This is a genomic window from Pseudomonas sp. G11, from assembly GCF_029457515.1.
GTDB lineage: Bacteria > Pseudomonadota > Gammaproteobacteria > Pseudomonadales > Pseudomonadaceae > Aquipseudomonas > Aquipseudomonas gorinensis.
Map to the genome: position 1 here is coordinate 2170099 of NZ_CP120377.1, position 55029 is coordinate 2225127.

Genomic DNA, 55029 nt, shown 5'->3' on the forward strand with positions numbered 1-55029 from the left:
GTACAGAAGTACTTCTTTTTCCCCGGTTTTCGGCCGGGTACCGGTGGTCTGTTGCGCGAGGCCGGTTTGCTGCAACAGCGCCAGGCGTTTCAACAGGATGCCGCTGCGCAGCAACAATTCCTGCGCTCCTTGGGCGTACTTCCTGCAACCGGTACGCGGCTGATGTCACTGTTCGCCTACGAAAATGCCGGCCTCGCCAGCTGGCTTGACGTTCTTTCGACGGATGGGCGTGCCACTCATCTGTTGGTTCCGGAAGGCCGCATCCTCGGTGATGTGCAGCGTTGGCTCGGGGTCGATGGGTTGGAGGCGGGGGACGTCCACCAGCGCCAAGCCCTGACCGTGCAGGTGCTGCCCTTCGTGCGCCAGGAGCAATATGACCGCCTGCTGTGGTGCTGCGAGTTCAATGCCGTACGTGGCGAAGACTCCTTCGTGCGCGCCCAGTGGGCCGGGCGTCCTTTGCTGTGGCACATCTATCGCCAGGACGAAGACATCCACCTGGACAAGCTCGACGCCTTCCTGCAGTTGTACACCGCTGCATTATCGCCGGCCGCCAGGGCGGCGTTGGTTGCGCTTTGGCAGGCCTGGAATACGGACGGCGATATGGCGCAGCCGTGGAAAAGACTGCTGGAACACTGGCCGGAAGTGAGCGCACACGCCGAAACGTGGTGTCTGGAACAAGGCTTGCAGGCCGATCTTGCGACGGCGCTGGTACAGTTTTATGAAAGTTGGATATGATACGCGACCTTGATTTTTGTAAACCCCATCCAAATTTCGGATATCTGCAATGAAAACTGGTAAAGAACTGAAACCCGGTATGGTGATCCGTATCGACAACGATCCTTGGTTGGTTCAGAAAGCTGAGTTCACCAAGTCGGGCCGTAACAGCGCGATCATGAAGACCAAGCTGAAGAACCTGCTGACCGGTTACAAGACCGAAACCGTTTACAGCGCCGATGACAAGCTGGACGACGTGATCCTCGACCGTAAAGAAGCGACCCTGTCGTTCATCAGCGGCGACGCCTACACGTTCATGGACACCACTGACTACACCATGTACGAGCTGAACGCTGAAGACATCGAAGCCGTTCTGCCGTTCATTGAAGAAGGCATGACCGACGTCTGCGAAGCTATTTTCTTCGAAGAGCGCCTGGTTTCCGTAGAGCTGCCGACCACCATCGTGCGTAAGGTTGCCTACACCGAAGGTTCCGCTCGCGGCGACACTTCGGGCAAGGTGATGAAGCCTGCCAAGCTGGCTAACGGTACCGAGCTGCAAGTTGCCGATTTCATCGAAATCGACGACCTGATCGAAATCGACACCCGCGAAGGTGGTTCGTACAAAGGCCGCGCCAAGAAGTAATTCTGGCCCCGCTGATACGAAAAAAAGCCCGACCTTGAGTCGGGCTTTTTCGTGGGCGCTGCTTTTTACTTCAGGTGTTGCTTCAGCTCCTGCGATGCCTGCAGCAAGGCCGAACGCACCGCTGGCACTTGGCTGACCACATTGAGCAAGCCGTAGTCGTGGATCATGCCGTTATAGCGCACGGCGGTCACCGGGACGCCGGCCTGGTCCAGCTTGCGCGCATAGGCTTCGCCCTCGTCCCGCAGCACGTCGGCACCGGCCGTCTGAATCAGCGCGGGCGGCAAGCCCTTGAGCTGATCGGTGGTCGCCCGCAACGGCGAGGCATAGATCTCGGCCCGCTGCTTGGCGTCGGTGGTGTAGTTGTCCCAGAACCATTTCATCATGTTCCTGGTGAGGAAGTGCCCTTCGGCGTACTGGTTGTAGGACGCTGTCTCGAAGTTGGCATCGGTCACCGGCCACAGCAGCAACTGGAACTTGATCGCGGGTGTGCCCTTGTCCTTGGCCATCAGGCTGACGACGGCTGCCATATTGCCGCCGACGCTATTGCCCGCGACCGCCAGGCGTTTGCCGTCGACGTTGATGTCCTTGCCGTGCTCGGCGACCCATTTGGTTGCGCCATAGGCCTGGTTGATCGCCACCGGGTAGTGAGCTTCCGGTGAAGGCGTGTAGTTGACGAAGACCGCCACGGCTCCCGAACCCACCACCAGATCGCGCACCAGGCGCTCGTGAGTCGGGTAATCGCCCAATACCCAGCCGCCGCCGTGGAAGAACATGAACACCGGCAATGTGCCCTTGACCCCGGCTGGCCGCACGATGGTCAGGCCCAGCGGCTGGCCATCGACCTGGATGGTCTTCTGGCTGACGTCCGCCTTGGGCAAGGTCAACTTCACACCCGCCTGAGCTCCCGTCAGCACGGCACGGGCGTCCTTGGGCGTCAGTTGCTCCATCGGCTTGCCGGTGCCGGCGTTCAAGACATCGAGGAATGCCTGGGTGTTGTGCTCGACATCATCCGTCGCCGCGAACGCGTGGGTGATGGACAGGGCGAGCAGGGTGCCAGTAAGCGCTTTGCCAAATCTGTTCATGTTCTTCTCCAGGTGTCGCAGCAGGGTTAGACGGTTACGTGCAGGCGCACATCGACGTTGCCACGGGTGGCGTTGGAGTAAGGGCAAACCTGGTGAGCCGCGTCGACCAGGCTTTGCGCATCGTCCTGAGCCAGGCCGGGCAGGCTGATGTGCAGGTCGATGTCCAGGCCGAAACCGCCGGGGATCTGGCCGATACCGACATGAGCCGTGATCGAGGCGTCATCCGGGATCTTGCGTTTGGTCTGGCTGGCGACGAATTTCAGGGCGCCGATAAAGCAGGCCGAGTAGCCGGCGGCGAACAGTTGCTCAGGGTTGGTGGCCTGGCCACCGGCACCGCCCAGTTCTTTAGGTGTGGAGAGTTTGACGTCGAGGATGTTGTCGCTGGAAACAGCACGACCGTCACGGCCGCCAGTGGAAGTGGCTACTGCGGTGTAGAGAGTTTGCATGGTGTGGTCCTCTTGGTTTTCAGCGCTAAATGTTTGCGCGCTAAGTAGTTGGTGAAGCGAATGTATAGCGCTAATGTTTTGTGCGCAAGATAAATTTACAAATATTTTTGTGGGGCGCTACAAAGCAATATGGGAGGGCGCTTGCTCCCGATGGTGGTGGGTCAGTCAATAGATTGGTTGACTGACCCACCACCATCGGGAGCAAGCGCCCTCCCACATGTTGAGTGTTTTGCTGTTGTGTTTAGATCGCGTTCTGCAGGTTGCCTCGCAACGCAATCAAATCCGCCTGCAACTTGCGCAGCTGCTCCAGCTCCAAGCCGCTGGCACCGAGGATGCACTGTGGGACCCCCATGGCCTTTTCCTGCAAGGTACGCCCGGCCTCGGTCAGTTCCACCACGACCACGCGTTCATCTTCGCGGCTACGAGTGCGGCTGAGCAGGCCCTCGGCTTCCAGGCGCTTGAGCAGGGGCGTCAGCGATCCTGGATCAGTCAGCAGGCGGCTGCTGATTTCGCCGACGGTCAAGCCATCTTCTTCCCACAACACCATCATTGCCAGGTACTGCGGGTAGGTCAGGCCAAGCGCTTGCAGCAGTGGCTTGTAGACCTTGGTCATCAGCAATGACGTGGAGTGCAGGGCGAAACACAACTGGTTGTCCAGCAGCAGGGATTCGCAAGGGGTGGGATTTTTGCTCATGGCGGGGCCTCGAAAAAGCGTCAATGGCCTGGAATCTAGCGGGCAAATCTTTAATGCGCCAGATAATTCTGGCCGAGCGGTCAGGCCAGTCCGCTTTGCAATGCCAGATCCCAGGGCGGCACGGGGCTGAAACGGGATTTCAGGTATTCCAGCAACAACCGGCTGCGTGCATTCGGCTGTTGCTCCAGGCGCAGCGCATAGATCCCGGTGGTTTCCGGGCTGGGCAGGCCGTTTTCACAAAACAGTGGCAACAATTCGCCACGCACCAGGTATTCACTGGCCAGCCAGGTCGGCAGGTGGGCGATACCCAACCCGGCGAGGGCCCCTGACAGCAGGGCTTCAGCGTTGTTGGCGCTCATGCGGATACGTTGCGGGCGATAGGTGGCGCGGCGCCCGTCCAGTTCGAAGCGCCAGGCAAACATCGGCGCCAGGCCATCCCAGTCCAGGCCGTCGTGTTCGCTCAGTTCCCGCGGATGAGTCGGCGTGCCGCGGCTTTTCAGGTAGGCCGGGCTGGCACAGGCGATGCGCACGATACTGGCAAGCGGCGTGGCAATCAGCCGGGTATCGACGATATGCCCGGCGCGCAATATCAGGTCGACCTTGCCCAAATGCGCGCCCTGCATATCGACAAAACTGTCGATCAAATGCAGGTGCACATCCAGTCCCGGATACACATTCAGGAAGTCTGCAATCACCGGTGCCAGATGCCGTCGCCCGAAAGCCGCCGGGGCGTCCACGCGAATCAATCCTTCCGGCGCGTGGCTCAGGGAGACGGCTTCGGCTCGCGCCAGTTGCAACTCGCTGACAATCCGCCGCGCCCGCTCGGCAAAGGCCAGGCCGGCCGGTGTCGGCACCACCGCATGGGTGCTGCGCTGGAACAAGCGGCTGCCCACCGAACTTTCCAGGCTGTCGATGCGCCTGGCCACCGCCGAGGGCGTCAGTGGATGGCGGCGTGCGGCCGCGGAGAAGCTACCCGACTCCAATACATCGAGGAACAGGCTCAGTTGGTCGGTGAGGGTATTGGGGTTCATGGGCAAATGCTTGTGCGAAATTGGCACAGCCATTGTGCGTCGCTATGCGTATCCGCGCCAGGGCCGACTGCGTAGCATGCAAGGCCTGGGATTTGTGGAGTGGCAAGTGGTGTTGGATTTAGCGATGTACTTGGTATTGGGCGCGGCCCTGGGCACGATGGGCGGTTTGTTTGGCATCGGGGGCGGGCTGATTGCCATCCCGGTGCTCGGCGTATGGTTCGGCCTGGATCAGCAGATTGCCCAAGGCACTGCCCTGGTGATGGTGGTGCCCAACGTGATGCTCGCCCTGTGGCGCTATCACCAGCGTAACCGTATCGAGCTGCGCCACGCATTGCCGCTGGGTGTGATGGGTTTCAGCTTTGCCTGGCTGGGCTCGATCTGGGCGGTGGGCCTGGATGCCGGCGCGATGCGTATCGGTTTTATTGTCTTTCTGGTGGCATTGTCAGCCTACAACCTGGTGCGCATGTTCACGCGTAATGCACCGCCGACTGCGCAGATGCGTTATTCCTGGCCATGGCTCGGGGTGTTGGGTGCCGTCTCCGGGTCCATGGGCGGCTTGTTTGGCGTGGGCGGCGCAGTGGTTGCCACGCCGGTGCTGACCAGTGTGTTTGGCACCACTCAGGTGGTCGCCCAAGGGTTGTCCCTGGCCCTGGCGCTGCCGAGCACGAGCGTCACCCTGGCCACCTATGCCTGGCACCATGAGGTCGACTGGATGATCGGCATCCCGCTGGCGGTCGGTGGCCTGCTCAGCATCAGTTGGGGCGTGAAAGTCGCCCATGCGCTGCCGGAGCGGTTATTGCGGGGGTTGTTCTGCGGCTTCCTGGTGGTGTGCGCGGTGATGCTGACCTTTAAAGTTTGAAACCTTCGACGATGTAATCGGCCAGGCAATCGGTGATGGGCGAGGCCATCAGCGGGTTACGCAACAAGCGCAGGTTCATCGACGGCAAGGGGGGGAAGCCGTCGTCGCTGCCGAGCACACGCAGGTCGTCGGTGACCAGGCTTTCCATGCTGACCATGGCCGCGAGGCCGGCGCTGACCACGGCCTGGATCGCCGCCCCGTTGGAGCTGTGATAGGCCAGGCGATAATCCCGTCCGGTCGTCTCCAATGCTGCGCAGGCCCACTGGGTGTAAAGGCAGTCGTCGCCAGAAACGGCCAGTGGCAAGGCGTCGTGTTCGTCCGTGCAGAAGCACGGCGCTGCCGCCCACACCATGCGCTCGGTGCGCAACAGCTCACCGAGATCGTTGCCCGGCTCGCGACTGATCACCGTCAACGCCAAGTCCTGTCGCTGCATCAGCACCGTTGAGGACTCACAGTGCATCTCGATCTGGATCAGTGGGTAAGCCTTGGAAAACTGTTTGAGAATGCCAGGCAGAAAACGCATCACGTAGTCATCCGGCGTGCCGATCCGTACCAGCCCGACCATATGGGGCTCGCGCAACGTGTTGAACACTTCGCTGTGCAGTTTCAGGATGCGCCGCGCATACCCCAGCAGCACCTGGCCTTCGGGCGTCAGCCGTACCTGGCGACCGTCGCGCTCGAATAACTTGCGCTGCAACACATCCTCTTCCAGGCGCTTCATCTGCATGCTCACCGCCGACTGGGTGCGGTTGACTCGTTCGCCCGCACGGGTAAAACCGCCCAGGTCGGCGATGGCGACGAAGGTGCGTAGCACTTCGGTGTCGATGCTGGGGTAGCCGGACAATTGATCAATCTCCGAGATGTATTGCATAAGAAACATTCGTTGGATTGATCATAAGGCCAGGTACACACTCGCGTCATCCCCACGGGAGGGCGAGAAGATGAAAGGTCAAAGAGGTTTTGTGTGGCTGGCGAAGCGGCCGCTCTTCGGGCTGTTGCAGACGCTCGTGCGTTGGCAGACGCTGCGTCATGAGCGTCAGTTGTTGGCGACGTTGAGCGACGCGGCGCTCAAGGATATCGGGCTTAGTCGTGCCGACGTGGTGCGGGAAAGCCACTGGCATTTCTGGGAAGACCCGCTGCGAAAATGACCTGGGATGCAGTAGGGTAGGTCGCGAGCACCCAAGGAGATGTCCATGCCCGCTGAACTGTCCTTTTCCCTCAAGCAAGCTCGACGCATGGCGCTGGCCGCCCAGGGATTTTCCGGGCGCCCGGCGCCTGCGCTGATCAGGGCCGCGCACCTCAATCGTGTGATTGAGCGCCTCGGTGTGTTGCAGATCGATTCGGTGAACGCCGTGGTGCGCTCCCACTACCTGCCACTGTTTTCTCGCTTGGGCACTTACTCCCCTTTGCTGCTTGAACAGGCCGCCTGGAGTCAGGGGCGACGGCGCTCGCTGTTCGAGTATTGGGGGCATGAAGCTTCGTTGCTGCCGATGGCGTTGTACCCGCTGATGCGCTGGCGCATGCAACGGGCGCAGCAGGGGCGGGGCATCTATCAGCAGATGGCGCGGTTCGGGCGTGAGCAGCAGGCCACGATCCAGCGCGTTCTGAAGATCGTCGAGCAACAGGGCGCCCTGGGTGCCGGCAGCCTGTCGACCCGCGAAGAGCGTGCCGGCCCCTGGTGGGATTGGAGTGATGAAAAGCACGCGCTCGAATGGCTGTTTGCCGCAGGCCTGGTCACTGTTGCCGGCCGGCGCGGGTTTGAGCGGCTCTATGATTTGCCGGAGCGGGTGATTCCGGATGAGGTGCTTCAAGCCTCGGTGAGTGAAGCCGACGCCCAGCGTGGTTTGTTATTGCACAGCACGACCGCGTTAGGCATCGGGACTGAAAAAGACCTGCGCGATTACTTCCGTCTGGACCCTGCCGACAGTCGCAGTCGCCTGGCTGAACTGGTGGAGGACGGGCAATTACTGAGCTGTCAGGTGCAAGGTTGGAAGCAGCCGGCGTATTGCCTGCCCGAGCCGAAGGTGCCACGCAAGGTGTCGGCCAGCGCATTGCTGTCGCCGTTCGATTCGCTGATCTGGGAGCGTAGTCGCACCGAGCGGCTGTTCGATTTCCGTTATCGGTTGGAGATCTACACCCCGCAGGACAAGCGGGTGTACGGCTACTACGTGCTGCCGTTCTTGCACAACGAGCGCATTGCCGCGCGAGTCGACCTGCGTGCCGAACGCGCCAATGGGCGCCTGGCCGTGCACGCGGTGCACGAGGAAGAGCCGGGGCTGGATGAGGAGGGGATGCAGGCGTTGGCGCTGAACCTGCGGCAAATGGCCGACTGGCTGGGGCTGGAACACCTCCAGCTCAATTGCCAGCGGCCCAGTGCCGCCCGGTTGCGGATAGCCATGCTGCACTTGTAAGCGCACGGTACTTGTGTGGTGAACAAGCGTGTTGCGGCAAGCGGGTTTGATTGTGGCGAGCGGGCTTGCCCCGCGTTGGGCTGCGAGGCCGCCCCAATAAGGCCACCGCATTTCTTCTTGTTGAACCGGGAGACTGGTTTTAGGGCCGCTACGCGCCCCAACGCGGGGCAAGCCCGCTCGCCACAGTTACAGCGTGTCTGCTTAACTGACTAGCGTTTGACCTGTTTCAGTGTTTCGGCAATCAGGAACGCCAGCTCCAGCGACTGATCGGCATTCATCCGTGGGTCGCAGTGGGTGTGGTAGCGATCCGACAAGCCATCCTCGGTAATCGGCCGCGCGCCGCCGATGCATTCGGTGACATTCTGTCCGGTCATCTCGATATGAATCCCGCCGGCATAGGTGCCTTCGGCTTCATGCACTTGGAAGAACTCCTTCACCTCACCCAGGATCTGCGCGAAATCGCGGGTCTTGTAACCGCTGCTGGCCTTGATGGTGTTGCCGTGCATCGGGTCGGAGCTCCACAGCACCTGCTTGCCTTCGCGCTGCACCGCACGCAGCAGCGCAGGCAGGTGGTCACCGACCTTGTTGGCACCCATGCGCGCGATCAGGTTCAGGCGGCCGGGGTCGTTGTCCGGGTTGAGGATGTCGATCAAGCGGATCAGGTCATCCGGGTTCATGCTCGGGCCGACCTTGACCCCGATCGGGTTGTTGACCCCGCGCAGGAACTCGACATGGGCGCCATCCAACTGGCGGGTGCGATCGCCGATCCACAGCATATGGGCCGAGCAGTCGTAGTAATCGTTGGTCAGGCTGTCACGGCGCACAAAGGCTTGTTCGTAATTGAGCAGCAGGGCTTCGTGGGCGGTGAAGAAGCTGGTTTCGCGTAATTGCGGCGAACTGTCCATGCCGCAGGCGCGCATAAACGCGAGCGTTTCGTCGATACGGTCCGCCAACTGGCTGTACTTCTCGGCCAGGGCCGAGTTGGCGATAAAGTCCAGGTTCCACTTGTGCACCTGGTGCAGGTCGGCAAACCCGCCCTGGGCAAATGCGCGCAGCAGGTTGAGGGTGGCGGTGGACTGGTGGTAGGACTGCAGCAGGCGGTCCGGGTCCGGCACACGGCTTTTTTCGTCGAAGCCGATGCCGTTGACGATATCGCCACGGTAGGCGGGCAGGGTGATGCCGTCGATGGTTTCATCGTTGGATGAGCGCGGCTTGGCGAACTGGCCGGCCATGCGCCCGACTTTCACCACTGGGCAACCGGCGGCGAAGGTCATCACGATCGCCATCTGCAACAGCACCTTGAAGGTGTCGCGGATTTTCGCGGCGGAGAATTCGGCGAAGCTCTCGGCGCAGTCGCCGCCTTGCAGCAGGAATGCACGACCCTGGGTCACTTCGGCAAACTGACGGCGCAACTCGCGGGCTTCCCCGGCGAACACCAGCGGCGGGTAGCTGGCCAGGTTCTGCTCCACTTGCAGCAAGTGTGCAGCGTCCGGGTACTGGGGTTGTTGCTGGATCGGCAGGGCGCGCCAGCTGTCGGGGCTCCAGGGTTGGCTCATCATGAACTCGATTGGCTGATTGACGGTCGGACGCCAATGTTATCAGCAATTAGTGCGTGACCTGTTGCCGCCGGTTGGCTGACAATCGCGCCTTTGCCATGCGGTAAACCCTTTTAGGAGTAGTGATGACCGAGGAGCGTGTCGAGCGCCTGCTGGCCGAAGTCCATGATGATTTCGGCATGATCCGTGTGCTCGAAGTGGCCGATTACCGTTTTCTCGAGTTCGGCGATGCCATCGAGCAAAGCTGTGTGTTCACCGCCGACCCGAGCTGGCTGGAGTACGACTACACCCGCGCGATGCTGATTGGCGCGTTGTGCCATGAACAGCCGGAGAGCGCGTTGTTCCTCGGTTTGGGCGCCGGTACGTTGACCCAGGCCTGCCTCAGGTTCCTGCCGCTGGAGGATGTCGAAGCCATCGAGCTGCGCCCCGATGTGCCGCGCCTGGCCATCGAGTTCCTGGGGCTGGACGATGACCCGCGCTTGTACATCCGTATCGGCGATGCCCTGGAGTTGCTGGATACTGCCGAAACGGCAGACCTGATTTTCGTCGACCTGTACACCGATGTCGGTCCAGGTGTCGGGCACCTGGCCTGGACATTCCTGGAAAACTGCCAGAAGAAACTCAACCCCGGCGGCTGGCTGGTCATCAACCAGTGGGCCACCGACGATGGCAAGCCGCTGGGTGCGGCCTTGCTGCGTGGGTTGTATCACCGGCATTACTGGGAACTGCCGGTGAAGGAGGGCAATGTGATCCTGCTGGTGCCGTCGGAGCTGGATCAGGTATTGGACATCGACGCACTGACGGCCCGCGCCGAAGCCTTGGCGCCGCGCTTGGGGTATTCGTTGCAGCCATTGATCAAGGCGATTCGGTCCGCGACCTAGTTGTCTGTACCGACGCCATCGGGGGCAAGCCCCCTCCCACATTTGAAATGAGTTCCCAATGTGGGAGGGGGCTTGCCCCCGATGGCGTCGCTACTGCCAACTCAAATGCCCTTGAACACCCCCGGCCGCTTCTCGACCATCGCCCGCACGCCTTCTTTGGCATCCTCGCTGTTCAGCAATTTATCCACCATCGGCGGTAACGCAGCCGCCGCCACGGTTTCGCCTTCCATCCGCGCCAGGCGTGCCGACATCAAGGTGGCCTGCACGCCGAGCGGTGCCTGGCGCGCAATACGGCTGGCCAGTTCAATGGCGCGGGGCAGCAGGTCTTCGCTGGCCATGACCTCTTGCACCAACCCCAGGCGCAGGGCTTCGTGGGCGTCGAACTCATCGCCGGTGAGCAGCCAGCGCATGGCGTTCCCCCAGCCGGCGATCTGATGAAAGCGCAACGTCGCACCGCCAAAGGGAAAGATCCCCCGCTGGACTTCCATCTGCGCGAAGCGGGTGTTGCTGGCGCAGAGATTGATATCCGCTGCCAGCATCAACTCGATACCGATGGTCAGGCAGTAGCCCTGCGCGGCGACGATCACCGGTTTGCTGACCCTGGGGCCGGCGAATACCCCCCACGGATCACAGCCCCCCAGCGGGGGCTGCCAACCCCCCGCCATCACGCCGCTGACATTGGCCAGGTCCAGCCCGGCGGTGAAGTGGTCGCCATGGGCAAAGACCACCGCCACCCGAGCCTCATCGTTTCGATCAAATTCGCCATAGGCCAGGCTCAGCTCATTGAGCAGATCCAGGTCAAAGGCGTTGCGCTTGGCTACCCTGTCCAGGCCTAACAGCAGGACATGGCCCCGGAGTTCACGGCTGACGCGGCTGCTGCTGGCTTGATTCATCGGGTGTGCCCTCGGGCGCAGGGAAAGGTTTCAGACCAAAGGTCTCACGGGGGAGGTGAACCGTTTAAGTGTTCTGGCCAACAGGGCCGGGCCTTTGAAAAATAGACCCTGCCGCACTTAACTGCAAAGGCTGTGACGCGGTGCGGTTTATCGGCGCTTGGCGATAAAAAAAGCTCCCTTTTTCAGCTATTTCCGGTATAGTGCGCGCCGGCCTTTAACCGGGCCGCGTTTAGGTAGCGCAATTCCCCGAAGTCAGCTTCGGCTGCACGTCCGCACAGCGGACTCTTCCTTGACGAATCTTTTTCATTCATTCGTTTTCGCAAATCCCCGCCGACAAAGCAGCCAGGGCGACTCTTGAGTCTCAACACGGCATGCGCAGCTTTGGAGCATGGGTCTTTGCGGATGCACTTAGAGGCAGACCCATGACCCAGGAAACCGGCGGCTTCGCCGCTTTTAATCTTAACCCGAACATTCTTGCTGCCGTCATTGCGACCGGCTACGAAGAACCTTCGGCGATTCAGCAGCAATCGATCCCGATCATCATGGCCGGCCAGGACATGATTGGCCAGGCGCAAACCGGTACCGGCAAAACCGCCGCGTTCGCCCTGCCTATCCTGCACTGCATCGATCCTGCCAAGCGCGAACCGCAAGCCCTGATCCTGGCGCCAACTCGTGAGTTGGCGCTGCAAGTAGCAACCGCTTTTGAAACCTACGCCAAGCAAATGCCGGGCGTTACCGTTGTGGCCGTCTATGGCGGTGCGCCAATGGGCCCACAACTGAAAGCAATCCGTAATGGCGCACAGATCGTTGTCGCCACCCCGGGTCGCCTGTGTGACCACCTGCGTCGTGACGAGAAAGTCCTGTCGACCGTGAACCACCTGGTTCTGGACGAAGCTGACGAAATGTTGAAGCTGGGCTTCATGGATGACCTGGAAGTCATCTTCAAGGCACTGCCACCGACCCGTCAGACCGTACTGTTCTCGGCCACCCTGCCACAGTCGATCCGTGCCATTGCCGAACGCCATCTGCGCGATCCGCAACACGTTAAGATCCAGACCAAGACCCAGACCGTTACCGCGATCGAACAGGCTCACCTGTTGGTTCACGCTGACCAGAAGACCTCGGCTGTATTGAGCTTGCTGGAAGTCGAAGACTTCGACGCCCTGATCATGTTCGTGCGCACCAAGCAAGCGACCCTGGACCTGGCCAGTGCCCTCGAAGCCAAAGGCTACAAAGCCGCTGCGCTGAACGGTGACATCGCCCAGAACCAACGTGAGCGCGTGATCGACTCCCTCAAGGATGGCCGTCTGGACATCGTTGTGGCGACCGACGTTGCTGCCCGTGGCCTCGACGTTCCACGTATCACCCACGTGTTCAACGTTGACATGCCTTACGATCCAGAGTCCTACGTTCACCGTATCGGCCGTACTGGCCGTGCCGGTCGCGAAGGTCGTGCACTGCTGCTGGTGACTCCGCGTGAGCGCCGCATGCTGCAAGTGATCGAGCGTGTCACCGGCCAGAAGGTTGCCGAGGTCCGCCTGCCGGATGCCCAGGCCGTTCTCGATGCCCGCATCAAGAAACTGACCAACAGCCTGGCGCCGCTGGTGGCTGACGCTGAATCGACCCACGGCGACCTGCTGGACCGCCTGACCGCCGATATCGGTTGCACCCCGCGTGCCCTGGCCGCAGCCCTGCTGCGCAAGGCCACCAACGGTCAGGCCCTGACCCTGGCAGCCATCGAGAAAGAACGTCCACTGGTTCCGAACAGCGCGCCACGCGGTGATCGTCCAGAGCGTTCGGGCGACCGTCCAGACCGTGGTGATCGTGAGCGTCGTGCTCCGGTCCCATTGGCTGAAGGTCGTGCTCGTTGCCGTACCGCGCTGGGCGCGCGTGACGGTATCGCGGCCAAGAACCTGCTGGGCGCTATCCTCAACGAGGGTGGCCTGGCACGTGAAGCCATCGGTCGTATCCAGGTCCGTGACAGCTTCTCCTTGGTGGAACTGCCGGAAGACGGTCTGGAAAAACTGCTGACCAAGCTGAAAGACACTCGCGTTGCCGGTAAGCAGCTCAAACTGCGTCGCTACCGCGAAGATTGATCCGCCCTTGGGCTGATTGATCGCACATAAAAAATCCCCGACTGGTTCGGGGATTTTTTATGTCATGTGGAAAAGGGGTGGGCCCCCACATTTAGATCTCCATCAGCCAAAACGATAGATGTCCATGCCCAGGGCCCCCAGGGTGAAGCCTTGGTGCGCCACGCTGAAGGGCCCCCCGGCACCCCGCGCGAAGTACAGGGGCAACAAATGCTCATCGCTGGGATGGCTGCGCACTGCATGGGGCGCCTGGCGGCGATAATCGTGCAGCGCGGCTTCGTCATTGGCAGCGAGCTTGTCCACCACCCAATCGCGGAACTCCCGCGCCCACGGTTCGATGCTCTCGGGGCCGGCGTGCCAGTTCAGTTCACCCAGGTTGTGGGTGATGCTGCCGGAGCCGATCAGCAGCACACCTTGTTCGCGCAGGCTGGCCAGAGCATGCCCGACTCGTGTCTGCAGGGCAGGGCCCATGCGACTGGGGAGGGAGACCTGTACCACTGGAATATCCGCCGCCGGGTACATCAGCGACAACGGTACCCATGTGCCATGGTCGAACGGGCGATGCTCGTCGATGCGGGCATTCAGGCCATCGGCATGCAACAGTTCGACAATTTCGGCGGCCAGTTGCGGATCGCCCGGCGCTGGGTATTGGACCGCGAACAATTCGCGCGGGAAGCCGCCGAAGTCATGCCAGGTTTCGGGGGCGGCGCCGCCGCTGACCAGTAGTTCCTGGCTCTCCCAATGCGCCGACACCACCACGATCGCCTTGGGCCGTGGCAGTTCAGCGGCCAGGCGCTGCAGGGCCGGGCCGCTGGCACCCGGTTGCAGGGCGAGCATGGGCGAACCGTGAGAGATAAATAGGCTGGGGAACATAGGAGGGATCCTGAGCGTTAATATGGCGCTATCTTCAATCAGATCATTGATCTAAATCTAATATAAGTTTTAGCGCCTTTTGATCGAATTTTCAGGGTGATTTATGGAGCCTACATTTTGGCGGGAGCGCTGGGCGCGCAATCAGATCGGATTTCACTTGCCGCAGGTCAATCCACATCTGCAACGGCATTGGCCGCAACTGGGCTTGGCGGATGGAGCAAAAGTGTTGGTGCCGCTGTGTGGCAAAAGCCTGGACCTGGTGTGGCTGGCCAGCCATGGGCACCCCGTGCTGGGGGTGGAGTTGTCGGAGCAGGCGGTGCAAGCCTTCTTCAGCGAGCAGGGGCTGACGCCACGTATCAGCCAGCATGGCGTGTTCAGCGTGTATCAGGCTGATGTGATCGAGGTGTGGTGCGGCGACTTCTTCGCCCTCGATGCTGAGGCCGTGGCCGATTGCTGCGCGCTCTATGATCGCGCGGCGTTGATTGCACTGCCGCCGCTGATGCGGGCGCAATACACCGAGCATCTCAATCGCCTGCTGGGTTCGGGCTGCAAGGGGCTGCTGATCACCCTCGATTACGATCAGACGCAAAAGGCCGGCCCGCCCTTTGCGGTCACCGATGAAGAGGTGAAAGTATTGTTGGGCGCACATTGGACCTTGGACATCCTCGAGGAGCAGGACATCCTGGGCGATAGCTGGAAGTTCGTTCAGGACGGCGTCACGCGCCTTGAAGAGCGTGTCTACCGCCTGACCAAGGGGTAAATCGCACGCACAAAAAAAGGGGCGATCAGATCGCCCCTTTTTGCGTGACTGCGGGTTATCAGCCGCGACGACGCAGTGCGTCGATCCGCTCTTCCAGCGGCGGGTGGCTCATGAACATGCGTGCCAGGCCCTGCTTGATACCGCCGTTGATGCCGAATGCGGTCAGGCTGTCCGGCATATGCACCGGCAGGCCCTGTTCGGAGCGCAGGTGTTGCAGGGCTGCGATCATCGCCCCGGTACCGGCCAGGCGGGCCCCCGCTTCGTCTGCGCGGAATTCGCGTTTGCGCGAGAACCACATCACGATCGCGCTGGCCAGGAAGCCCAGCACCACTTCGGCGAAGATGGTCGCCACGAAATAGGCAATGCCACGGCCTTCTTCGTTCTTGAAGATCACCTTGTCGACAAAGTTGCCGATGATCCGCGCGAAGAACATCACGAAGGTGTTCACCACGCCCTGGACCAGCGCCAGGGTGACCATGTCACCGTTGGCCACGTGGCCGATCTCGTGGGCCAGTACCGCCTTCACTTCATCGTACGAGAAGCGTTCCAGCATGCCCTGGCTCACTGCAACGAGCGCGTCGTTCTTGTTCCAGCCGGTGGCAAAGGCGTTGGCTTCATAGGCCGGGAAGATCCCGACCTCGGGCATCTTGATGCCTGCCTCGCGGGACAACTGCTCAACGGTTTGCAGCAGCCATTGCTCGTGGCGGGTACGTGGCTGGGTGATGACCTGGGTGCTGGTGCTCATCTTCGCCATCCACTTGGAAATGAACAGCGAGAACAGCGAGCCGGCAAAACCAAAGACCGCACAGAAAATCAGCAGCTGATTGAGGTTCAGATCAACCCCGTTGGCCGCCATGAACCCGTTGAAGCCGAAAAGGCTCAGGGTGATGCTGGCAATCAGCACGACCGCCAGGTTAGTGGCCAAGAACAGCAGGATGCGCATCATGGTTGTAGAGTTCTCCTCATGCTTAATATGTCGCGTACTGCGGGGTATATAAGGTGCGGCCTGGGGTGATTCAACCGAGCGACTATTTCAAACTGTGTCCTACAGCCTGAATGTAAAGCCTTGAAAGGATTTTCCGACAAGAAATCTCGCATGTTATCGGTCTCCCATCCCCTTGCCGCCCTGTAATTACAGGGGGTAGATGCTTTGCAGGGGGCAACGGACCTGCCGGGGAGAATGAAGGCAAAGAAGTGTTGCCAGATAATCGCTGTACGACCGAATGCCGGTCGTACAGCGCCATGGCCCTTACTGGCGATAGGACTTGAGGAAGTTGCCGATACGACCAATGGCCATTTCCAGGTCATCCACACGCGGCAAGGTCACCACGCGGAAGTGATCCGGCCACGGCCAGTTGAACGCTGTGCCTTGCACCACCAGCAGCTTTTCCGACAGCAGCAGGTCGAGTACGAACTTCTCGTCGTTGAGAATCGGGCAGACCTTCGGGTCGATCCGCGGGAAGGCATACAGCGCGCCCATTGGCTTCACGCAACTGACTCCCGGGATATCGTTGAGCAGTTCCCAGGTGCGGTTGCGCTGTTCAAGCAGGCGGCCCTGGGGCAATACCAGGTCGTTGATGCTCTGGTAGCCACCCAGCGCCGTCTGGATCGCATGCTGGCTCGGTACGTTGGCGCACAGGCGCATATTGGCCAGCATATCGATGCCTTCGATGTAGCTCTGGGCATTGTGCTTGGGACCGGAGATGGCGATCCAGCCGGAGCGGAAGCCCGCCACGCGATAGGACTTGGACAGGCCATTGAAGGTCAGGCACAGCAGGTCCGGCGCCAGGGACGCGGTGCAGATATGCACGGCGTCGTCGTAGAGGATCTTGTCGTAGATCTCGTCGGAGAACACTACCAGGTTGTGTTGGCGTGCGAGTTCGAGCATGCCCTGCAACACTTCCCTGGAGTACACCGCGCCAGTGGGGTTGTTCGGGTTGATGATCACCAGGGCCTTGGTGTTCGGGGTGATCTTGGCCTTGATGTCGGCCAGGTCCGGGAACCAGTCGGCGCCCTCGTCGCATAGGTAATGCACCGGATGGCCACCGGCCAGGGTCACCGCGGCGGTCCACAGCGGGTAGTCGGGCGCTGGCACCAGCACTTCGTCGCCGTTGTTGAGCAAGGCCTGCATCGACATCACGATCAGCTCGGACACGCCATTGCCCAGGTAGATGTCTTCAATGCCAACACCTTCGACCTGCTTCTGCTGGTAGTACTGCATGACCGCCTTGCGCGCACTGAACAGTCCCTTGGAGTCGCTGTAGCCTTGGGCGGTGGGCAGGTTGCGGATCACATCCTGGAGAATTTCGTCCGGTGCTTCGAAACCAAAGGGCGCCGGGTTGCCAATGTTCAGCTTGAGGATGCGATGGCCTTCCTCTTCCAGGCGCTTGGCGTGCTTGAGCACTGGGCCGCGAATGTCGTAGCAGACGTTGGCGAGCTTGTTCGATTTGCTGACCTGCATGGCGATGTGATCCTGAAAATGAACGATCCAGACGGTGCGGAGCCTACCGTGCCGGGAATCCTGCGTTGGTGCACCCATAAATACGTTTGAATGCCGCTAACGCGGGTGCCAGACTGGCGTGTTGAAGAGGCGCAATCATACGTGCCGCCTGGTTCATGGAAAAGACACAGATCAGGCTTTTTAAGTTGCCGAGGTGTATCGATGGAAAAGTTGCAAAAAACGGTTGAAGAGTGGAAGGCAATGCTCGATCCAGAGCAGTACAACGTGTGCCGGCTCAAAGGCACCGAGCGGCCTTTCAGCGGTAAGTACAACGACACCAGGACGGACGGCGTGTACCACTGCATATGCTGCAATGAGCCACTGTTCGACTCCAAGGCCAAATTCGACTCCGGGTGCGGCTGGCCGAGCTTTTATGAGCCGATCGCCGACAGCGCGATGATCGAGATCCGCGATGTCAGCCACGGCATGATCCGCACCGAAGTCACCTGCGCCAAGTGCGATGCGCACCTTGGGCATGTGTTTCCCGACGGTCCGCCGCCGACGGGCCTGCGTTATTGCATCAACTCGGTGTGCCTGGACCTGGTGCCACGTTGAGCGTGAGGCGTCCCTGTGATGTCGGCAGGGACGATCTATGGCGAGGTATCAGTCCGATCAATTAAATTGCACGCAATTGAATTGAGCGCTATGTTTTCGCTTCTCTCCCGATTCGAGGCACTGCCATGAGCGACAACCTGCTGAGTATCCCTTGCACCACCATCAAGGGTGAGCAAAAGACCTTGGCCGATTACGCCGGCAAGGCCATCCTGGTGGTCAATACCGCCAGCAAGTGCGGTTTTACCCCGCAGTACAAGGGGCTGGAGCAGCTTTGGCAGACCTATAAGGACAAGGGCCTGGTGGTGCTGGGGTTCCCCTGCAACCAGTTCGGCAAGCAGGAACCGGGCAACGAAGGCGCGATTTCCGAGTTCTGCGAGCTGAACTTCGGCGTCAGCTTTCCACTGTTCAAGAAGATCGATGTCAACGGCAGCGCGGCCCATCCCCTGTTTGTGCAGTTGAAAAAACAGGCGCCGGGCCTGCTGGGCTCCAAGGGCATCAAGTGGAACTTCACCAAATTCCTGATCGGCCGCGACGGTCAGGTCGTCAAGCGCTTTGCCCCGACGACCAAGCCGCAGGACTTGACCCAAGAGATCGAAGCCCTGCTCAAATGACTGGCGTACCTTCCGTGTCCCTGGCCCTGGACGACCAGCTGTGTTTCAAGCTCTACGCGGCGTCGCGGGCGGTGACACGCGCCTACAAGCCGATGCTGGACCAGTTGGGCCTGACGTACCCGCAATACGTTGTGATGCTGGTGCTGTGGGAATGGCATGACGCAGCGGCGACCCAGGCCACGGTCAAGGCCCTGGGTGAGCGCCTGATGCTCGATTCGGGCACCTTGACGCCGTTGCTCAAGCGCCTGGAGCAGCTTGGCGCCGTGAAGCGCCAACGCAGCCTGCGCGATGAGCGTGAAGTGCATTTGAGCCTGAGCGAAGCCGGGGTGCAATTGCGCGGCCAGGCCCATCAATTGAAAACCCGATTGCTGTGCGACAGCGGCGTCGACCTCAACCAGGCCGACGCCCTGCGCGACGGCCTGGACCAATTGCTGGCTCAGATCAGAGCGTTGTCGCCTTAGGCACCCACAGGTCCAGCAGGGCGTTGAGTTCTTCCCGGCGGAACGGCTTGGCCAGGTAATCATTCATTCCCGCGGCACGGCAACGCTCGCGCTCCTCCGACAGCGCGTTGGCCGTCAAAGCGACAATGGGCAGGTCTGGCCAGCGTCCGCTGCGGCGAATCTGCCGGCTGGCTTCGTAACCGTCCATCACTGGCATGTTGCAGTCCATCAGCACCATGTCGAAGGGGCGCTCTTCTAGGCACTTGAGCGCCTCGCCACCATGGGCGGCGACGATCACTTCGCACCCCAGCTTGCTCAGCATGCCCTTGGCCACCAGTTGATTGACCGGGTTGTCCTCCACCAGCAGGATCCGCGCGCGGTTTGCAGGCGGCGCGGCGTCGAGCGGGATGGACTCAAGGATCAGTTGTGGATCACTGCGCAGGTTGCGTTGCAGGATCTGGTACAGCGCGGTACGGCTCAACGGGCGAGCCTGTTGCTGTAATGGCGCCAGCGCCGCGACTTCTTCGCTGGGCATGAAATTGCCATAAGCGGTCACCAGCAGGATCGGCGCCGTGATCGCCGGCCGCAGGCGAAACAGGCACTCCGGGCAGTCGGTGATCAGCAGGTCCGGGGCTTGCCCGCTCAAATCATCATCCAGGGCACGACAATGGGCGGTCAGCCCCCAGTGGGGCAGCAGGGTGGTGAGCAGTTCCGTCAGGCCGCTGCCGGCGTTGGTAATGACCAGCACTTCACCTTTGAGCGGCGGTTGCCGGGTGGCGGGCAAATGGGCTAGCAGGGGCAGGTCGGCGCAGAACTGGCTGCCAAAGCCGACCTCCGAACTGATGCTCAACCGCCCTTTCATTGCCTCGCACAGGTTATGGGTCAGTGCCAGGCCCAGGCCGGTGCCGCCAAACTGCCGGGTAATCCCCGCGCCGGCCTGGGTGAACGGTTGGAAGATCTTGACCTGTGCGTCCTGGGCAATGCCGATACCGGTATCGCATATATCAATTTTGACCCGGCCATCGTGGGCGCTGAGGCGAACATCCACACGGCCAAAGCGCGTGAACTTGAGGGCGTTGGACAGCAGGTTACTGACGATCTGCCGCACGCGCGTCGGATCGCCGAGCACCTGGGCCGGAAACTGCGGGTCGATCAGGCACGTCAGTTCGACACTGGGCGCGGCGTTCTGCGACAGCAGGTTGGCGGTGTCTTCCACCAGCGAGCCCAGGTCGAAGGGGATGCGTTCCAGCTCCAACTGGCCGGCGTCGAACTTGGACAGGTCGAGAATATCGTTGAGCAATTCCACCAGTACTTTGCCGGAGTCGTGGGCGATCGACAGTTGTTGGCGCTGTTCGGCGGTCAGCGGGCTGTCCAGGGACAGTGCGATCATGCCCAGCAAGCCATTGAGCGGTGTGCGGATTTCGTGGCTCATATTCGCCAGGAACGCCGCCCGCGCCTGGGCCATGTTCAGGGCGGTCAGCTTTGCGGCCTGTAGTTCCTCGTTGGACTGGCTCAGGCGCTGGTTGCTGGCCTTGAGCTCAAGGGTGCGGGCGGAGACGATGTCCTCGAGTTGCCCCAGGTACTCGGTGAGACGGTCCTCGGCGTGGCGACGCTGCTGTATCTCGGTTTCCATGTTTTCGAATTGCTGGTTGGCGACGTTGACCAGCACACCGATTTCATCGTGTTCATGCCCTGGCGGGCAGTCCAGGCGTGCCTGTTTACGGGTGCTCAGCTCACGAATGATGCGCACCAGGGGCTGGGTCAGCATGGTGTAGAACAGGCCCAGCAAGATCCCCGTCAGCAGCAGGCTGCGCGCGAAGCCGTTGAGCAAGGTGATTTCGGCGCGACGCAGGAAGCGACTGCCAAAAGCGTAGGTGTCAACGTCCAGGCGCAACACGCCCAGGGCTTCGTTGGGCATATGGCTGAGGAAAAGGCGGTCTTCAAACTGGCGGTTGGCGCCGAACAGGAAGTCGCTGAAGGGCCGATACGGGCTTTCCTTGCGCGGTCGGTCGACGTCGGCCAGCACCACGCCGTTGTTGTCGATCAACTGTGCGTGGATGATAGCGGGGGAATGCAACAAACCCAGGGTCAACTCCTGGGCCAGTTCGGCGTCAATGTTGTAGGCAATGCGAGACGCGGGGTTATGGCTGATTTCGATCAGGGAACGAATTTCACGGTTGATGGATGCGTCTTCGCTGGCATAATCAATGCCGATTTGGATAAGGCTGAGCAAGGTTCCCAAGACGAAACCGACCAGCACCGTCAATCTGGCTTGTTTATAAGACAAGCGGTGGGCGAACTTGATATCCATCGAGTGTTGAACCACTTCACGTGTCCCTTCGCCCGGCAAGCATAGCTGAACATCCACAGGCTCTGGCTTGCCCGGCACGAATCGTTAGGTTTTATGGGGGCAGCCCCCAGCAGTCAGCCGTAGGGTTGCCAATACGCCATCTTTTGCAAGAACTTGCCAGAGGAATAGTCGTGGATTCTCGATTGAATGCCTTTCTTGAGCGTGCCGACGCTGTGCTCGCTCGCCTGGAACCCTTGTTACCCGCTCCGCGCCAAACCATCGACTGGAACCAATGCCTCGCCGCCCGGTGGCAGCGTGACGGTCGCAGCGGCTTTTTGCTGCCCCTGGACGTGAGCCTGGACATGCGCTTGTCTGACTTGATCGGCGTCGACAAGCAGCGTGAACAACTGGCGCGCAACACCCAGCAGTTTCTCGACGGCTTGCCGGCCAACCATGCGTTGCTGTGGGGGGCGCGCGGCACCGGTAAATCGTCCATGGTGCGGGCCTTACTCGCCCAGCACGCCAAGGCCGGCTTGCGCCTGATCGAGATCGAACGTGATCACCTGGCTGACCTGCCGCGCGTGGTCGAGCAATTGCTCAAGTTGCCGCAGCGTTTCATCCTGTTCTGCGATGATTTGTCGTTCGAGGCTGGCGAAGGCGACTACCGCGTACTCAAGAGCGTGCTCGACGGATCCCTGGAGCAGGCCCCGGAGAACGTGTTGCTGTACGCCACGTCCAACCGTCGTCACCTGGTGCCGGAAAACCAGAGCGACAACGACAATTGGAAGCGCGTGGATGGCGAGCTGCACCCCAGTGAAGCGGTGGAAGACAAGATCGCCTTGTCCGACCGTTTTGGCCTGTGGTTGTCGTTCTACCCGTTTTCCCAGGAACACTTCCTTAACGTGGTCGAGCACTGGATCGGTGAGCTGGCGAACAAGGCCGGCTTGCCGTGGCAGCGCGATGAAGCCCTCGACATCCTCGCCGTACGCTGGGCCACCGGGCGTGGCAATCGCAACGGCCGGTGCGCGTATCAGTTCGCCCGTTACTGGGTGGGCCTTAAATTGCTGGAGCGTCAACCATGATCGATTTGCAACAGGCCGGTACCGGTCTGGATGGCTATGCCCTGTTGTGCGCGCAGCTGGAGTCGCTGCTGGCCGATGAGCGGGATTTCATCGCCAATAGCGCGCAGTTTTCTGCGTTCTTGTTCAACCAGCTGGACGACCTGAACTGGGCCGGCTTTTACTTCAACCGCAATGATGAATTGGTGCTCGGCCCGTTCCAGGGCCAGATCGCCTGCGTGCGTATCCCCTTCGGTCGTGGCGTATGTGGGGCGGCCGCGGCAACGCGGCAAACCCAGCGAGTGGAAGACGTGCACGCGTTCCCCGGGCATATCGCCTGTGACAGTGCCTCGAACAGTGAGCTGGTGGTGCCGCTGGTCAAGAACGGCCAACTGATTGGCGTCCTCGACCTCGATAGCCCTTCGCTGGCCCGCTTTACCGTGCAGGACCAGGCCGGTATCGAACAGTTGGCGGCGATTTTCCTGCGGTTGACCGACTGCTGACAGGTGGCGGCAGGCGCGAGCGGTCAAGCTCGCGTCTGCCTATCCCGATGAATTCAGGCTGTTGAGCTGCATGTGCAGCATTCTCTCCATTTCCAGCATGCATTTCTCCAGGGCCTTGATACCGGTTTCGATCACGCGGTGGTCATCGCCTCGGGCGCATGCCTGTTCCAGTGCTTCGCACTGACCGGCCAGCCCGACGGCCTGCACGATGCGGGCGGCGCCCTTGATCTTGTGGGCTTGCTCGATGATGTCCTGGGGCGAGGCCTGTCGAACCAACATCGCGACGAGTTCCTGGCGGTCATGGGCGCTGCTGCTCAACAACTCCTCAAGTAGGCGTCGACTCAACTGTGGGTCGCCTCCCGTCAGGGCGTCGAGGCTGGTGAGGTCCAGCTGCATGGCCGGCCGTTGTGGCTCGATCTGCGCCAGTTGCCGCTCCAATGCCGTGAGGCTGATGGGCTTGAACAGGCAATCATTCATGCCCGCTTCGGCGCAGCGCAGTTTCTCTTCGGGCTGGGCATTGGCGGTAAAGCCCAGCACGACACAAGCGGGCAGTTGCTCTCGCTGCTCATATTCGCGGATCGAGCGGCATAGCTCATAGCCGTTCATGATCGGCATGTTGCAGTCGGCGATGACCAGGTCGAAGTGTTCCTGGCGCCAGGCCTGGAACCCGGCCGCGCCGTGCTGGGCGGCGGTGAACTGATGGCCGAGGTAACCGAGTTGCTGGCACATCAGCAGGCGGTTTGCGGGGTGATCGTCCACCACCAGCACATTGAGCACCGGCGCCGGTGCCGCTGCTATGGGCTTGGATTCGTCCGCGGCCTCGACCGGCAGCAGGCGGTTCATCTTCAGGCTGACATGCACTTGGGTGCCCACCATCGGCACGCTGCTCAGGCTCAGTTGCCCGCCCATCATTGAACACAGGCTACGGCAGATGACCAGCCCAAGACCCGCGCCACTCCTGGCCAAGTGGCCGGAATTATCGGCCTGGGCGAAGGGCTCGAACAGGCGTAGCTGGTCGTCCCGGCTGATGCCGATGCCGGTGTCCTCGACCACCAGCTTGAGCTCGACCTGCTGGGGCATTTCGGTGGCTTGAACGTCCACCTTGATCTTTACCTGGCCACGTTCGGTGAATTTGATTGCATTGCTCACCAGGTTGGACAGCACCTGCTTGAAGCGCAGTGGGTCGATCAGCACATCGGTGTCTTCGAGTTCAGGCTTGAACTCCAGCAACAGACTCAAGGTTTTCTGACGCGCCAGGCCGTCGAACACGCGGACCACCGATTCGATCACTTCCTTCAGGTTGACCCGCTCGGGGGCCAGGCTCAAGCGGCCGGATTCGATGCGCGCGATGTCGAGGATGTCGCCGATCAGCTCCAGCAAGTCCTTGGCCGAGTTGTAGGCGACCTCGATGGCCGGTCGATCGAGGTGACCCTGGTCGGCGCGCTTGAGGGTCAGCTCGAGCATGCCGATCACCGCGTTCATCGGCGTGCGAATTTCGTGGCTCATGGTCGCCAGAAACGTGCTTTTGGCCCGGTTGGCCTCGTCGGCCTGCTCCTTGGCGGCGCGTAGTTCATCGAACAGTTGGCGCCGTTCGCTGATGTCGATCCAGCCACCGATAATGCCTTGGACCTCACCGGTTGAGTCGCGGTAGGGCAGGATCCAGTGGTAGATCGTCAGTTTTTTTCCACGGATGTGCAGCGGGCGATCCAGGATCATTGGGTCGCCTTGTTCCACGACGCGCAAATAGTCCGCATGGTACTGCGCGGCCTCCGATTCCAGCGCCGCACCGATCTGCACCACACTTTTGCCGATCACGTCCTCGCGCTTGGCGTCGAACACCTGCAGGTAGCTGTCGTTGCAGGTCTGCAGCAGGCCGTTGCGGTCGCGTACATAAATCGGGTGGGGCGTTTCGTTGACCAGCGCGCGCATGAACTCGAACTGATCGTTAAGGGCGCGCTCAGCCATTTGGCGGTGCTTGATCTGGCGACGCATGTAGGCGTTCCAGGTCAGGGAAATCAATAGCAGCAAGCCGGTGCCGATGATGATCTGGGCGATCAAGTGGTGGTAATTGCGCCAGTAGCTGTCGGAGGCCGCGGTGTAGCCCCGCCAGCGACTGTTGATCACGCCCAGTTCATCCGGGGCGATACTCAGCAGGGCCTTGTCGAGGATTGAACTCAGTTCGGTGGCATGGCGTGAGGTCGCCAGGGAAAAGGTGGCCGGAAGAGTGCCGATGCTGGTGCTGATTTGCAGTTTGTCCTGGAACATCGGCGATGACAGGAAATAGTTGGCGATCACCAACGAATTCACCGCACCCTCCACCTGGCCCTGGGCGAGCAGCTCCGAGGCTTTGAAGGTGTCACTGGTCTCCACCAGGCGGATCAGTGGAAAGTCCCTGCGCAGGACCGCATGCAGCGGGTTGCCCTGGGTGATCGCCAGGCGCTTGCCTGCCATCTGCTCCAGGTTCGAGGGGGCGCCGGGCTCTTTGCGTGTCAGCAGCACGTAGGAGTTTTCCAGGTAGGGCCGGCTGAAATCCAGTTGCGCTTCCCGTTCGACACTGGGCGTCATGGCCCCGATGATGTCGGCGTCGTGGTTGCTGACCTGTTCGATCATCGCGTGCACATCCCGCCCGCGCTGGATCTCGAAGCGCAGGCCGGTGCGCAGGCGGATCAGCTCCAGGAGGTCGGCGGTAATGCCGCGAAAATTGCCGTCCGCGTCGAAAAAGGTCAGGGGCGCGAAGGTTTCGTTCACCAGCACTTTCACCACGGGATGCTCTTTGAGCCAGCGCTCCTCGCGCGGGGTCAATTGCAGTTTCTTGTCGGTTAGCAAAATATCGCTGCCGGCGCTCCAGCGCTTGGCGATGCTCTCGCGCTCGTTGGTGGGCACGGCCGCCAGCACTGCGTTCACAATGCCCAGCAACACGTGCTGGTCTCGGCGCAGGGCAAAACTGAAGCCATAGGCTTCATGTTTGCCGAAGTTGGCCATGTGAATGTTCTTCAGGTAGCCCTTGTTGATCATGTAGTGGGTCGAGATGGTATCGCCGAGAAACACGTCTGCCTGGTCGAACGCCACCGCATTCAGGGCATTTTGATAAGAGGGATAGGTGCTGATGATTGCATCGGGGTACAGCTTCTCCACTTCGCTCAGGGGCAGGTAATGGTAGACCAGGCTCAGGCGCAGCCCAGCCAGGGCCTCGCTGAGGCTGCGTGTCTCACCCTCCCGAGTGACCAGCACCGGTTGATCCACGGCATAGGGGGCTGACAGGACCAGGTTCGGATTCGCGGCCTCGAAGCCGTTGGAGGAGCCCAACAAGTCAATCTCGCCTGCTTCGAGGGCCTGGATGGACTTTTCCCGTGACGGGTAGCGCATCACCTTGATCGGCAAGTCCAGCGCTTTGGCCAGCAACCCGGCGTAGTCGGCAGTCAGCCCTTCGTAGTCGCGACCACTGGAGGTGAGGTCGAAGGGCGGGTAGTCAGGTGCCGCAGCGCCTAACACCAGTTCGCGTTTGTTCTGTAGCCACTGCCGCTGGGCAGTGTCCAGTTGGGAGTCCAGTTGAACGCCGACTGCGCGACTCAACAAGGTGAAGTGTTCCGGTTCTGTTTGAACGGCGAGCACGGCGGTGCTCAAGCACATGCCTGCGCTCAATATGATCAAATAGTCCTTTATACGCCTGGGCATCCGCTTTCTCACACTAGCGCGTTTCGTTTTGCCAACTCGATAAGTTCTACCAAGGACTTGGCTTTGAGTTTTTGCATAAGCCTCTTTTTATAGGTGCTGACGGTCTTGTTACTTAGAAACATGCCTTTGGCGATTTCTTTATTGGTGCGGCCTTGTGCAAAAAGTTGCAAAACCATTAATTCCCGGTCATTAACGGCCTTGAACAGTTCCAGCTCTTCGGAATTACCTTCCGAGCCGCAAGCGTTCAATGCCTGGCTCGGGAAATAGTTATAACCCGATAATACCGCGCGAATCGCACTCAGCAATTCACTCAGGTCGCCCTCCTTGCACACATAGCCGTCGGCGCCAGAGCGCATACAGCGGGTGGCAAACAGGGTTGGGCATTGTGCCGTCAGGATGAGGGTTTTCATCGGGGTGTTCATGGCGTTGAAGCGACAGAGTACTTCGAGGCCATCAAGTTTCGGAATACTGATATCCAGAATGATCAAATCCGGAAGGCATTCGCGAACCATTTGTATCGCATCACAACCATTATCCGTTTCGCCGACGACCTTATAACCTTCATGTTCCAACAACATTCGAATCGCCAGCCTGATAACAGGGTGGTCATCGATGATGAAAACTGTGTTCATAATCACATTCCATGCAAGTGCAAATAAAGCGGGCACATTAGCTCAGAAGCTGAGGAAGGAGCATGAAGCTCAAGGGGAATAGGTACAAAACAGGAAAAATCCTACATTAAAAAAGGTATCGTCTTACGAGTTGCTGAGGCTTTGTGGGTGTTTGTGTCTGAGCATGGGGAGCGACGGGGCTCCTGTCGCTGCCAATGTTTTAGTAGCCGGGTTGTTGTAAGTTTTTCTTATATGAACATGTTTAAATTCCTACATTTAGAGTGGCGGGTATCAAGTCGATCAGTTCGTCGCGGTTTAACGGCTTTGCCAAGTAACCCAGCAATGGCAAGTTACGTTGCAGGGCTTGGGTATTCAGGTTTTCCAGTTCGAGTGCGGGCAAGCCGCTGAGCAAGATGGCTCCCACGATAAAACCTCCGCGACTGGCGATTTCGACCAACTCCAGCCCTGGCAGGTCGGGCAGGCATTGGTCGCACAGCATCAGGTCGAAGGGCTGTTCGCACTGCGTCATCAGCCGGATCGCCTGTTCGGCGTTTTCAGCCAGGGTCAACCGGTCGAAACCGAAGCTGTTGAGCAGGCACTGGGTCGCCAGCAGCTGAAAAGGGTGATCCTCCACCAACAGGAGGCGAAGGCGATATCTAGGCATAAGAAGGGCACACGGTGAGTCAAGCGGCGATTGGGCGGGGCGTAGGAACGTCTCGCCATGCCCCCTAAGAGGGTGCGTGATTATTCATCGGCGGTTTGTACGAATTCGATCAGGCCGCTCTGTTCCCATCGTAGGGAGATTCTTTTCAGGGAACAGACGCGTGATCGAAAACATTATTGAGGGCTTGAGCGCCCGGTCATTTCCCGCGCCATCTCAGTGGCGTAGCTGTCGGTCATGCCGGCGATGAAGTCAATCATTCGCAGGAACGAGGCGTGCAGCGACCAGGCCGGATCCGGTGCGCTATTGCCGAGCAGATCGAGGATGCGTCGGTTCTTGAACGACGGCGTGCGCCCGCCATGTTGCTCAAGGGCTGCCCCACAGAAGGCGTTGAGGAGAATTTCCAGCGTGGTGTAGGCGCCGATTTCATGCAGGGTCTTGCGTTTGTCCTGGAAGATCTTCTTGCGCGCCATGTCTTTGGCATCCAACACGCAACGCTTGGCGGGGCCGTGCATATGCTCGACCAGGTCACCGGGCAGCATGCCTGCCAGCAAGGCGTCCTGCTGTTCGACAAAGGCCCGCGCCGCCGCATTGGTCAGGTGTTCGATGGCCTTGCCGCGCAGGATCGCCAGTTTGCGTCGGCGCGAATCCTGGGCGCCGAGTTGCCGATAGGTCTGCGGCAGGTCGTCGCCCACCAGGTCGAGGAGCAGCGACTCGACCTCGGCGTATTGCAGCAAGTCCATTTCCAGGCCGTCTTCCAGGTCGATCAAGGCGTAGCAGATGTCGTCCGCCGCTTCCATGAGGTACACCAGCGGGTGGCGGGCCCAACGTTGTTCTTCGAGTTGCGGCAGGCCGAGCTTGTGGGCGATCTGTTCGAGGATCGGCAGTTCGCTTTGATAGCAGCCGAACTTGTGCTTCTTGTAGCCCAACGAGTCCGCGTGGCGCGCGGTCCAGGGGTATTTCAGGTAAGTGCCCAACGTGGCGTAGGTCAGCCGGGTACCGCCGTCGAACTGGTGGTATTCCAGCTGCGTGAGTACCCGAAAGCCCTGGGCGTTGCCTTCGAAATTGAGGAAGTCGTTGCGCTCGGCCGTGCTCATGTCGTCCAGCCAGCCGCGCCCGGCCGCCTGCTGGAACCAATGGCGAATCGCATCTTCGCCCGAATGCCCGAACGGCGGGTTGCCGATGTCATGGGCCAGGCAGGCTGATTGCACCACCATGCCCAGGTCGCTCGGGTCGCACCAGTCGGGCAGGGCGCTGCGTAGCGTTTCGCCCACGCGCATGCCCAGTGACCGTCCGACGCAGCTGACTTCCAGTGAATGGGTCAGGCGCGTGTGGATATGGTCGTTGCTCGACACAGGGTGCACTTGGGTCTTGCGGCCCAGGCGGCGAAACGCGCCGGAGAAAATGATGCGGTCGTGGTCTTTGTGAAACGGGCTGCGGCCCAGTTCTTCCGGGCTGTGCAGCGGTTTACCAAGACGTTCGCGGGTCAGTAGGGTGGGCCAATCCAAGGCGGGTACTCTCCGTGCGGTGAATGACCCGCCCAGCTTCCCGGTTCCGCCTTGGCGGGGCAAGCAAAAATCTACAGGCCGACCGCGTCGATATCGATCAACAGCAAGCGCTGGCCATTATCGAAGAATTGTCCGGCGGTCAGGCAATACTGGTTGGTGGTGGCATCGCGGTAGGTCGAGGACAGCGTCAGGCGCCGCTCCTCCCAGCCTTCAGCCAGCAGATGATAGAAGTATGGGCGCCACGACCAGTTGTGGCCCAGATAGCGGCTGTCGGCTTGCCAGGCGTCCTGGCGCCATTCGAAGTTGGGCGTCAGTTGGGTGCCATGGCGGTCGCATTGGTAAAAGCGCAACAACCATGGATAGTCCGGCAGTTGCGGCAGCTGGCTCAGTGGCGCCTGGCCCTGGGCCCAGGCCTGCAGGATGCTCATCAGCTCGGCCAATTGCCGGCGCAGTTGCATGACGCGCCCGCGCTCCGCCAGTTTCTGCTGGACGTACGCGGCACGCAGTTGGGCAAAGCGCGGCACGAAGGCATCGGTGGCAAACCAGTCCAACTGGGCCTGGGCGAACAGATAACCTTGCACATAACGCGAGCCACACTCCAGGGCGAAGCTCAACTGTGCCTCGGTTTCCACCCCCTCGGCGATGATCCAGCAGCCGGTTTTTTCCGCCATTTGCGCCAGGGCGCGCACCACTTCGCTGCTGGGGCCTCCGCGGGCGGCTTCCTGGAACAGGCGCATGTCCAGCTTGAGAATGTCCGGCTGCAAGGCCAGTACCCGGTCGAGCTGGGAATAACCGGCGCCGAAGTCATCGATGGCAATGCGCGCGCCGGCCTCGCGATAGCGCGCCACCACATCGGCCAGGCGCTGGATATCGCCGCCCAGTTCAGTGATCTCGAACACGATACGGGCCGGGTCGACGTCATGGGCTTTGAGCTGTTGCAGGCTGGGCAAGGCCTGGCCGACGCGCAAGCGGTTGATCCAGCGCGGCGAGATGTTCAGGCTGAGGAACCAGTCCTGCGGCACCTCATGCAGGCGGCTCAAGGCGTTGTCACGAATCTGCCGGTCCAGGCGACGCAATGCTCCGCCTGGGGTGCGCGGGTCGGCAAAGAGCGGGCCGACGGAGAGCAGGCGGCCATCAGCCTGGCGCAGGCGGCCGAGGGCCTCAACGCCGGCAATGCGTCCGGTGGCGGTGTCGATAAACGGCTGGAAGCAGGCGAGCGGTTGCCCGTCAATCACGGGGCCTCCTTAAAAGCGTTGGCGAAAAAAGACCCGGCCCTCGCAGGAGGGCCGGGTCGTTTCTGTTTGCAAGAATGCAGCCAGCAGGGCTCAACCTTTGCGTGAAGCGCCTTGCATGGCCAGTTTGATCAGTGGAATCAAGCCAGCGCCCAGTCGCACCAGGCGGGTCAGGCTACTGATGCTGCCGCCCTTGGCACCCTTGCCGGTAAAGAAGCCGATCAGCGTCACCGCCGCCACGCCCCACAGCGGCGCGTGCTTGATGCCGAGGCTGTCCTGCCAGTTATGGCTCATGTTGCGCACCTTGGTCAGGGGCAGCATCAGTTGCTGGGACTCGTGGCGGATTTCCTGGCGATGCATTTCCATGCGCAGGCGGATCAACGCCTTGCGCATTTCCCGACGGGTCGTGGAGGGCGGGATTTCATTCAGGCTCATGGCAACAGGCGTTCCCGATCATTGGCCAGCTCTTCGAGCGTGGCGTGGAACGGCGTGGACTCATCGAACACCGCTGCTTTCAGGCGCACGCCGCAAAAGGCTGCCGCCAGGGTATAGAACACGCAGAGGCAGACGATCCCGGTCAGGCGGTAGCCGGTGTCCCATACCAGGATCATCACCAGGGTCGACAACCCCACCAGCAACAACAGGGCAAACACCAGCGCCAGGCCGGCAAACAGCAGCAGGCTGACCGTGCGCGCCTTCTGTTCCTGCAATTCGATACCAAACAGTTCGACATGGCTGTGCAGCAAGCCCAGCACAGCCGCACCCAGGCGCCGTGAGGTAGAACTTGGGCCCGTTGACGAGCCGGATTCGCCGATAGACATGATTTAGCGCCTTGTAGCCAACAGGCCGATCAGAAAGCCCACGCCGGCGGCAATGCCCACCGACTGCCAGGGGTTGGCCTGCACGTAATCTTCCGTTGCCGTGACGGCGGCCTTGCTGCGCTCGCGCAGGGAATCTTCGGTCAGTTGCAGGGTTTCGCGGGCCTTGAGCAGGCTGTCGTGGATCTTGGCGCGCAGCTCGTCGGCCTGGTCGCCGGCCAGGATGGCGGTGTCGTCGAGCAACTTTTCGGTATCGCTGACCAGGGTTTGAAAATCCGCCATCAGTATTTCTTGAGCCGTCTTCGTCGTTTTGCTGGCCATGGTTATCTCCGTGAGTGGCTGATCTATGCGTGTGGTTTCGAGTCACCGGTGTCGGTGAAGGTTCATTGCAATTGTGTGGTACAGCTTTTGCTTTGCCTTGGTGCGCCTGCCCCTGGGCCTGCGCTGAATCTGGGCGGTCGGGGCTCAAGCCTACAAAAACCTTACCCAAAATAACTGAAACTCGCGGAAAAACCCTGTCGGGGATGGCCCGTTGTGCTGATCGCTGCGCTAAAGCGGTTCACACCCTCGCAAGAGGGGTGGGGCCGCTGGTGCCAATTTAGTGCGCGATTCGCTGGCTTGAACCGCTTTGGTGCTTTTTGCCTTTAATGCAGGCCTGCCAACCTCCATGGAAAATTTGCAAAGCGCGGTGGACACTCTTGTCCATAGCTCCAACACTCTGTTCATCCTGATTGGTGCGGTCATGGTCCTGGCCATGCATGCCGGTTTCGCCTTCCTCGAAGTCGGCACCGTGCGCCAGAAGAACCAGGTCAACGCCCTGTCGAAGATCCTCAGCGACTTCGCCATCTCGACCCTGGCCTATTTCTTTATAGGCTATTGGATCTCCTATGGCGTGAGTTTCATGCATCCGGCAGCGGTGATCAGTGTCGATCATGGCTATGGCCTGGTGAAGTTCTTCTTCCTGCTGACCTTTGCCGCCGCGATCCCGGCGATCATTTCCGGGGGCATTGCCGAGCGTGCAAAGTTCGCTCCGCAGTTGTGCGCGACGGCGTTGATCGTAGCCTTCATCTACCCGTTTTTCGAAGGCATGGTGTGGAACGGCAATTTCGGCCTGCAAGCCTGGTTGCTCGCGACCTTTGGTGCCCGCTTCCATGATTTTGCCGGGTCGGTGGTGGTGCATGCCATGGGCGGCTGGCTGGCGCTGGCGGCGGTGCTGTTGCTGGGGCCGCGCAATGGACGTTATCGCGAAGGGCGCCTGGTGGCGTTTGCGCCGTCGAGTATTCCGTTCCTGGCGCTGGGCTCGTGGATTCTGATTGTCGGCTGGTTCGGCTTTAACGTGATGAGCGCCCAGACCCTGGACGGGGTCAGCGGCCTGGTGGCGGTCAATTCGTTGATGGCCATGGTCGGTGGCACCGTGGCGGCCCTGGTGATCGGTCGCAACGACCCCGGCTTCCTGCACAACGGCCCGCTGGCCGGGCTGGTGGCGATCTGCGCCGGTTCCGACCTGATGCACCCGGTGGGCGCTCTGGTCACGGGGGTGGTGGCCGGTGGCCTGTTTGTGTGGTGCTTTATCGCCGCCCAGGATCGTTGGAAAATCGACGATGTACTGGGCGTGTGGCCGCTGCATGGCCTGTGCGGCGTGTGGGGCGGCATTGCCTGCGGCATCTTCGGCCAGGCGGCCCTGGGCGGTTTGGGCGGCGTGAGCCTGCCCAGCCAGTTGATCGGTACGGCCCTCGGCGTGGTCGTGGCGCTGGGCGGCGGCCTGCTGGTGTATGGCGTGATCAAGCACGTACATGGGCTGCGCCTGAGCCAGGAAGAGGAGTATTACGGCGCGGACCTGTCGATCCACAAGATCGGCGCAGTCAGTCAGGATTGATCGGCGCCTCTTCGTCAGTGCCCGGGTGCGAATAAAAGCCGTGCAGCAGGCGGTAGCGGTTATGTCGCACTTCATCCACCCGCGCCTGCACCTGATGGTCCGGCAGGCCCAGCAGGATCAAGGCGTGGGAGGCGAGCATCAGGCTCGACTCCAATAGCTCCGGCACCACTTCGCTGGCGCCGGCGGCTTTCAGCTCGGCCAGTTGGCTGTCGTCGCGGGTGCGCACCAGGATCGGTACCTGCGGGTTGATCCGGCGCGCCTCCTTCAGCACCGCCAGGGCCACATCGGTATTGTCCACCGCGATCACCACCAACCGCGCCCGCTCCAGGCCGACCGCGCTGAGCAAGGCGCCACGGCGGCAGTCGCCGTAGTGCACGCTGCTGTCTTCGGTGGCGGCTTCCTGCACCCGTTCCGGGTCATCATCCAGGGCGATGTAAGCCTGTTGTTCCCGACGCAGGAAACGCCCGATGGATTGGCCGACCCGCCCGTAGCCACAGATCACCGCATGCCCGTGCAATTGGGCGTTGAGCGCGGTGATGGCTTCCAGTTGTACTTGCTGGTTGGGTTTACGGTGCAGCCGCAGGGCGATGGCCGGTGCGGCGCGCAACAGCAGTGGGGTCAGCAGCATCGAGCAGAAGGTCGCGGCGAGCAGCAGGCCGTTGAATTCATCGGGTATCAGCCGGCCCTGTTGCATCTGCGCCATCAATGCAAAACAAAATTCGCCGCCCTGGGCAAGGGCCAGGCCACTGCGCCAGGCGGTTTCGCTGTCGCTGCCACGCAGCTTGACCAGTGCGGCCACCACACACCCTTTGACCAGCATCAGCGTGAGGGTCAGGCCGAGGATCAGCAGGCTGTGGCTAAGGAACAGTTGCAGGTCGATCAGCATGCCGATGCTGACGAAAAACAGCCCCAGCAGGATGTCGCGAAATGGCCGGATATCCGCTTCGATCTGGTGCCGGTAGTGGCTTTCTCCCAACAGCATGCCGGCCAGAAAGGCGCCGAGGGCAGGGGAGAGCCCAAGCAAATGGGTGAGCCAGGCCGTCAGCAGGACGATCACCAAGGCCAGCAGCACGAACAGCTCAGCCGAGTGGGAGGCGGCGACTTCATGGAACAGGCGTGGCAACAACCAACGGCTGGCGAGCAACAGGCCAATGAACAGCACCCCGGTCTTGCCCAGGGTCAGTGGCAGCGCCCAGTACCAGGCCTGTTCACTGCTGCCGGTAAACACCGGCACCAGCGTCAATAGCAGCACCGCGACCACATCCTGGAACAGCAACACGCCAATCGCATTCTGGCCATGGCTGCTGAAGATTTCTCCGAGGCTGGTCAGCTCCTTGCTGACGATGGCCGTGGAGGACAAGGCCAGCCCGGCGCCGAGCAACAGTGCGACGCCGGGCGCGAGCCCAAACCCCATCAACAGGCCTCCCAGCAGCATCCCGCAGCCCAGTACCTGCAAGCTGCCCAAGCCAAACACCACGTGGCGCAGGGCGAGCATCTTGGTCAGGGAAAACTCCAGGCCCAGGGAAAACAGCAGGAACACCACGCCGAGTTCGGCCAGGTCGGGCAATGCTTCACTGTCATTCACCCAGTCGAGGGCGGTCGGTCCCACGGCCAGGCCCACGCACAGGTAGCCCAGCACGGGGGGCAATTGCAGCCGGCGAAACAGCGCAATCACCACCAGGGATGAGGCCAGAATGATCAGCAGGTTGGCGAACACAAGCATCTCCGTTGCAGGGCGAGCGGACAAAAGGCCGTGAGAGTGGCTGAGTCAGTTATAGGCCATGGTGATCTGGGTCAGGGTTTTATTGTGGTCGGCGGGCTTATTGTGATTGATGAGCTGCCGTGGCAAGCGCGCCTATTGTGATGTTTGTGGCGAACGGGCTTGTTGTGGCGAGCGGGCTTGCCCCGCGTTGGGGCGCGAAGCGGCCCCAATAGAACCCCCACGTTCCCTCAGGCAGAAATACGGTGTTTGGTTTTGGGGCTGCTGCGCAGCCCAACGCGGGGCAAGCCCGCTCGCCACAGGCAGTTTGCTCAACGCAGTAAGCCTGCCACAAAGGGCTGCCTCGCCACAGGTTTTCGTCAGGCTTAGAATGCTCGTCTACTTACTGATCAGGTCCATTCGTCATGCTTCCTGAATGCCAGCTGTTCGGCACCCTGGGTTGCCATCTTTGTGAAATTGCCGAGGCCGAAATCATTCCGCTCGTCGAACACGGGTTGCTGGTCGAGTTGGTTGATATCACCGACCCCGAAGACCTGACCGACGCCTACGGCCTAAGGATTCCGGTGCTTCGACGGGTAGATACCGGAGCTGAACTGGATTGGCCTTTCGACACTGAGCAGGTTGTCGCCTTCCTGCGCTGACGTTTATGCGATGGCGAGTTTCCGAATATTACGTTACTGTATGTTTGTACAGCGATTGAATAGAGGGAACGCCCGTGGTGAATGTTGAACAACTGAAAAGCAGCGTCAATCGCATGTCCGCCGATGTCGTGCGCGACGCGGTGAACGAGCTGCGCCTCGACGGCCTGGTCACGGAAGGCAAGACGCCGTTTAACAAAGTGCATTTCAATACCTGCTTTGCGGAGATCGAGGCGTTGTTCCAGCGCGCCGGTTACCACAAGCAGCTGGATGTGGTGGGTTACCAGGGCTTGCTCTACGCGTTGTACGACCCCGGCCGCTGGGAGGCGGTGGACGTGCTGCGCTGGCTCAAGGAGTTCACCGAGGCGGCCAGTGCCTCGCCGATCCTGCGCGCGGAATTGGCCAAGGCCTGAGATCCGCCCTAGGCTTGATCCCGCTCCATGCGGGATAATGCCGGCCTGTTTTTCCAGGTTTCGAGCATCGGCATGTCCACTTCCGGTTTTTCCGCGTCCCAGCACCAAGCCAGCACTTTGTATTTGCCTCCCGGCTCTTGGGCGACGGTCCTGGAGTGCCTGTGCGGGCATTTCCCGGCGATCAGTCGTGAACATTGGCTGGACCGCATTGCGCGGGGTCGGGTGCTGGATATCAACGGCCGCCCGATTCCGCTGGACCTGGCCTACAAGGAAGGCCTGTGCATCTATTACTTCCGTGAAGTGCCCAACGAAAAAGTGATCCCGGTGCAGGAAACCATCCTGTATGCCGACGAGCACTTGGTGGTGGCCGACAAGCCGCATTTCCTGCCCGTGACCCCGGCCGGTGAATATGTCGAGCAAACCCTGTTGCGTCGCCTGATTCGCCGTCTGGATAACCCGTCGTTGGTGCCCCTGCATCGCATCGACCGGCATACGGCGGGGCTGGTGCTGTTCTCGGCCAATCCCCACAGCCGTTCGGCCTACCAGCAACTGTTCCCCACGCGCCGGATCGATAAATTCTACGAAGCCATCGCCCCGGCCTTGCCGAACCTGACCTTCCCCCTCGTGCATAAAAGCCGCCTGGTCGATGGCGAACCGTTCTTCCGCATGCAGGAAGGCGAGGGTGCCAGCAACACCGAAACGGCGGTTGAAGTGCGTGAAAAACACGGCGACTTATGGCGTTACGGCCTCTTCCCTGTGACCGGTAAGAAGCATCAGCTGCGCGTGCACATGACAGCGCTGGGGGCGAGTATCTGCAACGACCCGTTCTACCCAGAGGTGATCAAGGATGCCGTGGACGACTACGCCAACCCCTTGAAACTGCTGGCCCAGGGGGTGCGTTTTATCGACCCGGTCAGCGGTGAGGCGCGCAGTTTCCGCAGCCAGATCACCCTCCACTGGTAACCCCCGGAAACGACAAGGCCCGCACGCGGCGGGCCTTGGGTGCAAGCGCTGGGCTTACAGGTCTTTAACGGTGCGAACCTGGTCTTTGTTGATGCGGGTGCGCTTGCCGTCAAGCTGCTCGAATTCGTAGAAACCCGTATCTTCATTGTATTTCGGGGTGTCGACGGCCTGGATTTCGCGACCGTCATTCAGGGTGATCACTGTTGGCGAGGCGCAACCTGCAAGGGTAGCGAGGCCCAGTGCAAGCATGAGAGCGGCGATGGTCCGTTGAGTCATGAGTGTGTCTCCGAGAGAATTCTTTTTGAGTGCTGACTCTGTGACGTGTAAGGCGTCGACAAAGTTCCTTGTGCGAGGTTCATTCTGACACGCCAGGCTGCGTGTGTAACAGCGCGGGTGTGTTCAGGTTGGCCAGGCGCGGGTCATCGGGCGGGCAGCCCAGCCCCACGCCACCCAGTTGCAGGAAGAGCTTGCGCGGACTGCGCTCACCGGCTTGCCAACCCCGTTCTACCTCGGTTTGCAGGCTGGTCGGGATGATGCAGATCAAGGGTTCCCAGAACTCACCGTGACGCACCATCACCGGCAGCTGTGGATGCTGTTGTGCAATCCTACGCAGGTCGGCGAGCAGTTGGGCATCGAGGTGCGGGACATCGCACGGCAAAACCAGCAAATGTTCATGGCGTGCGGCGGCTAATCCCGCGCGGACACCCGCCAGCGGCCCGGGAAAGTCCGGGCTGTCGTCATTCACCAGTTGGTCGGCGTAGGGCGCATACCGGTCCTGGTTGCGATTGCACGAGATGATCAGGTCGTCGGTCAGCGGCCGGACCAGGCGCTGCAAGTGCGCGATCAACGGCGCGCCGTGCCATTGGAGCAGACCTTTGTCCTGGCCGCCCATGCGTTGGCCGCGGCCACCGGCCAGCAGCAGAATCGAACAGGGCAGGGGCGAAGAATCATCGGGCATGTGGGTTCCGCAGCGGCAGGTAAATGGGGGCCTGTGATATAACATCGGGCTGTTCCTTCGACAACCGGACCGTGCCATGAAAGCCAAGGCAGATGCGCCCTTCGTACCCCTGAATATCGCTGTACTGACCGTCAGCGACACCCGCACCCTGGACACCGACACGTCGGGCCAGGTGTTCGTCGACCGCCTGATCGCCGCCGGCCACCACCTTGCCGAACGCGTGCTGCTCAAGGACGACCTCTACAAGATCCGCGCCCAGGTCGCCCACTGGATCGCAGAAGACGTGGTGCAAGTGGTGTTGATCACCGGTGGCACTGGCTTCACCGGTCGCGACAGCACCCCGGAAGCCGTGAGCTGCCTGCTCGACAAACAGGTCGACGGCTTCGGTGAACTGTTCCGGCAGATCTCCGTGGCCGATATCGGCACCTCCACCGTGCAATCCCGCGCCCTGGCCGGCCTGGCCAATGGCACCCTGGTGTGCTGCCTGCCCGGCTCTACCAACGCCGTGCGCACCGGGTGGGACGGTATCCTCGCCGAGCAGTTGGACAACCGTCACCGCCCCTGCAACTTCGTGCCGCACCTCAAGCAGGCCGAACCCTGTGAATCCCGTGGATAAGCCGGGCAAGACCGGTGCCCTGATGCCGGTGGAAGACGCACTGCGGCAATTACTGGACATGGCTGAAGCGGCACCGATCCGCGAGCAGGAAGTATTGCCCCTGGCCGAGTGCGACGGTCGGGTATTGGCGCAAGACATGGTCTCGACCCTCGACCTGCCGCCCTGGCCCAACAGCGCCATGGACGGTTACGCCGTGCGCCTGGCGGACTGGACGGGAGAGCCGCTGGTGGTGAGCCAGCGCATTTTCGCAGGGGCCGCGCCGCAGCCCTTGGCCCTGGGGACCTGTGCGCGCATCTTCACGGGAGCGCCAGTGCCCGAAGGCGCGGACTGCGTTGAGATGCAGGAAAACGCCGAGGTCCATGCCGATGAGCGCGTCAGCTTTACTCAGCCGCTGCACGTCGGCCAGAACATTCGCCCCCAGGGCCAGGAAACCACGGTGGGCGAACGGGTACTGTCCGCTGGCACACGCCTGGGCCCGATCGAACTGGGCCTGGCGGCGTCGCTGGGCCACGACTGCTTGAGCATCTTGCGCCGTGTGCGCGTCGGGGTGCTGTCCACCGGCGACGAATTGATCGAGCCGGGTTTGCCGTTGGGCCCAGGCCAGATCTACAACAGCAACCGCCGCGTGCTATGCAGCTGGCTCGAACGCCTGGGCTGCGATGTGATCGATGCCGGTATTCTTCCCGATGACCTGGAGCAGACGCGTACCCGCCTGGCCGGCATGGGCCATGTCGACCTGATTCTGTCGACCGGCGGAGTGTCGGTGGGCGAGGCGGACTTCCTTGGCATCGCCTTGCGTGAAGAGGGTGAACTGGCCTTGTGGAAGCTGGCGATCAAGCCGGGCAAGCCGCTGACCTTTGGTCACTTCCGCGGCGTACCGGTGATCGGCCTGCCGGGCAACCCGGCATCGACCCTGGTGACCTTTGCCCTGTTGGCACGGCCTTACCTGTTGCGCCGCCAAGGTGTGGCAGAAGTTGAGCCGCTGCGTTTCGAAGTGCCTGCGGGCTTCACCTGGCCCAAGCCGGGCAACCGCCGCGAATACCTGCGCGGGCGCATCGAGCAGGGCCGGGCGATCATCTATCGCAACCAGAGCTCCGGCGTGCTGCGCAGCGCGGCGTGGGCGCAAGGGTTGGTGGAGGTGTTGGAGGGTACGACGCTGGAGATGGGTGATCGCGTCAATTTCATCCCCCTGAGCGAAGTCCTGAATTGACCTCAAGCTGAATGTCGACTTAGCGCTGTCGCGCAGTAACCATGGACCCCCTGTGGTGAACGGGCTTGCTGTGGTGAACGGGCTTGTTGTGGTGAGCAGACTTGTTGTGGCGAGCGGGCTTGCCCCGCGTTGGGCTGCGCAGCAGCCCTAAAACCAGGCACCGCGGTGTGTCAGTTAAAAACACATCGCCTGTAATGGGGCCGCTTCGCGCCCCAACGCGGGGCAAGCCCGCTCGCCACAACAAACCCGCTCGTCACAACAAGTCCACTGGCCACAACAAGTCCGCTGGCCACAAAGATGCGTACATTCAGTAATCGTCGCCACGCTCGGTCACATCCCGCTCCACGGGCCCGGCATCCGGGTCGTACCCCACCGGAAACTTGCCCTTCAACGTCCAGGCAAACGCAATGATCTCGGCGATCGTGCGGTACAACTCCTCCGGGATACTGTCCCCCAGTTCCATGCGCGCGAGCAGCTTGACCAGCTCTGCGTTTTCATAGATCGGCACTTCATTTTCCCGCGCCAACTTGAGTATCGCTTCGGCCAGGGCATCGTCGCCCTTGGCGGTCAGGGTCGGCGCTTGCTGGCCGTCGTATTTGAGCGCAATTGCCTGGCGCGGCGGGTTGGAGTTTTTCATGCGGTTTCATCCACCCAGCGTTGTTCCAACCCGGTTTTTGGCCCGCTGGGTGGCGTGCCCAGGTGGCAATCCAGATCGCCGACGTTGAGCCCCGATGACACCAGGCGCTCGCGCAGGCTGCCCAGGTGGCTCTCGATCAGGCTGGCGGTGAAGGGGCGCGAGGCCCACAACTGGCTGGACAGCTTGCCTTGGGTCAGTTGCGCCTGGACCTGCAACGGCCCCAGCGGCTCCATATCGAAGGCCAATTCGACGCGCCAGAGCATCTGCTTGGGGTCCTTCTTTTCTTTACGTTCAGGCTGTTCCTTGTCCGGCGTCGGCTCTTCACGCTGGAACTTGACCTGCAACGGCACGATGTCTTGCAACGTGCGCATGGGGATTTCCAGTTGCCAGGTGGTTTGCAGCCGGCCATCGGCAGTGGTACCGGTTTGCTCCAGGCTCGACAGCTGGTGGCTCTGCAGGCGCGAGATCGCCCCGGCGGCCAGGCGCAGCAGGTTTTCCAAGTCGCCTTCACCCTCCAGCTTTGCCATGAGCCGTTCGGGCAGCGGGAAACTGGCGGGTATTTGTCGGGCGCTGACCTGGCCCAGGGTGTTCAGCGGGCTACGCACAAAGTTCGGTAAGACCTGAGCCAGGGTGTTGGCAGCGAGGATGGCACTCAAGTTGGTGTTGGCCGGCAGGGCCGGTACCAGGTCGGCGACCAGGCGCAGCAGCGCGCCCTTCATATCCAACGGCGGTACCTGCGGGTTTTGCCCCGCGAGTAATTTGGCTTCGAGAAAGGCCCCGCTGTTCTGGATCACCTGCGCCAGCACCTTGGGGTTGCTGACCTGCGCCAGGTCGGGCAACGCGGCCAGCAAACGCTCGGCGGCCGCGCGCAGGTCGGCCGAGGTGCTGTCACTTTTCGGCAGGTTTTGCAGCGCAGTGAACACCACATCCAGCGAGCCCTGGCGACTTTGCTGGGTGGCGAGTTGCTGGGTGACCGCCAATTGATCCTTGAGCCCGCTCAACGGCACGAAGTTCAGGGTTTGCGCGTTCTGCACCACGGCGCTGAGCAAACTGCCTACGCGCAAGGGTTGCGGGCTTTCCACGGTCAGCGTCGCGCCAGCCAAGGCGTTATTGAGCACGGTCACCAGCGACCGATAGATCGCCGGCTGCGTGGTGCCCTGGGGCAGGGCCTGGGTGGTCAGCACCTTGGCCTGCAGCAGGGTGCCTTCCGGCAGCTTGGACGTATCGATACGGGTCAGTGCGGCGACATTGGCGCTCAAGGCTTGTTGCAGGCTGATGGCCAGGTTGCCGGCCGGGGTCTGGCTGACCGATACGTTAGTGCCCAGCGGCAAGGGCTGCGGGCTGCTGGCCTGCACCAGGGTCTGGCGGCCACCGTCCAGGGTCAATTTGAGCAACAGCTGAAACGCCTCGCCCCCTTGTTTCAGGGCGAGAACCTCGGCGTTCACGGTTTTACCCGGGTCGATCAGCCCGATTTGCGGCTCCAGCAGTTTGAGCAAGGCACCTGGGGCAGGCGCGGGGCTTTGCCCGGCCACCGGGGCGGGAGGAAGCGTAGGAAGGTTGATCTCACCGGTCATCGCGCGCGTCGTCTCTGGGAAATTGCCCTCTTTAGCGTAGGGCATCGCATGTATAATGCCGCCCGTCTGCAAAGAGAGCGGTAAAAACCTCACAACTATTTGATCCAGCTCTCTAAAATCGGTCGCCAAAGCCGTTATTGTGCTTCTTTCTATAACGGCCGCTGCACCGCCGACTTGAACCGTAAAGGCCCGCGATCTCTTGACCAGCCCTCTTCTTGAAGCCGTAGCGCTTGCCTGTGAACGCGACCTGCGCCTGCTGTTCGAACACCTCGAATTGCGTCTGGCTGGCGGTGACATGGTGCAGATCAGCGGCCCCAATGGCAGCGGCAAGACCAGCCTGTTACGCCTGTTGGCCGGGCTGATGCAGCCGACGGCCGGTGAAGTCCGGCTCAATGGCAAGCCGTTGAACGAACAGCGCACCGAGCTGGCCCGCAACCTGGTCTGGATCGGCCACGCCGCCGGTATCAAGGACGTGCTCAGCGCCGAAGAAAACCTCAGCTGGCTCAGCGCCCTGCATCACCCTGCCTCCCGCGATGCCATCTGGCAGGCCCTGGCCGCAGTCGGCCTCAAGGGCTTTGAAGACGTTCCCTGTCACACCCTGTCCGCTGGCCAACAGCGTCGCGTGGCCCTGGCGCGCCTGTACCTGCCGGGCCCGCCGTTGTGGATTCTCGACGAACCGTTCACCGCCCTCGATAAACAAGGCGTCGCCCAGCTCGAAGAGCACCTGGCCCGTCACTGCGAGCAGGGCGGCATGGTGGTGCTGACCACCCACCACACGCTGGTGCGTATGCCCGCCGGCTACCGTGACCTTGACCTGGGCCGGTGGTCGCTATGAGTGTGTTCGCCCTGCTGGTCGCACGCGAAGCGCGGTTGTTGTGCCGCCGCCCGGCGGAACTGGCCAACCCGCTGGTGTTCTTCGCGATTGTGATCGCATTGTTCCCGTTGGCCGTCGGCCCCGAGACTAAACTGTTGCAAACCTTGTCGCCGGGGCTGGTGTGGGTGGCGGCGCTTTTAGCCGTCCTGCTCTCGCTGGATGGGCTGTTTCGCAGTGATTTCGAAGACGGTTCCCTCGAACAGTGGGTCCTTTCGTCGCACCCCCTGCCACTTCTGGTACTGGCCAAGGTACTGGCACACTGGGCTTTTTCCGGCCTGGCGCTGGTGCTGCTCTCGCCGTTGCTGGCGATGATGCTAGGGTTGCCCACTGAGTGCCTGCCGGTGTTGCTGCTTTCCTTGTTGCTCGGCACGCCGACCCTCAGCCTGTTGGGGGCGGTAGGCGCGGCGCTGACGGTAGGTTTGAAGCGCGGAGGCCTGTTGCTGGCGCTGTTGATTCTGCCGTTGTATATCCCGGTGTTGATCCTGGGCAGCGGCGCTTTGCAAGCCGCGCTCATGGGCATGCCGGCGACCGGTTACCTGCTGTGGCTGGGTAGCCTGACCGCCCTGGCGGTAACCCTGACACCCTTTGCTATAGCGGCCGGCCTGAAGATCAGCGTCGGCGAATAATGAGGTCTGGCCAAGCGTTCTAAACCTTAGCCAGTAAAGACCCTGAGCTTCCCGTGACGACGGGCAGCAACCGTGATGGAAACAGCAATGAACTGGACCTGGTTTCACAAGCTCGGCTCGCCTAAGTGGTTTTACGGCATCAGCGGCAAGCTGCTGCCGTGGTTGAGCGTCGCCGCCATTTTGCTGATCGGCATCGGCCTGGTCTGGGGCCTGGCCTTCGCGCCGCCGGACTACCAGCAAGGCAACAGCTTTCGCATCATCTATATCCATGTGCCCACCGCGATGCTGGCCCAGTCCTGCTACGTGATGCTGGCGGTGTGCGGCATCGTCGGCCTGGTGTGGAAGATGAAGCTGGCGGACGTCGCCCTGCAATGCGCCGCGCCCATCGGCGCGTGGATGACCGCCGTGGCGCTGGTCACGGGCGCGATCTGGGGCAAACCCACCTGGGGTTCGTGGTGGGTGTGGGATGCACGACTAACGTCCATGTTGATCCTGCTGTTCCTGTACTTCGGTCTGATTGCCCTGGGCAACGCGATCAGCAATCGTGACAGCGCCGCCAAGGCCTGCGCGGTGCTGGCGATTGTCGGCGTGATCAATATCCCGATCATCAAATACTCGGTGGAGTGGTGGAACACCCTGCACCAGGGCGCCACCTTCACCCTCACCGAAAAGCCGGCCATGCCCGTGGAAATGTGGGCACCGCTGCTGCTGATGGTGCTGGGGTTCTACTGTTTCTTCGGCGCGGTGCTGCTGATGCGCATGCGCCTCGAAGTGCTCAAGCGTGAAGCCCGCACCACGTGGGTCAAGGCCGAAGTGCAAGCCAGCCTGGGAGCGCGTGGATGAGTTTTGCTTCTTTCAGTGATTTTCTCGCCATGGGCCACCATGGCCTGTATGTCTGGACGGCCTATGGCATCTGCCTGGCGGTGCTGGCCCTCAACGTCGCCGCGCCGATCCTGGCTCGCAAGCGTTACCTGCAACAAGAGGCGCGTCGTCTGCGCCGGGAGACCGAAAAGTGAATCCGCTGCGTAGAAAGCGTCTGTTGATCATCCTTGCCATCCTGGTGGGCGTCGGCATTGCCGTCGGCCTGGCCTTGAGTGCCCTGCAACAGAACATCAACCTGTTCTACACCCCGACCCAGATCGCCAATGGCGAAGCCCCGCAGGACACGCGCATCCGCGCCGGCGGCATGGTGGAGAAGGGCTCGCTCAAACGCTCCGGTGATTCCCTTGACGTCACCTTCGTGGTCACCGACTTCAACAAGGCCGTGACCATCACCTATCGCGGCATCCTCCCGGACCTGTTCCGCGAAGGCCAGGGCATTGTCGCCCTGGGCAAGCTCAACGCCGACGGCGTGGTGGTGGCGGATGAAGTGCTGGCCAAGCACGACGAGAAGTACATGCCGCCCGAGGTCACCAAGGCGTTGAAAGACAGCGGCCAACCCGCTCCAGCACCCGTCAAGGAGGGCTAAGTGATGACGTCCGCACTGTTTATTCCAGAGTTGGGCCAGTTGGCGATGATTCTCGCCCTGTGCTTTGCCATCGTGCAGGCCGTGGTGCCGTTGCTCGGCGCCTGGCGCGGCGATCGCCTGTGGATGAGCCTGGCGCAGCCGGCCGCCTGGGGCCAATGTGCATTCCTGGTCTTCGCGTTCGGCTGCCTGACCTACGCCTTTATGACCGACGACTTTTCTGTCGCCTACGTGGCCAATAACTCCAACAGCGCCTTGCCCTGGTACTACAAGTTCAGCGCCGTGTGGGGCGCCCACGAAGGGTCGTTGCTGCTGTGGGCCTTGATTCTCGGCGGCTGGACGTTCGCCGTGTCGATCTTCTCGCGGCAATTGCCACAAGTGATGCTGGCGCGGGTGCTGGCGGTGATGGGCATGATCAGCATCGGCTTCCTGCTGTTCCTGATCATGACCTCCAACCCGTTTACCCGCATCCTGCCGCAGATCCCGGCGGACGGGCATGACCTCAACCCGTTGTTGCAGGACATCGGCCTGATCGTGCATCCACCGATGCTCTACATGGGGTACGTGGGTTTCTCGGTGGCTTTTGCCTTCGCCATTGCCGCCTTGCTCGGCGGGCGCCTGGATGCGGCCTGGGCGCGCTGGTCGCGGCCCTGGACCATCGTGGCCTGGGCCTTCCTCGGCATTGGCATCACCCTCGGCTCCTGGTGGGCCTACTACGAGCTCGGCTGGGGCGGCTGGTGGTTCTGGGACCCGGTGGAAAACGCCTCGTTCATGCCGTGGCTGGTGGGCACCGCGCTGATTCACTCCCTGGCCGTTACCGAAAAGCGTGGCGTGTTTAAGAGCTGGACCGTGTTGCTGGCCATCGCGGCATTTTCCCTCAGCCTGCTCGGCACCTTCCTTGTGCGTTCGGGCGTACTGACTTCGGTGCATGCGTTCGCGTCTGATCCTGCGCGCGGCGTGTTTATCCTGATCTTCCTGCTGTGTGTGGTGGGGGGCTCACTGACCCTGTTCGCCCTGCGCGCGCCCGTGGTCAAGAGCCAGGTGGGCTTTAACCTGTGGTCGCGGGAAACCCTGTTGCTGGGCAATAACCTGGTGCTGGTGGTGGCCGCCTCGATGATCCTGCTCGGCACCCTGTACCCGCTGGTGCTGGATGCGCTGAGCGGCGCCAAGCTGTCCGTCGGGCCGCCGTACTTCAACGCGTTGTTTATCCCGTTGATGGGCCTGTTGATGGTGGTGATGGCGGTCGGCGTGCTGGTGCGCTGGAAAGACACCCCGGTCAAATGGCTGGCGGGCATGCTGATGCCAGTGCTGCTGGGCAGCGTCGCCTTGGCGGTGATCGCCGGAATCGCCTATGGCGATTTCAACTGGGCAGTACTGGCCACCTTCCTGCTCGCCGCCTGGGTGTTGCTGGCCGGTGTGCGCGATATTGTCGACAAGACCCGGCACAAGGGCCTGATCAATGGCCTGCCGACCCTGACCCGCAGCTACTGGGGCATGCAGATCGCCCACATCGGCATCGCCGTGTGCGCCCTGGGCGTCGTGCTCTCCAGCCAGAACAGCGCCGAGCGCGACCTGCGCCTGGCACCGGGCGAGTCCATGGACCTGGCCGGTTATCACTTCATCTTCGAAGGCGCCAAGCACTTCGAAGGGCCGAACTTCACCTCCGACAAAGGCACCATCCGCGTCGTGCGCAACGGTAAGGAAGTGGCCGTGCTGCACCCGGAAAAACGCTTGTATACCGTGCAGAGCTCGATGATGACCGAAGCCGGGATCGACGCCGGTTTCACCCGTGACCTCTACGTCGCCCTGGGTGAGCCACTGGGTGATGGCGCCTGGGCGGTGCGCGTGCATGTCAAACCGTTCGTGCGCTGGATCTGGTTCGGTGGGTTGATCACGGCGGTCGGTGGTTTGCTCGCGGCGCTGGACCGGCGCTATCGGGTCAAGGTCAAGAGCCGGGTGCGTGAAGCCCTCGGTCTGCAAGGAGCGGCGGTATGAAGCGTTGGTTGATGGTCGTGCCGCTGGCGGTGTTCCTGCTGATGGCGGTGTTCCTGTATCGCGGGTTGTACCTGAACCCGGCCGAGTTGCCCTCGGCCATGATCGGCAAGCCGTTCCCTGCCTTCAACCTGCCGACGGTACAGGGCGATAAAACCCTGACCCAGGCCGACCTGCTGGGCAAACCGGCGCTGGTCAACGTGTGGGGCACCTGGTGCATCTCCTGCCGCGTCGAACACCCGGTGCTGAACAAGCTTGCCGAGAAGGGGGTGGTGATCTACGGCATCAACTACAAGGACGACAACGCGGCGGCCTTGAAATGGCTGGCCGAGTTCCACAACCCATACCAGTTGGATATCCGCGATGAAGACGGCAACCTCGGTTTGAACCTCGGCGTCTACGGTGCCCCGGAAACCTTCTTTATCGACGCCAAGGGTGTGATTCGCGACAAATACGTCGGCGTGATCGACGAGGTGGTGTGGCGTGAGCAACTGGCCGCCAAGTACCAGGCACTGGTCGACGAGGCCAAGCCATGAAGCGTCTGTTAGCCGCTGCCGTACTGGCGCTGGGCTTGGCCGGTGTGGCCCATGCCGCCATCGACACGTACGAATTTGCCAAGGACGCTGACCGCGAACGTTTCCGCGAATTGACCAAGGAACTGCGCTGCCCCAAGTGCCAGAACCAGGACATTGCCGATTCCAACGCGCCGATCGCCGCCGACCTGCGCAAAGAGATCTTCCGCATGCTGGGGGAGGGCAAGGACAACCAGCAGATCATCGACTTCATGGTCGACCGCTACGGTGATTTCGTGCGCTACAAACCGGCCCTCACCGGCAAGACCGCGCTGCTCTGGTTCGGCCCCGCCGGGCTGCTGCTGACCGGGGTGGTCGTCATGGCCGTGATTGTCCGCCGTCGCCGCGCCGCGCCTACCGATGGCTCCGACGCGCTATCCCCCGAAGAGCGTAAACGCCTCGACCAATTGCTGGACACCAAGACTGATGATTGATTTCTGGCTCGCAGCCGGGTTGCTGCTTCTGATTGCCCTGAGTTTCCTATTGATCCCTGTGTTGCGCGGCCGCCGTGCCCAGCGTGAAGAGGACCGCACGGCGCTGAACGTGGCGCTCTACCAAGAACGCGTGGCCGAGCTGCAAGTGCAGCAGGACGAAGGCGTACTCAACGCCGCGCAACTCGACACCGGCCGCGCCGAAGCTGCCCGCGAGCTGCTGGCCGACACCGAAGGCGTGGAAAAACCCCGCGAGTCGCGCCTGGGCAAACCCTTGCCATTGTTGGCGGCGTTCCTGGTGCCGGTGCTGGGCGTTGTGCTTTACCTGCATTATGGCGCCAGCGACAAGGTCGAACTGACTCGCGAATTCTCCCAGCCGCCGGTGTCCATGCAAGACATGACCCGCCGCCTGGAACGTGCTGCCGCCGCGCAACCGGACTCTGCCGAAGGCCTGTACTTCCTCGGGCGTGCCTACATGGCACAAGACCGTTCGGCCGATGCCGCCAAAGTCTTCGAGCGCACCGTGGCCCTGGCCGGGCGCCAGCCTGAGCTGTTGGGGCAATGGGCCCAGGCCCAGTACTTCGCCGACAACAAACAGTGGTCGCCCAAAATCCAGGCCCTGACCGACGAAGCCCTGAAGCTGGACCCCAAGGAAGTCACCAGCCTCGGCCTGCTCGGTATTGCCGCGTTTGAAGGCCAGCGCTATCAGGAAGCGATCGACTACTGGAGCCGCCTGCTGGCCCAACTGCCCCCGGAAGATAATTCCCGTGTCGCCCTGCAAGGCGGGATTGACCGCGCGGCAGAGAAGCTGAAAGAGAGCGGTGGCACCGTCGCCCAAGCGCCTAAGGCGACGCTGAAAGTTCGCGTGGATCTGTCCGCCGACGTGAAGGCCAAATCCCTGCCGGGCGACAGCGTTTTCATCTTCGCCCGCGCGGTCTCTGGCCCGCCGGCGCCTTTGGCGGCCAAGCGCGTGACCGTCGCCGACTTGCCCGTCACCGTCGAACTGGGCGATGCCGACGCGATGATGCCGCAGTTGAAACTGTCCAACTTCCCCGAAGTCCAACTGGTTGCGCGCATATCCCGGGCCGGTCAACCGACCACAGGCGAATGGATCGGCCGCAGCCAACCCCTGGCCAGCACCACCACTGCGCTGCAGCAGCTGACCATCGACAGTCCGGACCAGTAATTCGAGGAAACGCCTATGACCGCATTTGCACGTATCACCTTGCTCAGCCTGGTACTGGGGCTGAGCGCTTGTGCGGTCCACCGACCTCCCGCGCCCACCGGCCCGACCATCCCGCCGGGCCCATCGACCCAGCCGAGCACCAGGCCCTCCGGCCCGGTGACCCCGGCACCGAAACCTGTGCCAACCTCGTCACCCACCTTCGCCCCACCCCCCGGCGCCGCCAGCCACTGGGACGGCAAGATGCAGGTATACGTACTGGACGACCAGCCTGACACCTTCTACCGCCAGCGCACCTACTACCGCTGGAGCAACGGCTGGAGCCGCTCCATCAGCCCCAACGGGCCTTGGGAAGACACCGACGTGCACGGCGTGCCGCCGGGGTTGAGCAGGCAGTACGCCCAATGACAAAAGCCGACCTTCGGGTAATGCCAGTCATTACCCTGTAACTGTGCCGAGCGTGCTTGCTGTGCTGAGCGGGCTTGTTGTGGCGAGCGGGCTTGCCCTAATGCCGTTCAGTTAAGGCTTTTTTGTAGGAGCGAGCTTGCTCGCGAAGAACTCACAGGCGCCGCGTTCACTCAGGAAACACGCGTTATCGTTGACGTTTTTCGCGAGCAAGCTCGCTCCTACAGAAGGCGATGTACGCTTAACTGAACGGCATTAGGGCTTGCCCGCGTTGGGCTGCGAAGCAGCCCCAAAACCTGGCGATTTAATATGCCTGGAGAAACGCGGTGGCCTTATTGGGGCCGCTTCGCAGCCCAACGCGGGGCAAGCCCGCTCGCCACAACAAGCCCGCTCGCCACAGGTTACTCTTTGTTCGTTCTATCTCTTGACTGACTGGCATCAGGGTTTAGATCTGCGCGCTATCAAGCCACGGCGCGGAGAGGTGATCGAACGCCACCCGAAATCTGTGTAGCGCCGGTCCTAACGATGAGGCGGCATAAGAAAGAACGAGCCGTACGCAGATTGGGCGCCGGGGGATGGAAACCCGGCAGGGGCATGCCCTCCTGCGTACAGCTCGCTCGACATCATGCGTGCCCGATCCAGGGCGAGCCGTAGGAAAAGTCTTGTTTTGCCCCGGCCCAGGCTATATCGGCGGATGTGCCGACATTCCCTCGCTGCTGGGTCGGTATGGAATCGACCGCTTTCGCCCAATGATGGCCGCGTCGAACGTGATGCGCGGTGGGGCGTACTCGGGTAGTGTGGCCACCTCCGGCCTGGCGACCCAACGGTTGCTGGATAGACTTTCCAGTGATGACGACGCGAGCAGCCGACGGCAAGCCCAGAGCTGTAAAGGCGTCCTGTAGTGCAACACATATGGCGACAAGCAAAGAGGGTGTTTTCATGGCAGGCAGGTTGATCTATCTCATCGGGCCATCGGGTTCGGGCAAGGACAGCCTGCTGGATGCGGCACGACCCCGCTTGGCCGAGCGCGGCTGCCGCTTGGTGCGCCGCGTGATTACCCGTTCGGCGGAAGCCGTGGGCGAGGCCGCGCAAGGGGTGAGCCCCGAACAGTTTGCCGCGATGGAGGCCGAGGGCGCGTTTGCCCTGAGCTGGCAGGCCAATGGGCTGTCCTACGGGATTCCCAGGCAAATTGACGAGTGGCTGGCGGCGGGGGAGGACGTGTTGGTCAATGGCTCCCGTGCGCACCTGGCGCAAACCCGTGAGCGCTACCCGACGTTGCTGGTGTTGTTGCTGACGGTTGACCAGGTCGTGTTGCGCCAGCGCCTGATTGCGCGTGGGCGTGAGTCTTTGCCAGATATTGAAGAACGCCTGGCGCGCAATGCGCGGTTCACCGCGCAACTGATCGCCGGCAATGAGGCAGGACTGTTTGTGCTGGATAACTCCGGCCCATTGGAGCACACCGTCGAGCGTCTGCTGTGCTGCCTCGACCAAGGGCACTCGGCGTGTGCTTGACCCTGCTGGGCCGGTAACGTGCGGCAAATCCCGGTCGAGTGCGCCGGCGCGTACCGGGGGGTTTCAGGGTGTGCCCCATGCCGACCCTTACGACTATTACGCACGTTTGCGCCGCGTCGACGAGCTGTTATTCGACACCGACCTCCGGATGTGGATCGCCAGCCGCACCAGGAGCGTCGAGGCAGTGCTGGCACATCCTGATAGTGGTTGAATGGACCTATCCCACGGTTCAAGCGTGCAGTGCTAAGCCAATAACCCTTCCACATATTCCACAAACGCCCGCGCCTTGGCGCTCGTCATCCTGCCTGTGGGGAACACCGCCCATAGATCCCGTGCGCATCCCAAGAAGGATCTGCCGCTGGGCACCGTCAGAAGCATCAGGAAACGCGCCGGGTTGTTTCAGTTTTAAGGAGAGCATTCATGCAATACCCAATCTGTATCGAATGGGGCGATGACTTCACCGCTACCGGTATCCAGATCCCCGATATTCCAGGCGCCGTCACTGCCGGGGACAGTTTTGAAGAAGCGTACAACGCTGCTGTGGAGGTCGCGCACATCCGGCTGCAGGAGATCGCCGCAGAGGGTGGGGTGATTCCGATGCCCACGTCGGTGGCCGATCATTACGCCCACGCAGACTATGCGGGGATGGGCTGGGGGATGCTGGAGTTGGACATCTCGCCCTATCTGGGCAAGACCGAGAAGGTCAATGTGACCTTGCCCGGCTATGTCATCCAGCGCATCGACCGGTATGTGCGCGAGCACAAGGTCAAAAGCCGCTCGTCATTTCTGGCGGACGCGGCTTTGGAGAAGTTGGTGCGCTCTTAGGCGGTGGCGACCGCCGCCTGCCGCGATGCACTGAGGAAGCGCAGTAACGCCAGCAACGGGAACGCGCTGCCCACCAGCATCACGCCCAGCCAGCCGCCGTGTTCGTACACGCTGCTGGCAATCGCCGAACCGAAGGCGCCGCCGATGAAAATGCTGGTCATGTACAGCGCGTTCAGGCGGCTGCGGCTGTTGGCGTCAAGGGCGTAGATGGCGCGTTGGCCGAGGACCATGTTCATCTGTACGCAGAAGTCCAGGACCACGCCGGTCACCGCCAGGCCGATCACGCTGTACAGCGGGTGGACGAAGGCCGGCAGGAAGCTCAACACCGCAAAGATCATGGCCAGCAGCGAAGCACGGTGGGTGTGGCCGGCATCGGCCAGGCGCCCGGCGATGGGGGCGGCGATGGCACCGATGGCGCCGACCAGGGCGAAGATCGCAATCTGGGTCTGGCTCAGGCCGTGGTTGCGCACCAACTCCAGCGGGGCGGCGGTCCAGAACAGGCTGAAGGTGGCGAACATGCAGCCTTGATAAAAGGCGCGTTGGCGCAGCAGCGGTTGATCACGCAGCAAGGTGCCGAGGGAGCGCAGCAGTTGGCCGTAACTGGCGGAGTGATCCGGTTGACGCTTGGGGATGGTCAGCATCAGCACCACGCTGATAAACGCCATCAACGCTGCCGCCGCCATGAACATCGCCCGCCAGCCAAAATGATCCGCCACCACGCTGGACACCGGCCGTGCCAGCAGGATGCCCAGCAGCAGGCCGCCCATGATGCTGCCCACCACCCGTCCCCGCGACTCGGCCGGCGCCAGGTGCGCGGCCAATGGGATCAGGATCTGCACCGACACCGAACTGAAGCCGATCAGCAGCGACACCAGCAGGAACAAGTTCGGCTGCTCGGTGAACGCCGCGCCCAACAGGCTGGCAATGGCTACCACGGTGGTGGCGATCATCAGCTTGCGGTTCTCCAGCAAGTCACCCAGGGGGACCAGGAAAAACAGGCCCAGGGCGTAGCCGATTTGCGTCAGCGATACGATCAGGCTGGCCATCGCCGGCGTCAGGCCGATGTCCGGTGCGATGAGTTCGATGATCGGTTGTGCATAGTAGATATTGGCGACGATGGCGCCGCAGCAAAACGCAAACAGCATCACCATCCCGCGGGTCATGGTGCTTGCAGCGTATGAGGTAGCGTTCATGGTGTTCTCATAAAAGCGAAGGAAGATGGCGAGCGAGAATAAAGACAAGGCCCGGCGGGCAGTAGGCCGTTTGTGGTGATAACACTCATGCCGGGCATTAATGACTGAAACGTTAATTTTCGGGTCGAAGGGCAATGATACATTCAGTCATAACTGCCGAAACAGGAAATCCAGTGCCATGAAGATCACGCTGAACAAGATGCTCCTGGCGTCAAGCCTGGCCGCCGCGATGGCCGTCGGCCTCGCCCACGCCGCGGAGGCGCCGCGGGTAGGCGTGCGCGGCGCCATCACCGCGATGGACGGCGACGCCATGCACGTCAAGGTCAACAGTGGTGAAGAGGTGACTGTGCACCTGACCCAGGCCACCCAGGTCCGCGCCGTGACCCTGGCCAAGATCGATGAGATCAAACCGGGCAGCTACATCGGCTCGGCCGCCATGCCCAACGCCGACGGCACCCTGACCGCCCTGGAAGTCCACGTGTTCCCACCGGCGATGGCCGGCACGGGTGACGGGCATCGGGCGTTCGACCTGAAGGAAGGCAGCAGCATGACCAACGGCACCGTCGGCGACCTGGTCGTCAGTAACGGGCGCACATTGACGGTGAAGTACAAGGGCGGCGAGCAGAAGATTGTGGTGCCGGAGGATGTGCCGATCGTCAACCTGGAGCCAGGAGACCGTAGCTTGCTTAAACCGGGGGTCAAGGTGGTGTTGTTCGCGGCACAGGGCAAGGACGGAACGATCACGGCCCAGGCGATTTCCGCCGGCAAGGATGGCGTGACACCGCCGATGTAACACCAACCACAAAACTAAATGTGGGAGGGGGCTTGCCCCCGATGGCGGAGTGTCAGTCGACAGATGTCTCACTGATGCACTGCCATCGGGGGCAAGCCCCCTCCCACATGTTTACCGCGTTTCTTCAGTTATTGACCGGAATAGATCTGGTCGAACACCCCACCATCATTGAAGTGGGTCTTCTGCACGGTACGCCAGTCACCAAAAGTCTTCTCCACCGACAGGAAGTCGACTTTCGGGAAGCGGTCGGTGTACTTGGCCAGCACCTTCGGGTCACGTGGGCGCAGGTAGTTGTTGGCCGCGATTTCCTGGCCTTCTGGCGACCACAGGTACTTCAGGTAATCTTCAGCGGCCACGCGGGTGCCTTTTTTCTCGACCACTTTGTCGACCACGGACACCGGCGGCTCGGCCTCGGCGGAGACGCTTGGGTAGATCACTTCGAATTGATCGCGGCCGAATTCACGGGCGATCATTTCCGCTTCGTTTTCAAAGGTCACCAGCACGTCGCCGATCTGGTTGGTCATGAACGTGGTGGTGGCTGCACGGCCGCCGGTATCCAGCACTGGCGCTTGCTTGAACAGCTTGCCGACAAACGCCTTGGCCTTCTCTTCATCACCGCCGTTCTTGAGCACATAACCCCAGGCCGACAGGTAGGTGTAGCGGCCGTTACCCGAGGTTTTCGGGTTGGGCACGATCACTTGCACGCCATCCTTGAGCAGGTCAGGCCAGTCTTTCAGGGCTTTGGGGTTGCCCTTGCGCACGATAAACACGGTGGCGGAGGTGAACGGTGCGCTGTTGTTCGGCAGGCGTGTTACCCAGTTGTCCGGTACCAGCTTGCCGTTGTCGACCAGGGCGTTGATGTCAGTGGCCATATTCATGGTGATCACGTCAGCCGGCAGGCCGTCGATCACCGAGCGCGCTTGTTTGCTGGAACCGCCGAAGGACATCTGCAACGTCAGCTTGTCGTTCGGGTGCTCGGCTTCCCAGTGCTTCTGGAAGGCGGCGTTGTAGTCCTTGTAGAAGTCGCGCATCACGTCATAGGAGACGTTGAGCAGGGTGACCGGTGCAGCCTGGACGGCGCCCGCCAGGGCAAGGCCGGCGGCCAGGAGAGAGGCGCTAACGAATTTTTTCACTGCTCATTCCTTGTTGTTCGAG

Annotated in this window: 58 protein-coding genes and 1 pseudogene (1 of these 59 only partly in view); 33 read left to right on the top strand and 26 right to left on the bottom strand. The window is 61.5% G+C overall.

The genetic code is table 11. From position 1 onward, the window contains the following. Both earP and P2T68_RS09950 read left to right on the top strand, forming a co-directional pair. Positions 1-735 carry the 3' portion of an elongation factor P maturation arginine rhamnosyltransferase EarP gene (earP, locus tag P2T68_RS09945; RefSeq protein WP_024074220.1) on the top strand. It extends 399 nt beyond the left edge of the window, so only the last 735 of its 1134 coding nucleotides appear in the window; its start codon lies off the left edge, out of view; the stop codon is at positions 733-735. Between the two features lie 49 nt (positions 736-784). After that, complete coding sequence (locus P2T68_RS09950) at positions 785-1357, top strand: elongation factor P (protein ID WP_024074221.1); 573 nt, start codon at positions 785-787, stop codon at positions 1355-1357. Positions 1358-1422: 65 nt separating this feature from the next. Here the strand turns inward: P2T68_RS09950 and P2T68_RS09955 are convergent, their stop codons facing one another. From P2T68_RS09955 to P2T68_RS09970, 4 genes are all read right to left on the bottom strand, one after another. After that, entirely contained in the window at positions 1423-2439 is a 1017-nt protein-coding gene (locus tag P2T68_RS09955) for an alpha/beta hydrolase (protein ID WP_069075547.1), read from the bottom strand. Positions 2440-2465: 26 nt separating this feature from the next. After that, positions 2466-2885: an organic hydroperoxide resistance protein gene (locus P2T68_RS09960; protein ID WP_024074223.1), complete on the bottom strand. Its 420-nt coding sequence runs from the start codon at positions 2883-2885 to the stop codon at positions 2466-2468. A 241-nt stretch (positions 2886-3126) separates the two neighbouring features. Continuing rightward, a complete protein-coding gene (locus P2T68_RS09965; protein ID WP_277379312.1) occupies positions 3127-3579 on the bottom strand; it encodes a MarR family transcriptional regulator in 453 nt (150 codons plus the stop codon). Between the two features lie 80 nt (positions 3580-3659). Continuing rightward, positions 3660-4610 (bottom strand): LysR family transcriptional regulator, encoded by a 951-nt coding sequence (locus tag P2T68_RS09970; RefSeq protein WP_277379313.1) that lies wholly within the window; start codon positions 4608-4610, stop codon positions 3660-3662. Between the two features lie 109 nt (positions 4611-4719). Here P2T68_RS09970 and P2T68_RS09975 point away from each other — a divergent pair, with 109 nt between their 5' ends. Continuing rightward, positions 4720-5469 (top strand): sulfite exporter TauE/SafE family protein, encoded by a 750-nt coding sequence (locus tag P2T68_RS09975; RefSeq protein WP_041161125.1) that lies wholly within the window; start codon positions 4720-4722, stop codon positions 5467-5469. Here P2T68_RS09975 and P2T68_RS09980 read toward each other — a convergent pair. Further along, positions 5459-6340, bottom strand: a complete 882-nt coding sequence (locus P2T68_RS09980) for a LysR family transcriptional regulator (protein ID WP_024074227.1) — start codon at positions 6338-6340, stop codon at positions 5459-5461. The genes P2T68_RS09975 and P2T68_RS09980 overlap by 11 nt on opposite strands. Before the next feature lie 70 nt (positions 6341-6410). Between P2T68_RS09980 and P2T68_RS09985 the strand changes: the two genes are divergently transcribed. Further along, positions 6411-6617 (top strand): DUF1127 domain-containing protein, encoded by a 207-nt coding sequence (locus P2T68_RS09985; RefSeq protein WP_024074228.1) that lies wholly within the window; start codon positions 6411-6413, stop codon positions 6615-6617. Between the two features lie 45 nt (positions 6618-6662). Further along, entirely contained in the window at positions 6663-7880 is a 1218-nt protein-coding gene (locus P2T68_RS09990) for a winged helix-turn-helix domain-containing protein (protein ID WP_277379314.1), read from the top strand. A gap of 209 nt (positions 7881-8089) precedes the next feature. Here P2T68_RS09990 and P2T68_RS09995 read toward each other — a convergent pair whose 3' ends face one another. Further along, a complete protein-coding gene (locus P2T68_RS09995; RefSeq protein ID WP_041160874.1) occupies positions 8090-9436 on the bottom strand; it encodes a 3-deoxy-7-phosphoheptulonate synthase class II in 1347 nt (448 codons plus the stop codon). 125 nt (positions 9437-9561) lie between these two features. Here P2T68_RS09995 and P2T68_RS10000 point away from each other — a divergent pair, with 125 nt between their 5' ends. After that, a complete protein-coding gene (locus P2T68_RS10000; protein WP_277379315.1) occupies positions 9562-10317 on the top strand; it encodes a spermidine synthase in 756 nt (251 codons plus the stop codon). Positions 10318-10418: 101 nt separating this feature from the next. Here P2T68_RS10000 and P2T68_RS10005 read toward each other — a convergent pair whose 3' ends face one another. Further along, entirely contained in the window at positions 10419-11210 is a 792-nt protein-coding gene (locus P2T68_RS10005; RefSeq protein ID WP_024074232.1) for a crotonase/enoyl-CoA hydratase family protein, read from the bottom strand. 422 nt (positions 11211-11632) lie between these two features. On the opposite strand from P2T68_RS10005, the gene P2T68_RS10010 reads away from it, so the two are divergent. Further along, on the top strand, positions 11633-13306 hold the full coding sequence (locus P2T68_RS10010) for a DEAD/DEAH box helicase (protein ID WP_024074233.1): 1674 nt from the start codon (positions 11633-11635) through the stop codon (positions 13304-13306). A 102-nt stretch (positions 13307-13408) separates the two neighbouring features. Here P2T68_RS10010 and P2T68_RS10015 read toward each other — a convergent pair whose 3' ends face one another. Beyond that, positions 13409-14176: a class III extradiol ring-cleavage dioxygenase gene (locus P2T68_RS10015; protein WP_024074234.1), complete on the bottom strand. Its 768-nt coding sequence runs from the start codon at positions 14174-14176 to the stop codon at positions 13409-13411. Positions 14177-14279: 103 nt separating this feature from the next. Between P2T68_RS10015 and P2T68_RS10020 the strand changes: the two genes are divergently transcribed. Further along, entirely contained in the window at positions 14280-14936 is a 657-nt protein-coding gene (locus tag P2T68_RS10020) for a thiopurine S-methyltransferase (protein ID WP_024074235.1), read from the top strand. Positions 14937-14994: 58 nt separating this feature from the next. Here the strand turns inward: P2T68_RS10020 and htpX are convergent, their stop codons facing one another. Then, the gene (htpX, locus tag P2T68_RS10025) at positions 14995-15882 is read right to left on the bottom strand and encodes a protease HtpX (RefSeq protein WP_024074236.1); all 888 of its coding nucleotides are present in this window, start codon (positions 15880-15882) and stop codon (positions 14995-14997) included. A 303-nt stretch (positions 15883-16185) separates the two neighbouring features. Next, a complete protein-coding gene (locus P2T68_RS10030) occupies positions 16186-17397 on the bottom strand; it encodes a pyridoxal phosphate-dependent aminotransferase (RefSeq protein WP_024074237.1) in 1212 nt (403 codons plus the stop codon). Between the two features lie 201 nt (positions 17398-17598). Here P2T68_RS10030 and msrB point away from each other — a divergent pair, with 201 nt between their 5' ends. The 3 genes from msrB to P2T68_RS10045 all read left to right on the top strand — a co-directional run bounded on the left by msrB (position 17599) and on the right by P2T68_RS10045 (position 19063). Beyond that, positions 17599-17991 (top strand): peptide-methionine (R)-S-oxide reductase MsrB, encoded by a 393-nt coding sequence (msrB, locus tag P2T68_RS10035; RefSeq protein ID WP_168232861.1) that lies wholly within the window; start codon positions 17599-17601, stop codon positions 17989-17991. A gap of 125 nt (positions 17992-18116) precedes the next feature. Further along, entirely contained in the window at positions 18117-18602 is a 486-nt protein-coding gene (locus P2T68_RS10040) for a glutathione peroxidase (RefSeq protein ID WP_024074239.1), read from the top strand. After that, positions 18599-19063, top strand: a complete 465-nt coding sequence (locus P2T68_RS10045; protein WP_024074240.1) for a MarR family transcriptional regulator — start codon at positions 18599-18601, stop codon at positions 19061-19063. The genes P2T68_RS10040 and P2T68_RS10045 overlap by 4 nt, the downstream gene beginning before the upstream one ends. Here P2T68_RS10045 and P2T68_RS10050 read toward each other — a convergent pair. Further along, positions 19044-21353: a response regulator gene (locus P2T68_RS10050; RefSeq protein ID WP_277379317.1), complete on the bottom strand. Its 2310-nt coding sequence runs from the start codon at positions 21351-21353 to the stop codon at positions 19044-19046. The genes P2T68_RS10045 and P2T68_RS10050 overlap by 20 nt on opposite strands. Before the next feature lie 170 nt (positions 21354-21523). On the opposite strand from P2T68_RS10050, the gene P2T68_RS10055 reads away from it, so the two are divergent. Further along, positions 21524-22414 (top strand): ATP-binding protein, encoded by an 891-nt coding sequence (locus tag P2T68_RS10055; protein WP_150054313.1) that lies wholly within the window; start codon positions 21524-21526, stop codon positions 22412-22414. Continuing rightward, positions 22411-22893, top strand: a complete 483-nt coding sequence (locus tag P2T68_RS10060) for a GAF domain-containing protein (RefSeq protein WP_024074243.1) — start codon at positions 22411-22413, stop codon at positions 22891-22893. Before P2T68_RS10055 ends, P2T68_RS10060 begins: the two co-directional genes overlap by 4 nt. Before the next feature lie 39 nt (positions 22894-22932). On the opposite strand, the gene P2T68_RS10065 is transcribed toward P2T68_RS10060, so the two are convergent. The 8 genes from P2T68_RS10065 to P2T68_RS10100 form a co-directional block, all read right to left on the bottom strand. Beyond that, positions 22933-26568, bottom strand: a complete 3636-nt coding sequence (locus tag P2T68_RS10065) for a transporter substrate-binding domain-containing protein (RefSeq protein WP_277379319.1) — start codon at positions 26566-26568, stop codon at positions 22933-22935. 8 nt (positions 26569-26576) lie between these two features. Next, positions 26577-27200: a response regulator transcription factor gene (locus P2T68_RS10070; RefSeq protein WP_024074245.1), complete on the bottom strand. Its 624-nt coding sequence runs from the start codon at positions 27198-27200 to the stop codon at positions 26577-26579. A 241-nt stretch (positions 27201-27441) separates the two neighbouring features. Continuing rightward, positions 27442-27843, bottom strand: coding sequence for a response regulator (locus tag P2T68_RS10075; RefSeq protein ID WP_024074246.1), 402 nt, complete (start codon positions 27841-27843; stop codon positions 27442-27444). Positions 27844-28016: 173 nt separating this feature from the next. Then, complete coding sequence (locus tag P2T68_RS10080) at positions 28017-29348, bottom strand: deoxyguanosinetriphosphate triphosphohydrolase (RefSeq protein ID WP_024074247.1); 1332 nt, start codon at positions 29346-29348, stop codon at positions 28017-28019. Positions 29349-29419: 71 nt separating this feature from the next. Beyond that, complete coding sequence (locus P2T68_RS10085) at positions 29420-30583, bottom strand: EAL domain-containing protein (protein ID WP_168232865.1); 1164 nt, start codon at positions 30581-30583, stop codon at positions 29420-29422. A 90-nt stretch (positions 30584-30673) separates the two neighbouring features. Beyond that, positions 30674-31015 carry a hypothetical protein gene (locus P2T68_RS10090; protein ID WP_024074249.1) on the bottom strand — a complete coding sequence of 114 codons (342 nt, stop codon included), beginning with the start codon at positions 31013-31015 and terminating at the stop codon, positions 30674-30676. Next, the gene (locus P2T68_RS10095; protein ID WP_024074250.1) at positions 31012-31401 is read right to left on the bottom strand and encodes a phage holin family protein; all 390 of its coding nucleotides are present in this window, start codon (positions 31399-31401) and stop codon (positions 31012-31014) included. Before P2T68_RS10095 ends, P2T68_RS10090 begins: the two co-directional genes overlap by 4 nt. A 3-nt stretch (positions 31402-31404) precedes the next feature. Next, complete coding sequence (locus P2T68_RS10100; RefSeq protein ID WP_024074251.1) at positions 31405-31719, bottom strand: YqjD family protein; 315 nt, start codon at positions 31717-31719, stop codon at positions 31405-31407. A gap of 346 nt (positions 31720-32065) precedes the next feature. On the opposite strand from P2T68_RS10100, the gene P2T68_RS10105 reads away from it, so the two are divergent. Next, a complete protein-coding gene (locus P2T68_RS10105; RefSeq protein WP_168232866.1) occupies positions 32066-33274 on the top strand; it encodes an ammonium transporter in 1209 nt (402 codons plus the stop codon). Here the strand turns inward: P2T68_RS10105 and P2T68_RS10110 are convergent. Then, complete coding sequence (locus tag P2T68_RS10110) at positions 33261-34997, bottom strand: monovalent cation:proton antiporter-2 (CPA2) family protein (protein WP_146015782.1); 1737 nt, start codon at positions 34995-34997, stop codon at positions 33261-33263. The genes P2T68_RS10105 and P2T68_RS10110 overlap by 14 nt on opposite strands. A 401-nt stretch (positions 34998-35398) precedes the next feature. Here P2T68_RS10110 and P2T68_RS10115 point away from each other — a divergent pair, with 401 nt between their 5' ends. The 3 genes from P2T68_RS10115 (at position 35399) to P2T68_RS10125 (ending at position 37008) form a co-directional block, all read left to right on the top strand. Then, on the top strand, positions 35399-35635 hold the full coding sequence (locus P2T68_RS10115) for a glutaredoxin family protein (RefSeq protein WP_024074254.1): 237 nt from the start codon (positions 35399-35401) through the stop codon (positions 35633-35635). Between the two features lie 74 nt (positions 35636-35709). Beyond that, positions 35710-36045 carry a hypothetical protein gene (locus tag P2T68_RS10120; RefSeq protein ID WP_010565034.1) on the top strand — a complete coding sequence of 112 codons (336 nt, stop codon included), beginning with the start codon at positions 35710-35712 and terminating at the stop codon, positions 36043-36045. A 72-nt stretch (positions 36046-36117) separates the two neighbouring features. Beyond that, positions 36118-37008, top strand: a complete 891-nt coding sequence (locus P2T68_RS10125; RefSeq protein ID WP_069077378.1) for a pseudouridine synthase — start codon at positions 36118-36120, stop codon at positions 37006-37008. Between the two features lie 54 nt (positions 37009-37062). On the opposite strand, the gene P2T68_RS10130 is transcribed toward P2T68_RS10125, so the two are convergent. Then, positions 37063-37284 (bottom strand): YgdI/YgdR family lipoprotein, encoded by a 222-nt coding sequence (locus P2T68_RS10130; protein ID WP_024074256.1) that lies wholly within the window; start codon positions 37282-37284, stop codon positions 37063-37065. A gap of 79 nt (positions 37285-37363) precedes the next feature. Then, on the bottom strand, positions 37364-37966 hold the full coding sequence (gene mobA / locus P2T68_RS10135; RefSeq protein ID WP_277379321.1) for a molybdenum cofactor guanylyltransferase MobA: 603 nt from the start codon (positions 37964-37966) through the stop codon (positions 37364-37366). A gap of 76 nt (positions 37967-38042) precedes the next feature. On the opposite strand from mobA, the gene moaB reads away from it, so the two are divergent. Beyond that, the gene (gene moaB, locus P2T68_RS10140) at positions 38043-38582 is read left to right on the top strand and encodes a molybdenum cofactor biosynthesis protein B (RefSeq protein WP_024074258.1); all 540 of its coding nucleotides are present in this window, start codon (positions 38043-38045) and stop codon (positions 38580-38582) included. After that, on the top strand, positions 38566-39792 hold the full coding sequence (gene glp, locus P2T68_RS10145) for a gephyrin-like molybdotransferase Glp (protein ID WP_277379322.1): 1227 nt from the start codon (positions 38566-38568) through the stop codon (positions 39790-39792). The genes moaB and glp overlap by 17 nt, the downstream gene beginning before the upstream one ends. Positions 39793-40099: 307 nt before the next feature. On the opposite strand, the gene P2T68_RS10150 is transcribed toward glp, so the two are convergent. Both P2T68_RS10150 and P2T68_RS10155 read right to left on the bottom strand, forming a co-directional pair. Continuing rightward, complete coding sequence (locus P2T68_RS10150; RefSeq protein ID WP_024074260.1) at positions 40100-40429, bottom strand: EscU/YscU/HrcU family type III secretion system export apparatus switch protein; 330 nt, start codon at positions 40427-40429, stop codon at positions 40100-40102. Further along, positions 40426-42003, bottom strand: coding sequence for a flagellar hook-length control protein FliK (locus tag P2T68_RS10155; RefSeq protein WP_277379323.1), 1578 nt, complete (start codon positions 42001-42003; stop codon positions 40426-40428). Before P2T68_RS10155 ends, P2T68_RS10150 begins: the two co-directional genes overlap by 4 nt. A gap of 199 nt (positions 42004-42202) precedes the next feature. Between P2T68_RS10155 and ccmA the strand changes: the two genes are divergently transcribed. The 13 genes and pseudogenes from ccmA to P2T68_RS10215 all read left to right on the top strand — a co-directional run bounded on the left by ccmA (position 42203) and on the right by P2T68_RS10215 (position 51888). After that, positions 42203-42838 (top strand): cytochrome c biogenesis heme-transporting ATPase CcmA, encoded by a 636-nt coding sequence (ccmA, locus tag P2T68_RS10160; protein WP_024074262.1) that lies wholly within the window; start codon positions 42203-42205, stop codon positions 42836-42838. Then, positions 42835-43503, top strand: coding sequence for a heme exporter protein CcmB (ccmB, locus tag P2T68_RS10165; RefSeq protein WP_277379324.1), 669 nt, complete (start codon positions 42835-42837; stop codon positions 43501-43503). The genes ccmA and ccmB overlap by 4 nt, the downstream gene beginning before the upstream one ends. Positions 43504-43590: 87 nt before the next feature. Next, complete coding sequence (locus tag P2T68_RS10170; protein ID WP_024074264.1) at positions 43591-44346, top strand: heme ABC transporter permease; 756 nt, start codon at positions 43591-43593, stop codon at positions 44344-44346. Continuing rightward, entirely contained in the window at positions 44343-44519 is a 177-nt protein-coding gene (ccmD, locus tag P2T68_RS10175; protein ID WP_003172771.1) for a heme exporter protein CcmD, read from the top strand. Before P2T68_RS10170 ends, ccmD begins: the two co-directional genes overlap by 4 nt. Beyond that, a complete protein-coding gene (gene ccmE, locus P2T68_RS10180) occupies positions 44516-44971 on the top strand; it encodes a cytochrome c maturation protein CcmE (RefSeq protein ID WP_024074265.1) in 456 nt (151 codons plus the stop codon). The genes ccmD and ccmE overlap by 4 nt, the downstream gene beginning before the upstream one ends. Before the next feature lie 3 nt (positions 44972-44974). Continuing rightward, complete coding sequence (locus P2T68_RS10185; protein ID WP_024074266.1) at positions 44975-46963, top strand: heme lyase CcmF/NrfE family subunit; 1989 nt, start codon at positions 44975-44977, stop codon at positions 46961-46963. Beyond that, positions 46960-47496 carry a DsbE family thiol:disulfide interchange protein gene (locus P2T68_RS10190; RefSeq protein ID WP_102625558.1) on the top strand — a complete coding sequence of 179 codons (537 nt, stop codon included), beginning with the start codon at positions 46960-46962 and terminating at the stop codon, positions 47494-47496. Before P2T68_RS10185 ends, P2T68_RS10190 begins: the two co-directional genes overlap by 4 nt. Next, a complete protein-coding gene (locus P2T68_RS10195) occupies positions 47493-47966 on the top strand; it encodes a cytochrome c-type biogenesis protein (RefSeq protein ID WP_024074268.1) in 474 nt (157 codons plus the stop codon). Before P2T68_RS10190 ends, P2T68_RS10195 begins: the two co-directional genes overlap by 4 nt. Continuing rightward, a complete protein-coding gene (ccmI, locus tag P2T68_RS10200) occupies positions 47959-49149 on the top strand; it encodes a c-type cytochrome biogenesis protein CcmI (protein ID WP_150293170.1) in 1191 nt (396 codons plus the stop codon). Before P2T68_RS10195 ends, ccmI begins: the two co-directional genes overlap by 8 nt. Positions 49150-49164: 15 nt before the next feature. Continuing rightward, positions 49165-49554, top strand: coding sequence for a hypothetical protein (locus P2T68_RS10205; protein WP_024074270.1), 390 nt, complete (start codon positions 49165-49167; stop codon positions 49552-49554). A 936-nt stretch (positions 49555-50490) separates the two neighbouring features. Next, complete coding sequence (gene phnN / locus P2T68_RS10210; protein WP_024074272.1) at positions 50491-51063, top strand: phosphonate metabolism protein/1,5-bisphosphokinase (PRPP-forming) PhnN; 573 nt, start codon at positions 50491-50493, stop codon at positions 51061-51063. A 337-nt stretch (positions 51064-51400) separates the two neighbouring features. Beyond that, positions 51401-51472, top strand: a pseudogene (locus tag P2T68_RS35170) (type II toxin-antitoxin system HicA family toxin); the annotation flags it as partial. Positions 51473-51483: 11 nt separating this feature from the next. After that, positions 51484-51888: a type II toxin-antitoxin system HicB family antitoxin gene (locus P2T68_RS10215; protein WP_069075574.1), complete on the top strand. Its 405-nt coding sequence runs from the start codon at positions 51484-51486 to the stop codon at positions 51886-51888. Here P2T68_RS10215 and P2T68_RS10220 read toward each other — a convergent pair. After that, a complete protein-coding gene (locus P2T68_RS10220) occupies positions 51885-53081 on the bottom strand; it encodes an MFS transporter (protein ID WP_277379325.1) in 1197 nt (398 codons plus the stop codon). The genes P2T68_RS10215 and P2T68_RS10220 overlap by 4 nt on opposite strands. A gap of 178 nt (positions 53082-53259) precedes the next feature. On the opposite strand from P2T68_RS10220, the gene P2T68_RS10225 reads away from it, so the two are divergent. Beyond that, entirely contained in the window at positions 53260-53874 is a 615-nt protein-coding gene (locus P2T68_RS10225) for a DUF5666 domain-containing protein (protein WP_024074274.1), read from the top strand. 128 nt (positions 53875-54002) lie between these two features. On the opposite strand, the gene P2T68_RS10230 is transcribed toward P2T68_RS10225, so the two are convergent. Continuing rightward, entirely contained in the window at positions 54003-55007 is a 1005-nt protein-coding gene (locus P2T68_RS10230) for a sulfate ABC transporter substrate-binding protein (RefSeq protein ID WP_024074275.1), read from the bottom strand. Positions 55008-55029: the final 22 nt, after the last annotated feature.

Bases quoted from the DNA above. Each gene is read 5' to 3' on its own strand.
- P2T68_RS10095 (WP_024074250.1), bottom strand. From the start codon at position 31,401: ATGTCTATCGGCGAATCCGGCTCGTCAACGGGCCCAAGTTCTACCTCA.
- phnN (WP_024074272.1), top strand. From the start codon at position 50,491: ATGGCAGGCAGGTTGATCTATCTCATCGGGCCATCGGGTTCGGGCAAG.
- P2T68_RS10100 (WP_024074251.1), bottom strand. From the start codon at position 31,719: ATGGCCAGCAAAACGACGAAGACGGCTCAAGAAATACTGATGGCGGAT.
- P2T68_RS10225 (WP_024074274.1), top strand. From the start codon at position 53,260: ATGAAGATCACGCTGAACAAGATGCTCCTGGCGTCAAGCCTGGCCGCC.
- P2T68_RS10115 (WP_024074254.1), top strand. From the start codon at position 35,399: ATGCTTCCTGAATGCCAGCTGTTCGGCACCCTGGGTTGCCATCTTTGT.
- P2T68_RS10040 (WP_024074239.1), top strand. From the start codon at position 18,117: ATGAGCGACAACCTGCTGAGTATCCCTTGCACCACCATCAAGGGTGAG.
- P2T68_RS10110 (WP_146015782.1), bottom strand. From the start codon at position 34,997: ATGCTTGTGTTCGCCAACCTGCTGATCATTCTGGCCTCATCCCTGGTG.
- ccmD (WP_003172771.1), top strand. From the start codon at position 44,343: ATGAGTTTTGCTTCTTTCAGTGATTTTCTCGCCATGGGCCACCATGGC.
- mobA (WP_277379321.1), bottom strand. From the start codon at position 37,966: ATGCCCGATGATTCTTCGCCCCTGCCCTGTTCGATTCTGCTGCTGGCC.
- P2T68_RS10015 (WP_024074234.1), bottom strand. From the start codon at position 14,176: ATGTTCCCCAGCCTATTTATCTCTCACGGTTCGCCCATGCTCGCCCTG.
- P2T68_RS10005 (WP_024074232.1), bottom strand. From the start codon at position 11,210: ATGAATCAAGCCAGCAGCAGCCGCGTCAGCCGTGAACTCCGGGGCCAT.
- P2T68_RS10185 (WP_024074266.1), top strand. From the start codon at position 44,975: ATGACGTCCGCACTGTTTATTCCAGAGTTGGGCCAGTTGGCGATGATT.
- P2T68_RS09990 (WP_277379314.1), top strand. From the start codon at position 6,663: ATGCCCGCTGAACTGTCCTTTTCCCTCAAGCAAGCTCGACGCATGGCG.
- P2T68_RS10060 (WP_024074243.1), top strand. From the start codon at position 22,411: ATGATCGATTTGCAACAGGCCGGTACCGGTCTGGATGGCTATGCCCTG.
- P2T68_RS10215 (WP_069075574.1), top strand. From the start codon at position 51,484: ATGCAATACCCAATCTGTATCGAATGGGGCGATGACTTCACCGCTACC.
- P2T68_RS10190 (WP_102625558.1), top strand. From the start codon at position 46,960: ATGAAGCGTTGGTTGATGGTCGTGCCGCTGGCGGTGTTCCTGCTGATG.
- P2T68_RS10000 (WP_277379315.1), top strand. From the start codon at position 9,562: ATGACCGAGGAGCGTGTCGAGCGCCTGCTGGCCGAAGTCCATGATGAT.
- ccmB (WP_277379324.1), top strand. From the start codon at position 42,835: ATGAGTGTGTTCGCCCTGCTGGTCGCACGCGAAGCGCGGTTGTTGTGC.
- P2T68_RS09995 (WP_041160874.1), bottom strand. From the start codon at position 9,436: ATGAGCCAACCCTGGAGCCCCGACAGCTGGCGCGCCCTGCCGATCCAG.
- P2T68_RS10010 (WP_024074233.1), top strand. From the start codon at position 11,633: ATGACCCAGGAAACCGGCGGCTTCGCCGCTTTTAATCTTAACCCGAAC.
- P2T68_RS10170 (WP_024074264.1), top strand. From the start codon at position 43,591: ATGAACTGGACCTGGTTTCACAAGCTCGGCTCGCCTAAGTGGTTTTAC.
- P2T68_RS10050 (WP_277379317.1), bottom strand. From the start codon at position 21,353: ATGGATATCAAGTTCGCCCACCGCTTGTCTTATAAACAAGCCAGATTG.
- P2T68_RS09970 (WP_277379313.1), bottom strand. From the start codon at position 4,610: ATGAACCCCAATACCCTCACCGACCAACTGAGCCTGTTCCTCGATGTA.
- P2T68_RS10070 (WP_024074245.1), bottom strand. From the start codon at position 27,200: ATGAACACAGTTTTCATCATCGATGACCACCCTGTTATCAGGCTGGCG.
- P2T68_RS10155 (WP_277379323.1), bottom strand. From the start codon at position 42,003: ATGACCGGTGAGATCAACCTTCCTACGCTTCCTCCCGCCCCGGTGGCC.
- P2T68_RS09980 (WP_024074227.1), bottom strand. From the start codon at position 6,340: ATGCAATACATCTCGGAGATTGATCAATTGTCCGGCTACCCCAGCATC.
- P2T68_RS10045 (WP_024074240.1), top strand. From the start codon at position 18,599: ATGACTGGCGTACCTTCCGTGTCCCTGGCCCTGGACGACCAGCTGTGT.
- P2T68_RS10125 (WP_069077378.1), top strand. From the start codon at position 36,118: ATGTCCACTTCCGGTTTTTCCGCGTCCCAGCACCAAGCCAGCACTTTG.
- P2T68_RS09950 (WP_024074221.1), top strand. From the start codon at position 785: ATGAAAACTGGTAAAGAACTGAAACCCGGTATGGTGATCCGTATCGAC.
- P2T68_RS10075 (WP_024074246.1), bottom strand. From the start codon at position 27,843: ATGCCTAGATATCGCCTTCGCCTCCTGTTGGTGGAGGATCACCCTTTT.
- P2T68_RS10195 (WP_024074268.1), top strand. From the start codon at position 47,493: ATGAAGCGTCTGTTAGCCGCTGCCGTACTGGCGCTGGGCTTGGCCGGT.
- P2T68_RS09960 (WP_024074223.1), bottom strand. From the start codon at position 2,885: ATGCAAACTCTCTACACCGCAGTAGCCACTTCCACTGGCGGCCGTGAC.
- P2T68_RS09965 (WP_277379312.1), bottom strand. From the start codon at position 3,579: ATGAGCAAAAATCCCACCCCTTGCGAATCCCTGCTGCTGGACAACCAG.
- msrB (WP_168232861.1), top strand. From the start codon at position 17,599: ATGGAAAAGTTGCAAAAAACGGTTGAAGAGTGGAAGGCAATGCTCGAT.
- P2T68_RS10065 (WP_277379319.1), bottom strand. From the start codon at position 26,568: ATGCCCAGGCGTATAAAGGACTATTTGATCATATTGAGCGCAGGCATG.
- P2T68_RS10205 (WP_024074270.1), top strand. From the start codon at position 49,165: ATGACCGCATTTGCACGTATCACCTTGCTCAGCCTGGTACTGGGGCTG.
- P2T68_RS10150 (WP_024074260.1), bottom strand. From the start codon at position 40,429: ATGAAAAACTCCAACCCGCCGCGCCAGGCAATTGCGCTCAAATACGAC.
- P2T68_RS10030 (WP_024074237.1), bottom strand. From the start codon at position 17,397: ATGCAGGTCAGCAAATCGAACAAGCTCGCCAACGTCTGCTACGACATT.
- P2T68_RS10130 (WP_024074256.1), bottom strand. From the start codon at position 37,284: ATGACTCAACGGACCATCGCCGCTCTCATGCTTGCACTGGGCCTCGCT.
- htpX (WP_024074236.1), bottom strand. From the start codon at position 15,882: ATGATGCGCATCCTGCTGTTCTTGGCCACTAACCTGGCGGTCGTGCTG.
- P2T68_RS09955 (WP_069075547.1), bottom strand. From the start codon at position 2,439: ATGAACAGATTTGGCAAAGCGCTTACTGGCACCCTGCTCGCCCTGTCC.
- P2T68_RS10020 (WP_024074235.1), top strand. From the start codon at position 14,280: ATGGAGCCTACATTTTGGCGGGAGCGCTGGGCGCGCAATCAGATCGGA.
- ccmI (WP_150293170.1), top strand. From the start codon at position 47,959: ATGATTGATTTCTGGCTCGCAGCCGGGTTGCTGCTTCTGATTGCCCTG.
- P2T68_RS10090 (WP_024074249.1), bottom strand. From the start codon at position 31,015: ATGAGCCTGAATGAAATCCCGCCCTCCACGACCCGTCGGGAAATGCGC.
- P2T68_RS09985 (WP_024074228.1), top strand. From the start codon at position 6,411: ATGAAAGGTCAAAGAGGTTTTGTGTGGCTGGCGAAGCGGCCGCTCTTC.
- moaB (WP_024074258.1), top strand. From the start codon at position 38,043: ATGAAAGCCAAGGCAGATGCGCCCTTCGTACCCCTGAATATCGCTGTA.
- P2T68_RS10220 (WP_277379325.1), bottom strand. From the start codon at position 53,081: ATGAACGCTACCTCATACGCTGCAAGCACCATGACCCGCGGGATGGTG.
- P2T68_RS10105 (WP_168232866.1), top strand. From the start codon at position 32,066: ATGGAAAATTTGCAAAGCGCGGTGGACACTCTTGTCCATAGCTCCAAC.